54 protein-coding genes and 1 pseudogene (2 of these 55 cut by a window edge) are annotated in these 56,701 nt (G+C 64.3%); 28 read left to right on the forward strand and 27 right to left on the reverse strand.

Annotation, left to right across the window (positions count from 1 at the left end):
- Positions 1-905 carry the 5' portion of an ABC transporter substrate-binding protein gene (locus tag GTK09_RS13740; protein WP_163463739.1) on the reverse strand. It extends 148 nt beyond the left edge of the window, so the window shows 905 of its 1,053 coding nt (coding positions 1-905); it begins with the start codon at positions 903-905; its stop codon lies beyond the left edge, outside the window.
- A gap of 298 nt (positions 906-1,203) precedes the next feature.
- Here GTK09_RS13740 and GTK09_RS13745 point away from each other — a divergent pair, with 298 nt between their 5' ends.
- On the forward strand, positions 1,204-2,181 hold the full coding sequence (locus GTK09_RS13745) for an MGH1-like glycoside hydrolase domain-containing protein (protein WP_246217907.1): 978 nt from the start codon (positions 1,204-1,206) through the stop codon (positions 2,179-2,181).
- A 112-nt stretch (positions 2,182-2,293) separates the two neighbouring features.
- Positions 2,294-2,623, forward strand: coding sequence for a hypothetical protein (locus tag GTK09_RS13750; protein WP_163463740.1), 330 nt, complete (start codon positions 2,294-2,296; stop codon positions 2,621-2,623).
- A gap of 58 nt (positions 2,624-2,681) precedes the next feature.
- Here the strand turns inward: GTK09_RS13750 and GTK09_RS13755 are convergent, their stop codons facing one another.
- The 18 genes from GTK09_RS13755 to GTK09_RS13840 form a co-directional block, all read right to left on the reverse strand.
- Positions 2,682-3,920, reverse strand: coding sequence for a phenylacetate--CoA ligase family protein (locus GTK09_RS13755; RefSeq protein WP_163463741.1), 1,239 nt, complete (start codon positions 3,918-3,920; stop codon positions 2,682-2,684).
- Positions 3,921-3,947: 27 nt separating this feature from the next.
- A complete protein-coding gene (locus GTK09_RS13760; RefSeq protein WP_163463742.1) occupies positions 3,948-4,784 on the reverse strand; it encodes an ABC transporter ATP-binding protein in 837 nt (278 codons plus the stop codon).
- An 80-nt stretch (positions 4,785-4,864) separates the two neighbouring features.
- Positions 4,865-6,109 carry an ABC transporter substrate-binding protein gene (locus GTK09_RS13765; RefSeq protein WP_163463743.1) on the reverse strand — a complete coding sequence of 415 codons (1,245 nt, stop codon included), beginning with the start codon at positions 6,107-6,109 and terminating at the stop codon, positions 4,865-4,867.
- Between the two features lie 118 nt (positions 6,110-6,227).
- The gene (locus tag GTK09_RS13770; RefSeq protein ID WP_163463744.1) at positions 6,228-7,289 is read right to left on the reverse strand and encodes a branched-chain amino acid ABC transporter permease; all 1,062 of its coding nucleotides are present in this window, start codon (positions 7,287-7,289) and stop codon (positions 6,228-6,230) included.
- A gap of 4 nt (positions 7,290-7,293) precedes the next feature.
- Positions 7,294-8,187 (reverse strand): branched-chain amino acid ABC transporter permease, encoded by an 894-nt coding sequence (locus tag GTK09_RS13775; protein WP_163463745.1) that lies wholly within the window; start codon positions 8,185-8,187, stop codon positions 7,294-7,296.
- Positions 8,184-10,175: an AMP-binding protein gene (locus GTK09_RS13780; RefSeq protein WP_163463746.1), complete on the reverse strand. Its 1,992-nt coding sequence runs from the start codon at positions 10,173-10,175 to the stop codon at positions 8,184-8,186. The genes GTK09_RS13775 and GTK09_RS13780 overlap by 4 nt, the downstream gene beginning before the upstream one ends.
- Positions 10,172-10,975 (reverse strand): ABC transporter ATP-binding protein, encoded by an 804-nt coding sequence (locus tag GTK09_RS13785; RefSeq protein ID WP_203561036.1) that lies wholly within the window; start codon positions 10,973-10,975, stop codon positions 10,172-10,174. Before GTK09_RS13785 ends, GTK09_RS13780 begins: the two co-directional genes overlap by 4 nt.
- A 173-nt stretch (positions 10,976-11,148) precedes the next feature.
- On the reverse strand, positions 11,149-11,925 hold the full coding sequence (locus GTK09_RS13790) for a crotonase/enoyl-CoA hydratase family protein (RefSeq protein WP_163463747.1): 777 nt from the start codon (positions 11,923-11,925) through the stop codon (positions 11,149-11,151).
- Positions 11,922-12,833, reverse strand: a complete 912-nt coding sequence (locus tag GTK09_RS13795) for a hydroxymethylglutaryl-CoA lyase (protein WP_203561030.1) — start codon at positions 12,831-12,833, stop codon at positions 11,922-11,924. Before GTK09_RS13795 ends, GTK09_RS13790 begins: the two co-directional genes overlap by 4 nt.
- The gene (locus GTK09_RS13800; RefSeq protein ID WP_163463811.1) at positions 12,830-14,848 is read right to left on the reverse strand and encodes an acetyl/propionyl/methylcrotonyl-CoA carboxylase subunit alpha; all 2,019 of its coding nucleotides are present in this window, start codon (positions 14,846-14,848) and stop codon (positions 12,830-12,832) included. Before GTK09_RS13800 ends, GTK09_RS13795 begins: the two co-directional genes overlap by 4 nt.
- An 11-nt stretch (positions 14,849-14,859) precedes the next feature.
- Complete coding sequence (locus GTK09_RS13805) at positions 14,860-16,467, reverse strand: carboxyl transferase domain-containing protein (protein WP_163463748.1); 1,608 nt, start codon at positions 16,465-16,467, stop codon at positions 14,860-14,862.
- 16 nt (positions 16,468-16,483) lie between these two features.
- On the reverse strand, positions 16,484-16,864 hold the full coding sequence (locus tag GTK09_RS13810) for a type II toxin-antitoxin system VapC family toxin (protein ID WP_163463749.1): 381 nt from the start codon (positions 16,862-16,864) through the stop codon (positions 16,484-16,486).
- Entirely contained in the window at positions 16,861-17,364 is a 504-nt protein-coding gene (locus GTK09_RS13815) for a hypothetical protein (RefSeq protein ID WP_163463750.1), read from the reverse strand. The genes GTK09_RS13810 and GTK09_RS13815 overlap by 4 nt, the downstream gene beginning before the upstream one ends.
- A 54-nt stretch (positions 17,365-17,418) precedes the next feature.
- Complete coding sequence (locus GTK09_RS13820) at positions 17,419-18,582, reverse strand: isovaleryl-CoA dehydrogenase (protein ID WP_163463751.1); 1,164 nt, start codon at positions 18,580-18,582, stop codon at positions 17,419-17,421.
- Between the two features lie 49 nt (positions 18,583-18,631).
- Positions 18,632-19,252 carry a TetR/AcrR family transcriptional regulator gene (locus GTK09_RS13825; RefSeq protein ID WP_163463752.1) on the reverse strand — a complete coding sequence of 207 codons (621 nt, stop codon included), beginning with the start codon at positions 19,250-19,252 and terminating at the stop codon, positions 18,632-18,634.
- Between the two features lie 904 nt (positions 19,253-20,156).
- The gene (locus GTK09_RS13830) at positions 20,157-21,032 is read right to left on the reverse strand and encodes an aldose 1-epimerase family protein (RefSeq protein WP_163463753.1); all 876 of its coding nucleotides are present in this window, start codon (positions 21,030-21,032) and stop codon (positions 20,157-20,159) included.
- Positions 21,033-21,205: 173 nt separating this feature from the next.
- On the reverse strand, positions 21,206-22,210 hold the full coding sequence (locus GTK09_RS13835) for an N-acetylglucosamine-6-phosphate deacetylase (protein WP_163463754.1): 1,005 nt from the start codon (positions 22,208-22,210) through the stop codon (positions 21,206-21,208).
- 9 nt (positions 22,211-22,219) lie between these two features.
- Positions 22,220-22,966, reverse strand: coding sequence for a glucosamine-6-phosphate deaminase (locus GTK09_RS13840; protein ID WP_163463755.1), 747 nt, complete (start codon positions 22,964-22,966; stop codon positions 22,220-22,222).
- Positions 22,967-23,141: 175 nt separating this feature from the next.
- Between GTK09_RS13840 and GTK09_RS13845 the strand changes: the two genes are divergently transcribed.
- The 4 genes from GTK09_RS13845 to GTK09_RS13860 all read left to right on the forward strand — a co-directional run bounded on the left by GTK09_RS13845 (position 23,142) and on the right by GTK09_RS13860 (position 27,151).
- On the forward strand, positions 23,142-24,110 hold the full coding sequence (locus GTK09_RS13845; protein WP_163463756.1) for a TRAP transporter substrate-binding protein: 969 nt from the start codon (positions 23,142-23,144) through the stop codon (positions 24,108-24,110).
- An 82-nt stretch (positions 24,111-24,192) separates the two neighbouring features.
- Positions 24,193-24,663: a TRAP transporter small permease gene (locus GTK09_RS13850; protein ID WP_246217908.1), complete on the forward strand. Its 471-nt coding sequence runs from the start codon at positions 24,193-24,195 to the stop codon at positions 24,661-24,663.
- The gene (locus GTK09_RS13855) at positions 24,653-25,945 is read left to right on the forward strand and encodes a TRAP transporter large permease (protein WP_203561031.1); all 1,293 of its coding nucleotides are present in this window, start codon (positions 24,653-24,655) and stop codon (positions 25,943-25,945) included. The genes GTK09_RS13850 and GTK09_RS13855 overlap by 11 nt, the downstream gene beginning before the upstream one ends.
- A 3-nt stretch (positions 25,946-25,948) precedes the next feature.
- Entirely contained in the window at positions 25,949-27,151 is a 1,203-nt protein-coding gene (locus GTK09_RS13860; protein ID WP_163463758.1) for an ROK family protein, read from the forward strand.
- A gap of 175 nt (positions 27,152-27,326) precedes the next feature.
- On the opposite strand, the gene GTK09_RS13865 is transcribed toward GTK09_RS13860, so the two are convergent.
- From GTK09_RS13865 to GTK09_RS13880, 4 genes are all read right to left on the reverse strand, one after another.
- Entirely contained in the window at positions 27,327-28,382 is a 1,056-nt protein-coding gene (locus GTK09_RS13865; RefSeq protein WP_163463759.1) for an AbrB family protein, read from the reverse strand.
- Positions 28,379-29,902 carry a tripartite tricarboxylate transporter permease gene (locus GTK09_RS13870; RefSeq protein ID WP_163463760.1) on the reverse strand — a complete coding sequence of 508 codons (1,524 nt, stop codon included), beginning with the start codon at positions 29,900-29,902 and terminating at the stop codon, positions 28,379-28,381. Before GTK09_RS13870 ends, GTK09_RS13865 begins: the two co-directional genes overlap by 4 nt.
- Positions 29,903-29,910: 8 nt before the next feature.
- Positions 29,911-30,351, reverse strand: a complete 441-nt coding sequence (locus GTK09_RS13875; protein ID WP_163463761.1) for a tripartite tricarboxylate transporter TctB family protein — start codon at positions 30,349-30,351, stop codon at positions 29,911-29,913.
- 183 nt (positions 30,352-30,534) lie between these two features.
- Positions 30,535-31,503 (reverse strand): Bug family tripartite tricarboxylate transporter substrate binding protein, encoded by a 969-nt coding sequence (locus GTK09_RS13880; RefSeq protein ID WP_312869854.1) that lies wholly within the window; start codon positions 31,501-31,503, stop codon positions 30,535-30,537.
- Positions 31,504-31,788: 285 nt separating this feature from the next.
- Here GTK09_RS13880 and GTK09_RS13885 point away from each other — a divergent pair, with 285 nt between their 5' ends.
- The 3 genes from GTK09_RS13885 to GTK09_RS13895 all read left to right on the forward strand — a co-directional run bounded on the left by GTK09_RS13885 (position 31,789) and on the right by GTK09_RS13895 (position 35,056).
- Positions 31,789-32,460: a response regulator transcription factor gene (locus GTK09_RS13885; RefSeq protein ID WP_163463763.1), complete on the forward strand. Its 672-nt coding sequence runs from the start codon at positions 31,789-31,791 to the stop codon at positions 32,458-32,460.
- Between the two features lie 80 nt (positions 32,461-32,540).
- The gene (locus tag GTK09_RS13890) at positions 32,541-33,995 is read left to right on the forward strand and encodes a sensor histidine kinase (RefSeq protein WP_163463764.1); all 1,455 of its coding nucleotides are present in this window, start codon (positions 32,541-32,543) and stop codon (positions 33,993-33,995) included.
- On the forward strand, positions 33,992-35,056 hold the full coding sequence (locus GTK09_RS13895; protein ID WP_163463765.1) for an ABC transporter substrate-binding protein: 1,065 nt from the start codon (positions 33,992-33,994) through the stop codon (positions 35,054-35,056). Before GTK09_RS13890 ends, GTK09_RS13895 begins: the two co-directional genes overlap by 4 nt.
- A 190-nt stretch (positions 35,057-35,246) precedes the next feature.
- Here the strand turns inward: GTK09_RS13895 and GTK09_RS13900 are convergent, their stop codons facing one another.
- A complete protein-coding gene (locus tag GTK09_RS13900) occupies positions 35,247-35,978 on the reverse strand; it encodes an SDR family NAD(P)-dependent oxidoreductase (RefSeq protein ID WP_163463766.1) in 732 nt (243 codons plus the stop codon).
- An 82-nt stretch (positions 35,979-36,060) separates the two neighbouring features.
- Between GTK09_RS13900 and GTK09_RS13905 the strand changes: the two genes are divergently transcribed.
- Entirely contained in the window at positions 36,061-36,453 is a 393-nt protein-coding gene (locus tag GTK09_RS13905; protein ID WP_163463767.1) for a winged helix-turn-helix transcriptional regulator, read from the forward strand.
- 205 nt (positions 36,454-36,658) lie between these two features.
- Here GTK09_RS13905 and GTK09_RS13910 read toward each other — a convergent pair whose 3' ends face one another.
- Positions 36,659-36,853, reverse strand: coding sequence for a hypothetical protein (locus GTK09_RS13910; RefSeq protein WP_163463768.1), 195 nt, complete (start codon positions 36,851-36,853; stop codon positions 36,659-36,661).
- Positions 36,854-36,988: 135 nt separating this feature from the next.
- Positions 36,989-37,750 (reverse strand): SDR family NAD(P)-dependent oxidoreductase, encoded by a 762-nt coding sequence (locus GTK09_RS13915; RefSeq protein WP_163463769.1) that lies wholly within the window; start codon positions 37,748-37,750, stop codon positions 36,989-36,991.
- Between the two features lie 281 nt (positions 37,751-38,031).
- On the opposite strand from GTK09_RS13915, the gene GTK09_RS13920 reads away from it, so the two are divergent.
- The 9 genes from GTK09_RS13920 (at position 38,032) to GTK09_RS13960 (ending at position 47,634) form a co-directional block, all read left to right on the forward strand.
- Positions 38,032-39,189: a transporter substrate-binding domain-containing protein gene (locus GTK09_RS13920; RefSeq protein WP_163463770.1), complete on the forward strand. Its 1,158-nt coding sequence runs from the start codon at positions 38,032-38,034 to the stop codon at positions 39,187-39,189.
- A complete protein-coding gene (locus GTK09_RS13925) occupies positions 39,189-39,845 on the forward strand; it encodes an ANTAR domain-containing response regulator (protein ID WP_163463771.1) in 657 nt (218 codons plus the stop codon). Before GTK09_RS13920 ends, GTK09_RS13925 begins: the two co-directional genes overlap by 1 nt.
- Positions 39,846-39,866: 21 nt before the next feature.
- On the forward strand, positions 39,867-41,108 hold the full coding sequence (locus tag GTK09_RS13930; RefSeq protein ID WP_163463772.1) for an urea ABC transporter substrate-binding protein: 1,242 nt from the start codon (positions 39,867-39,869) through the stop codon (positions 41,106-41,108).
- 153 nt (positions 41,109-41,261) lie between these two features.
- On the forward strand, positions 41,262-42,134 hold the full coding sequence (locus GTK09_RS13935) for an ABC transporter permease subunit (protein ID WP_163463773.1): 873 nt from the start codon (positions 41,262-41,264) through the stop codon (positions 42,132-42,134).
- Position 42,135: 1 nt separating this feature from the next.
- Positions 42,136-43,212, forward strand: coding sequence for an ABC transporter permease subunit (locus GTK09_RS13940; RefSeq protein WP_312869856.1), 1,077 nt, complete (start codon positions 42,136-42,138; stop codon positions 43,210-43,212).
- Positions 43,212-43,928, forward strand: a complete 717-nt coding sequence (locus tag GTK09_RS13945) for an ABC transporter ATP-binding protein (RefSeq protein WP_163463774.1) — start codon at positions 43,212-43,214, stop codon at positions 43,926-43,928. Before GTK09_RS13940 ends, GTK09_RS13945 begins: the two co-directional genes overlap by 1 nt.
- Positions 43,921-44,643, forward strand: a complete 723-nt coding sequence (locus GTK09_RS13950; RefSeq protein WP_163463775.1) for an ABC transporter ATP-binding protein — start codon at positions 43,921-43,923, stop codon at positions 44,641-44,643. The genes GTK09_RS13945 and GTK09_RS13950 overlap by 8 nt, the downstream gene beginning before the upstream one ends.
- A gap of 55 nt (positions 44,644-44,698) precedes the next feature.
- Complete coding sequence (locus GTK09_RS13955) at positions 44,699-45,697, forward strand: acetamidase/formamidase family protein (RefSeq protein ID WP_163463776.1); 999 nt, start codon at positions 44,699-44,701, stop codon at positions 45,695-45,697.
- Positions 45,698-45,909: 212 nt separating this feature from the next.
- A complete protein-coding gene (locus GTK09_RS13960) occupies positions 45,910-47,634 on the forward strand; it encodes a nitrilase-related carbon-nitrogen hydrolase (RefSeq protein ID WP_163463777.1) in 1,725 nt (574 codons plus the stop codon).
- A 91-nt stretch (positions 47,635-47,725) separates the two neighbouring features.
- On the opposite strand, the gene GTK09_RS13965 is transcribed toward GTK09_RS13960, so the two are convergent.
- Positions 47,726-48,151 carry a MarR family winged helix-turn-helix transcriptional regulator gene (locus GTK09_RS13965; RefSeq protein WP_163463778.1) on the reverse strand — a complete coding sequence of 142 codons (426 nt, stop codon included), beginning with the start codon at positions 48,149-48,151 and terminating at the stop codon, positions 47,726-47,728.
- 310 nt (positions 48,152-48,461) lie between these two features.
- Here GTK09_RS13965 and GTK09_RS13970 point away from each other — a divergent pair, with 310 nt between their 5' ends.
- From GTK09_RS13970 to GTK09_RS28005, 9 genes and pseudogenes are all read left to right on the forward strand, one after another.
- A complete protein-coding gene (locus GTK09_RS13970) occupies positions 48,462-49,499 on the forward strand; it encodes a substrate-binding domain-containing protein (RefSeq protein WP_163463779.1) in 1,038 nt (345 codons plus the stop codon).
- A 268-nt stretch (positions 49,500-49,767) separates the two neighbouring features.
- A complete protein-coding gene (locus GTK09_RS13975) occupies positions 49,768-51,009 on the forward strand; it encodes an urea ABC transporter substrate-binding protein (RefSeq protein ID WP_163463780.1) in 1,242 nt (413 codons plus the stop codon).
- 74 nt (positions 51,010-51,083) lie between these two features.
- A complete protein-coding gene (locus tag GTK09_RS13980) occupies positions 51,084-51,950 on the forward strand; it encodes a branched-chain amino acid ABC transporter permease (RefSeq protein ID WP_163463781.1) in 867 nt (288 codons plus the stop codon).
- Between the two features lie 3 nt (positions 51,951-51,953).
- Positions 51,954-53,018 carry an ABC transporter permease subunit gene (locus tag GTK09_RS13985; protein WP_163463782.1) on the forward strand — a complete coding sequence of 355 codons (1,065 nt, stop codon included), beginning with the start codon at positions 51,954-51,956 and terminating at the stop codon, positions 53,016-53,018.
- A 3-nt stretch (positions 53,019-53,021) separates the two neighbouring features.
- Positions 53,022-53,750, forward strand: a complete 729-nt coding sequence (locus tag GTK09_RS13990; protein ID WP_163463783.1) for an ATP-binding cassette domain-containing protein — start codon at positions 53,022-53,024, stop codon at positions 53,748-53,750.
- Complete coding sequence (locus tag GTK09_RS13995; RefSeq protein ID WP_163463784.1) at positions 53,747-54,448, forward strand: ABC transporter ATP-binding protein; 702 nt, start codon at positions 53,747-53,749, stop codon at positions 54,446-54,448. The genes GTK09_RS13990 and GTK09_RS13995 overlap by 4 nt, the downstream gene beginning before the upstream one ends.
- 86 nt (positions 54,449-54,534) lie before the next feature.
- Positions 54,535-56,049, forward strand: coding sequence for an amidase (locus tag GTK09_RS14000; RefSeq protein ID WP_163463785.1), 1,515 nt, complete (start codon positions 54,535-54,537; stop codon positions 56,047-56,049).
- Complete coding sequence (locus GTK09_RS14005; RefSeq protein ID WP_163463786.1) at positions 56,049-56,351, forward strand: putative quinol monooxygenase; 303 nt, start codon at positions 56,049-56,051, stop codon at positions 56,349-56,351. Before GTK09_RS14000 ends, GTK09_RS14005 begins: the two co-directional genes overlap by 1 nt.
- 226 nt (positions 56,352-56,577) lie before the next feature.
- Positions 56,578-56,701: pseudogene (locus GTK09_RS28005) on the forward strand (amidase); its annotated part runs 530 nt beyond the window's last position; the annotation flags it as partial.

The raw sequence follows: 56,701 nt of genomic DNA on the forward strand, positions 1-56,701 counted from the left end.
GTGCCTTCGACGATCTTGTTGGGATCGGCGACGAAGGACTGGCGCGAGCGGTCGAGCGCCTGGCGCACGACCTCCAGCGGCAACCGCCCTCCACCGACATATTTCCCCACCGCCTCGGCCGCGCCCGGGGCCTTGTCGCGAAGCGCCTCGGTCGCGTCGCGCTGCGCAGCGACCATGGCTTCGACCACCTCGGGATGCTCCTTGATCAGCGACCCGCGGACCGCGAGAACGGCACCGGGCTGGCCGGGAAACATCTGAGATCCGGAGGCCAGGACATTCGCGTCCGCATCGCGGGACAGCGCCAGCGACACGGCCGGTTCCAGAATGGCCGCTCCGTCGACTGCGCCCGTCAGCAGCGCCTGCTGCACCTGCGCCGCGCCCTGATGGATGATCTCGATGTCGTCCACGGAAGCGCCGAGCTGCTTCGTCAGCCAGTATTTGAGTACGGTGTCGGGCACCGAGCCGGTCGGAAAGGTCGAGATCCTGGCTTTGCGGCCCTGTTTCGCGGCGAAGTCGGAAAAGGTCTGCTTCTCCACGCCACCGGTGGCGAAGCCGGCGAGGTCGCCGACGGCGACGAAGCTGATCTGCTCGACAATGTTCGATGCGACGACCTTGATGTCGGCGCCCCGCGCGGACGCGACCATGGCCGGACCGATGCCGAAATAGGCCGCATCAAGCTGCCCCGCGAGGAGCGCCTGCACCATTGCCGGTCCTTCCTGGAACTCGACCAGATCCGGCTTGATCCCGGCTTTCTCAAAGGCGCCGTTCTCCAGCGCAACGAACAGCTGCGCGTCCGGCAGAATCGGAAGATAGCCGATCTCGACCGTGACCTTGTCCTGAGCACAAACGGCGCTGGCGGCAAAGAGGCCGGCGATGAGCGCGGCGATCTGGAGGATACGGTTCATGAGGGCTTCCGTCTTTCGATCAGGGCATTCCGATTGACCGATATCTGAGGCGTCAGAGGGCGCGAAGCGAGCAACGAACATCCGCATTGCGGCCAATGATTGGGAAATTATGCTGTGGGCGCCTGCAACCGCCAGGCGGACGGCGGCCGATGGTTCTCCCAGAGGGCTCGCCTGCCGGCGCATGCGAAACGCCGCGTGAGCGGCTGCCAGCTGATGCACCAGAGTAACGGCACGCGGCCGGATTTGACTCCCAAAACGTTTTGAGCCAGTTTTCCAAAACGTTTCGGGAGGAACGGTTCTGGCCAATCTGAAGACACTCGCGCAGACGCTGGGCCTGTCGATCACGACAGTGTCCCGAGCGCTCGACGGCTATTCCGACGTATCGGAAAAGACCCGCGAGCGCGTTCGCGCGGCTGCCGATGCCGCCGGCTACCGCCCCAATGCCGCGGCCCGCAGGTTGCGCCGTCCCTGGGAGAGCGGCAGCGACAATTCGCCGGCCTGGGACGCGGCGCTGGCGCGCGTGCCGGTGACGACCACGACGCCGGTCCGCCGCAAGGACACCGGCCATGTCGACGCCGCGATGCGCCCGCGCGACGAGGACTATGCCCGGTTCATCCACCTCGTCGATCTCTATGCCGATTGCGGCTGGGATCCGGCAGAGCAGTGGCGGCGCACGCCGTTCAAGATCGCGGACGTCCAGACGACGGCGATCCTGGCGCGGGCCAGCGAGGATCTCGCAGAGATCGCCGACAACCTCGGCAGGACAGACGAAGCGAGCGAGATCCGCGCCATGGTGGAGCGCTCTCGCGCGGCCCTCGCCGGCACCTGGCGCGACGCGCTCAGCCGCTTCGTCTCGCGCGACCTCGTTTCACGCGAGGACGTGACGGCACCGACGCAGGCGTCGTTCCTGCCACTCCTCGCCCTCGATCTGGTGCCACCCCGGCGCGAGGCCGCCGAGCGGGAGATGCGCGACTGGTGTGAGGGGCTCGTCGTGGCATTTCCCTCGACGCCTCGGAGCAGCCCTCAGTTCGAGGCCAAGCGCTACTGGCGCGGCCCGGTCTGGGCGGTAATCAACTGGCTGCTGATCGACGGCCTCGAGCGCAACGACCTGACGGAATTCGCGGCCGACCTGCGCCAAGGCACGGTCGCGGCCATCGAGCGCGCCGGCTTCTGCGAGTATTTCGATCCGGTCACCGGCGAAGGCTGCGGCGGCGAGGGCTTCTCATGGACGGCCGCGGCCTATCTGCAGTTCACGGCCATGAGCGCAAGACAGTGACGACACACATCGCAGGCCGGACGAGTCGAGCGCGTTTTCACCGATTGATCACAATGGCGACCTTGTGGCCGAGCCAGATTCTTCAGTCCAATCCATGAAACGGACGTCACCGATGAACCTCCGCAGATCCGCCTCGACGCTCCTCCCGCTGGCGACGTTGCTCGCCCTTGGCTTCTCCTCGCCGGCGACTGCCTCCAGCGAAGAGAGCTGGCAGAAGATGTTCGCCGCCGCGAAGAAGGCCTGCATCGAGGCTTCGGGCCTTGCCAAGGCGAAGGCGTCGGAGCCGGTCGTTTTCAGCGACGACATCGGCTATGTCGCGCTTCTCGTCGCGGGCACCTATCCGCAGAAGCACATGAAGGGCCAGAAAGGGCAGATGCTCTGCCTCTTTGAGCGCTCGACCGGCAAGGCCAGCACCGAGGAGGCTGCCGGCTGGCGCTGGTGATCAATCCGGCGTCAGATGGCTGACGGGACATGGCCACTGCCCCGTTCGAGAACAGCCCCTATCCGTCCAGCTTTCTCTGATCGTCGACCACCTTGCCGTCATTGGGCAAGCTTCCCGGCGCAGCGAAGACCACGTCCCCCCGGACGCGGCACTCGGCACGCAGAGCCTCGGCAAGCTTATCAGCGAGCCCCTCCGGCGGGCCGTCGCATTCGACATGCAGCGCGAGCTTGTCGTGGCCGCCCTCTTCCGTGATGACGAGGCGCGCCCGGCCGAGTTCACCATGCGGTTTGACGATCCGGGCGACCTGCTCCGGACGAACGAACATGCCGCGCACCTTCGTCGTCTGATCGGCGCGGCCCATCCACCCCTTCAGCCGCAGGCCGGTTCGCCCGCAGGGCGACGGCTCCGTCATCACCGCCGACATGTCGCCGGTGGCGAAGCGGATCAGCGGATAAAGCGGGTTGAAAGTGGTGACGACCACCTCGCCGACCTCGCCGGGCTCCACCGGATCGCTGGTGCCCGGGCGCACGATCTCGACGAGGACGTTCTCCTCGATCACCATGCCGTCGGAAGCGCCCGCCGTCTCATAGGCGATGAGGCCGAGTTCGGCCGTCGCATAGCACTGGCGGATGGCGATGCCCCGGTCGGCATACCAGGCCCGCAGATTGGGAAACAGCGGCCCGCCGCTCACCAGCGCCGTCTTCAGGCTGACCGTGTCGGCGCCGCTGTCGTCGCCGCGCTCGAGAATGGTCTTGAGGAAATCGGGCGTTCCTACATAGGCGGTGAGGCGCAGCCGCTCGATGGCCGCCACCTGCTGCGCGGTATTGCCGACGCCGCCGGGAAACACCACCGCTCCCACCGCCGCAGCGGCATGATCGAACATCACGCCCGCCGGGGTCAGATGATAGGCGAAGGCGTTGAGCACCCGGTCGTTCCTGCCGATACCGGCGGCATGAAGCGCCCGGCCCATGCGCCAATGCTCCTCGTCGCCTTCCGGCTCGACGATCGGACCGGGAGAGAGATAAAGCCGGCGGAACCCGCCCGGCTCCTGGGTGGCGAGGCCGCCGAGCGGCGGATCCTGCTCCTGCAGGGCCGGCAGGTCGGATTTGCGCAGAATCGGCAGCGCCGCGAGGGCCCTGCGATCGGTGATCGCGCCCGGATCGACCCCGTCGAGCGTCCGGGCATAAGCCGGCGCATGCGCAGCCGCGTGGGCGAGCTGACGCCGCAGCGCATCGAAAAGATCGGCCTCCCGCGCCTCGCGCGAGCGGGTTTCGAGGTCGTCGAAGAATTCGGTCATAGGTCGCCTTCCTCCCCTTGCCGTCGCTCAAAGCCAGCGCTTGCGACGGCGGAAGCTCTTCACGTTGCGAAACGAACGGCGCTCGCCGCCGCCAAGATAGAACTCCTTGACGTCCTCGTTCTCGACCAGTTCGGCCCCGGTGCCGTCGAGGACGATCTTGCCGCTTTCGATGATGTAGCCGTAGTCGGCGACCTTCAGCGCCATGTTGGCGTTCTGCTCGACGAGAAGGATGGTGATCCCCAATTCCTCGTTCAGCCGGCGGATGATGCCGAACACCTCCTTCACCAGAAGCGGCGACAGGCCCATCGAGGGCTCGTCCATCATGATCAGCCGCGGCTTGGCCATCATCGCGCGGCCGATCGCCAGCATCTGCTGTTCGCCGCCGGACAGATACCCGGCAAGGCCCTGGCGCTCCTTCAATCGCGGAAAGAAGCGATAGACATCGGCGATCTCGGCCTCGATATCGGCGCCAGGACGGGAAAACGCGCCGAGCCGCAGATTATCGCGGATGGTCATGTCCTGGACGATGCCGCGGCCCTCCATGACGAGAAAGATCCCATCCCGAACCTTCTTGTCGGGAGGCGTTCTGGTGACGTCCGCCCCCTCATAGGACACCGTCCCGCGGGTGATCTCGCCGTCCTCGGTCTTGAGCAGGCCGGCGATGGCCTTCAGGGTGGTCGACTTGCCGGCGCCGTTGGCACCGAGAAGTGCGGTGATCTCGCCGCGCCTGGCCTGAAGCGACATGCCGCGCAGGACCAGGATCACGTCGTTGAAGACGACCTCGACATTGTTGAGCTCGAGCAGCGGCGGGCTATCGCTCCCGGCCTTCTCGGACGGCCTCGCGGTGTCGGCAGTAAGGATCATCGGACTTCGACTCGCGGCTCGATTTCGGACAGGGCCGACCGGCCATCGCGGCCGGCCGGCGGTTCATGCGGGCCTCGCACTTACTGTCCGAGCCACTCCTCGCGGCGCGGCACGTCGATCTCGGCGATTTCCTTGATGACCGCCTTGCCGTCGGTGAAGGAGCCGGAGTTGATCGTCACCCTGAGAAGACCGCGATGGTCCTCCGGCGTCCAGGTCGAGGGCGAGCAGACGCCCTCGAGCCCTTCCGGCACCCAGTCGGTCTTCTGATACATGCCGTCACGGATGTTCTTGCCGGTGATGCCGCCATTCGCCTTCGCCCACTGCATGGCTTCCTTCATGTAATAGGCCGAACAGATGCCGCGCAGATAATGGTGAGTCGGCCGGTCGCCGACCTGGCCGCCGCCATTCTCGAGAATCTTCTTGACCAGCCCCATGCCCGGCACGTCGGCCCCGTAGAAGGGCGTCGAGGAAGGGAAGATCAGGTTCTGCGCCTCGGCCGCTTCCACGGTCTGGTAGTCGCCGGCCCAGGGATTGCCCATATAGGTCGCCTCGACGCCGACCGTGTTGCAGCTCTTGATCAGCGACACGACCGAACCGCCGAGATTGCCCATATAGACATATTGGGCGCCGGAATCCTTGATCGTCAGGCACTGCGCCTTGAAGTCGCCCGGCGCGAGCGGCACGACGACCGGCTGGGCGACGGTGAAGCCCAGCTCCTCGGCATAGGACGCGCAGGCCTCTTTCGGCGCATTGGGATAAGGATGGTTGTCGCCGGTGTGGACGAAGGTCGGGTTCTCCGTCCCCTTCTCCTTGGCGTCCTCGGCGGCCCACTGGACCAGCGCCCGGCAAGCGTCGGAATAGGACGGGCCGTAGAAGAAATTGAAGGGCGCCGGTGCCTTCGTGTTCGCGTTCTTGCCCTGCGGGTCGGTCAGATGCGCCGAATAGGAGCCGGAGATCGTCGGGATCTCGGCGCGCGCGACGAAGGAGATCAGCGCCTCCGTGTCGGCCGTGCCCCAGCCCTGCAGGGCGACCATGTCGTTGCCGACCCATTTCTTGAACTGGGCGATCGCTTCCGGCACTTTGTAGGCGTAGTCGACAGTGTCGAGCTCGACCATCGTGCCATCGATGCCGCCATCGGCGTTAATCTCTTTGAAGGCGTCGGCGACGCCCGGGCCATACTGCTTGCCGACGAAGGACGTCGCGCCGGTATAATCGGCGAGATGGCCGACGAGGACGCTGTCATCCTGGGCGAGCGCCGGCGCGCCGGCGATGATGGTGGTGGCCGCGAGCGCAGCCGTCAGGGTCAGTCTGTGAAGCGTTGCCATTGTCGAATTCCTCCCATTCGCGGACTTTGCGGTGGCTCGATATGCTGACGGTGCCGCGAAGACCGCCGTCATCGGTTGAAGTGCGCCGGCCCACCCTCCCCGGCGGTCCGGCCATGGCTCAGTGCGAGAAGGGAAACAGCTTCCAGCTCGCCCGCGTCATGCGCCAGCGATGGACGAGTCCCTCCGGTTCGAGAACGAGAAACAGGATAATCGCCGCACCGACGCTCATCTGCTTGATGTAGGCCGTGCCCTGCGCGATGGCCGGGACGACGGTCGCCACGCCATTGGCGAAAACCTCCATCGCCTGCGGCAAAAGCAGGATGAAGGCCGCGCCCAGAAGCGATCCTGAAACCGAGCCGAGCCCGCCGATGATGATCATCGCCAGGAATTCGATCGACAGGATGATGGTGAAGCCCTCTGCCGAGACGAAGCCGAGATAATGGCCGTAGAGCGCCCCGCCGATGCCGGCGAAGAAGGACGAGATGCCGAAGGACAGGATGCGGTATCGCGTCAGATTGATGCCCATGATCTCGGCCGAGAGATAATGGTCACGCACCGCCACCAGCGCCCGCCCGTCCCGGGTGCGGGCGAGATTGGCGACGGCGACGAAGGCGACGACCACCCAGAACAGGACGAGATAGAGATAGCGCGCGTCGTTGTTGAGCTGGAAGCCGAAGACGCTCGCCGTCTCGGCCAGCGACCCGTAGGTGCCGCCGGTGAACCAGTCGGCGCGGGCGAAGAAGTCCTGCAGGATATACTGCGATGCGAGCGTCGCGATGGCGAGATAGAGCCCCTTCAGCCGCGCCGCCGGAATGCCGAAGATCATGCCGACGGCCATGGTCATGAGCCCGGCGAGCGGGATCGCAATCAGGACCGGAATGCCGTTGCCGGAAATCCAGGCCGAGGCGAAGGCCCCGAAGCCGAAGAAGGCCCCATGGCCGAGCGAGATCTGGCCGGTCATGCCGGTCAGGACGTTCAGCCCCAAAGCGGCGATGCCGTAGATGCCGATCAGGATGAGCTGGGACAGAACGTAGCCGCCGAAGACCAGCGGGCAGAGCGCCACCAGAACGACGCCGGCCAGAACCGCCATCGTCTCGTTGCGGGTGCGGAAGAGCGTCCGGTCGGCGGCGTAGGTCGCACGGAAATCGCCGGTGGGTCTTGGATTGGGAACATGGGCCACGGGGTTACACTCGCTCGATGTCGGGCGTGCCGAGCAGGCCGTAGGGTTTGATCATCAGGATGATGAGCAGGACGTAGAAGGGCGCCACCGAATACATGTTGCCGATATGGAGGTACTGGCCGTCGACGAACTCGGCGAGGTTTTCCAGAATGCCGATGGTCAGCCCGCCGATGATCGCGCCGACGATCGAATCCAGCCCGCCCACGATGACCGCCGGAAACACCTTGATGCCGATGATGGCGAGCGAGTTCGACACCGCGGAGACGAGGCCGATGACGACGCCGGCAATGCCGGAAACGACGGCCGAGATTGCCCAGGCCATGGCAAAGACCCGCCCCACCGAAATGCCGAGCGACTGCGCGATCTGCTGGTTATAGGCCGTCGCCCGCATAGCGAGGCCCCAGCGCGAATACTGGAAGAACCAGAAGAACAGGCCCATGACGACGAGCGACAGGACGAAGCTCATCAGATAGGCCGTCTCGACGTTGAGCCCGGCGATCTCCACCGTCCCCCGATCGAAGACCCGTGGGAACCGCACGGCGTTGTTGCCGAAGATCCAGTTCATCGTCGCCTGCATGAAGATCGACAGGCCGATGGTCGCCATGATCACCGAGATCACCGGCTCGCCGAGGAGCGGGCGCAGAAGCACGACCTGCACGAGGATGCCGAACACCATCATGAACACGAGCGAGAACAGGAAGGCGAGCCAGAAGGGCAGGCCCATGTTAACGACGAGCGCGAGGCAGACCCAAGCGCCGAGGACGACGAATTCGCCCTGTGCGAAGTTCACCACCTGGGTCGATTTGTAGATCAGGACGAAGCACATGGCGACGATGCCGTAGAGCATGCCGACGATGACGCCGTTGACGAGAAGCTGAATGAGAAGAGAGGTGTTCATGCCGCCTGGCTCTCCGTCTTTTGCGTGTCTGGCGCGTTGTGGAGGGTCTCGATCGCAAGGGTCGTGACCACCCGCTGCTTCGAGCCGTCCTGGAAGTGGATGACGGTGTCGATGTCGACATGATCGGCACCGGAATAGATCCGCGCGATGATGTCTTCGTACTTCTCTGCGATGACGCTGCGCCGCACCTTCTTGGTGCGGGTCAGTTCGCCGTCGTCGGCGTCGAGCTCCTTGTAGAGGAGGACGAATTTGGTGATGCGCTGCTGCGCCGGGAGGGTGGCGTTGACGCGCTCGACCTCCTCGCGGATGAGCGCATAGACTTCCGGCCGTGAGGCGAGGTCGGAATAGGTGGTGAAGGAGATCCGCCGCTCCTCGGCCCATTTGGCGACGATCGGATAGCGGATGCAGATCATCGCGCCGAGATAGGGCCGGTTCTTGCCCAGGATCACGGCCTCGGCGACGTAGGTCGAGAATTTCAGCTTGTTCTCGATGAATTGCGGGGAGAAGCGGACCCCGCGAGAGGTCTCCGCCAGATCCTTGACCCGGTCGATCACCACGAGATGGCCCTTCTCGGTCAGATAGCCGGCATCGCCGGTCTGGAACCAGCCATCGTCGGAGAAGCTCTCCTTCGAAGCTTCGGCGTTGCGGTAATAGCCGCTCATCATGTTCGGATGGCGCACCAGCACCTCGCCGAGCCCTTCGGGATCGGGATCGCGGATCGACAGCGTCACCCCCGGCATCGGAAAGCCGACCGTCTCATAGTCGACATGTCCGGCCTGGTGGATCGTGTGGGCGCCGAGCGCTTCGGTCTGGCCATAGAGCTGCTTCAAGGGCAGGCCCATGGCCTGGAAGAAGCGGAACGTATCCGGCCCCATGGCGGCGCCGCCGGTGGCGGCCGATTTCAGCCGCGAAAAGCCGAGCCTGTCCCGCAAATGGCGGAACAGGCCCCATTCTGCGGCGCCGTCGCGGCCACCCTTTTCCATCGCCGCCATGCCGCGGGCGACACCCCAATCGTAGATGCGGCGCTTCCAGGGCGTGGCATCCATGATGCGGGCTCTGATGTCGGCCGCAACGCCCTCCCAGGCGCGCGGTGACAGGAGCACGAAGGTCGGGCCGATCTCGCGCAGATCGGCCATCATCGTGCGCTCCTCCTCGGGAAAATTGACCTTCATCCGGGCGAGGAAGTTCCAGCCGACCGAATACATCTGCTCCATCACCCAGGAGAGCGGGAGGACCGCGACATATTCGTCCTCGGGTCCGCGTGGGTCGGCCCTGAGATACGCCGCGGCATGGCCGATGAAGGCGTCGCCCGTCCACTCGGCGAGCTTGGGGCTCGAGGTCGTGCCCGAGGTGGTGCAGAGGATCGCGACATCGGCGCCGTCGGTCCCCTCGACCATGCGCTTCCAGAGCCCCGCATCCTTTTGAAGCGCGAGGCGTCCGCGCTCCTCGAGGTCCGCCATCGCGATCAACCGCGGATCGTCGTATTTCCGCATGCCGCGCGGGTCGGTGTAGACGATCGCCACGACGCTCGGAATCGCATCGCCGAGATTGAGCAGCTTGTCGACCTGCTCCTCGTCCTCGGCGACGACCAGCTTGGGATGGGCGTGGCCGGCGAGATAGCGGATTTCCTCTTCCAGCGCGTCGCGGTACACGCCGAGGCTCATCGCCCTGCAGGCGTGGGCGGCGACCTCGCCCCAGACCCATTCCGGGCGGTTGTCGCCGATCAGCGCCACGACGTCCCCCGCGCCGACGCCGAGTTCTGCGAAGGCCGCGGCCATGCGCGAGATATGACCCTCGACCTCTTCCCAGGTGTAGCTGATCCAGATGCCGAATTCCTTCTCGCGCTGGGCGACGAGACGGGGATGGCGCTCGGCATTGTAGCGCAGCAATTTCGGCAGCGTCTTCAGCTGCGCCGCTTCCTTCAGTTCGGGCGCGGTATCCGGCCAGCCAATCGCGTCGCCGCTGATTTCGAGCCGACGCTCCGTCATGCCACGGCCTCCGCTTCCTCGGCGGCGAGCGCGTCGAGCAACTCGTCGTCTTCCCCGAGATAGGCTTTCTTCACATGCTCGTCGGCCAGCACCTCTTCGGGGCTTCCGGCGGCGATGATGCGGCCGAAATCGAGCACCGCGACCCGGTCCGACAGGTCCATCACCACGCCCATGTCATGCTCGATCATCATGATCGTCATGTCGAATTCCTCACGCAGCGCGATGATGAAGCGGGCCATGTCCTCCTTTTCTTCGAGGTTCATGCCGGCCATCGGCTCGTCGAGGAGGATCAGTTCGGGCTCGATCGCGATCGCCCGGGCAAGCTCAACCCGCTTGCGCAGGCCATAGGACAGAATGCCCGCCGGCTCGTTGCGCACATGCTGGATTTCGAGGAAGTCGATGATCGTCTCGACGAAGCGGCGTTCCTTCAGCTCCTCGCGCCGCGCGCCGCCGATCCAATAGGCCATGCCGGTGACGAAGTTGTTCTTCATCCGGTGGTGGCGGCCGACGAGAATATTGTCGAGCACGCTCATATGGCCGAACAAAGCGAGGTTCTGAAACGTCCGTCCAATGCCGAGACTTGCCCGGTCATTGATCGAATGTTTCAAAAGATCGCCGCCCTGCCAGGAAATGGCGCCGCTCGTCGGGCGATAGCGGCCCGAGATGCAGTTCAGCATCGACGTCTTGCCGGCGCCGTTCGGCCCGATCAGCGAAAAGAGCTCGCCCTTTCGCACGTCGAACGACACGTTGCTCAACGCCTTGACGCCGCCAAAGCGCACCGACACGTCGTCGACCTTCAGGATCACACTGCCTCGATCCGCCAAAAACGCTCCTCCCTTTGGCGTTGTCCGCCGGCTTAGGGCCTCCCTGCCCTTTGCCGGCGGTCATTCACTCCCCGTCCGTCACCGGATGCCTCGAACCCTTCTCACTGCGCCTTTTCGCCAGCCGATCGCCGGCCCGCTAACATTCGCCGTCACCGGCTCCGCCGTTCCAAGAAGGCCGCGATGCCGGCCCGCGCCTCCTCGGTTTCCCATGTGTCGGCGAGCGCTCGCGCGGTCCGCTCCACCACCGCCTCGTCGATGACTGGCCCGAGCGCGCGAAGCAGCGCTTTCGAACGGCCGACCGCAGGCCCCACGCATTCGAGATACGGGGCGATTTCCGCTTCCGCCGCAGCGTCGAGCGCATCGGTGTCGACCGCCTTATCGACGAGCCCGAGCGAGACGGCTTCCTCAGCCCAGAACAGGCGCGCCGACATGAACACCTGCCGCGCCCGCGCCTCACCCATTTTGGCGGCAACGAAGGGCGAGATCGTCGCCGGGATGAGGCCGAGCTTCGTTTCGGTGAAGGCAAAGCGCGCGCCCTGGCTCGCCACCGCGACGTCGCAGACCGAGATCAGCCCGAGCCCCCCGCCGAAGGCCTGACCGTTGATGCGACCGATCAGCGGCTTCGGCATTTCATTGAGGGCCTTGAGCATGCGCGATAGCGCCGTCGCCTCGGCGATGCGCTCCGCCCGGCTAGCGTCGAACTGCGCCTTCATCCAGTTGAGGTCGGCGCCGGCCGAAAAGCTCTTGCCCTCTCCGGTGAGGACGACAGCGCGAACCGAGACGTCTTCGCCGAGCGCCACGGCTGCCTTGGCTAGCTCGCCGATCATCGCCGCGTTCATGGCGTTGTGCCGCTCGGGCCGGGCGAGGGTCAGCGTCGCGACGCCGCGCTCGTCCCGTTCGATCCGGATCGTCGAAAAGCCGCTCATGACCCGCCTCCCGCGACTGCAGCCGGGCTCGCGGTCGCACGATCAGGCGACCGCAGCGCCCTTGCGAAGGATACGGCGTCCTGCAAGGCCGCCCGGTCGAGGCCGGTGCGATAGCCTTTGTCCGTCAGGGAGGCGTCGACGGCTTCGGTCGCGACATTGCCCTTCGCCCCCGGCGCATAGGGACAGCCGCCGAGCCCCCCCGCCGCCGCGTCGAACACCCGAAGACCGAAGCCGAGACTCGCCTCGATATTGAGCAGCGCCCGGCCGGCCGTGTCGTGGAAATGCCCGGCGAGCCGCTCGGGCGGCACCACCGCGCACACCGCCTCCAGCATGGCGGCGATGGTCTCGGGCGTTGCATGGCCCAGAGTGTCGCCGAGCGAAATTTCATGGCAGCCCATGGCATCGAGCGCCGCCGCGACCTTCGCCACCGAACCCGGCTCGACCGGGCCGTCATAGGGACAGTCGGTGACGCAGGAGACATAGCCGCGAACCGGAATGCCCGCGTCCTTCGCCGCCTTCAGCACAGGCGCGAAACGATCGAGGCTCTCGGCGATCGAGCAGTTGATGTTCGTGCGGCTGAAGCCTTCGGAGGCCGAAGCGAAGACGGCGACCGCGTCGGCCTTCGCCGCCAATGCGGCTTCGAAGCCCTTCATATTGGGGGTCAGCACTGAATAGACGCAGCCCGGACGGCGCGAGATGCCGGCCATCACCGCCGCCGCATCGGCCATCTGCGGCACCCATTTCGGCGACACGAAGCTCGTCGCCTCGATGCGGGTGAAGCCGCAGGCCGAAAGCTTGTCGATGAGGGCGATCTTGTCGGCGGTCGCGACCTCACCCGGCTCGTTCTGCAGCCCGTCGCGCGGCGCCATTTCAACGATGGTCACGCTTTCGTTCGAAGGCCGCATCATGACTCCTCCTCGAGCGTCACCAGAACGGCGCCATCCTCCACCTGGTCCCCCTCACGGACCAGGATTTCGGCGATCGTCCCGTCGCGGGGGGCTTTCAGCGTATGCTCCATCTTCATCGCTTCCAGAACGACCAACGGCGCGCCGGCCGCCACCCGCGCACCGGCCGCGATGGTCAGCCTGCCGATCGCGCCCGGCATCGGGGCCACGATGCGGTCCGAGGTGGCAGTCTCTTCGGCGGCATCTGACGGACGATGGAGCGGCAGGACATGGGTCGCGCCGTCCGAAAAGACGCTCACCGCATCGCGCGACACCAGAAGATGATGCGTCGCCTGCCAACCCTCGACGCTCGCCCGCAGGGTCATCGCACCGGTCTCAGCGCATCGATCGAAGCTCGCCACGGCGATGTCGACGCCCGCTTCTGCCCTCTCTGCCGGCGCAACGTGATATGCGCTGCAGCCGAGATCGGCGACCACCATATCAATGCGCTCGCCCGCTTCCATGAAGCGGACCGCCTGCCGCGCCCGCCCCCAGGCGCGGAAGCCGGAAAGTCTGGCGAAGGGGCCGTCATCGCCGTTGTCTTGCGCCGCATCGCCGAGATGATGAGCCAAAGCGGCAAGCGCGCGGGTCAAGTCGTCCGGCCCGGCCTGAGCGGTCAGCGTTTCGGCGTCCCGGTCGATGAGCCCCGTATCGATGGCTCCGGCGGCAAAGCCCTCATGCTCGGCGAGGCGCTTGAGGAAGCCCGCATTGGTCGTCAGCCCGGCAAGACGCAGGTCGCCGAGAGCCCTTGCCAGCCGCTTCAGAGCGGCGGGACGATCGGGGCCATGGACGATCAGCTTGGCGAGCATCGGATCGTAATGGGGCGTCACCCGGTCGCCTTGCCGTATGCCGGTATCGATCCGCAATCCCGCCCCGGCCTGCGGCCATTCGAGATAATCGATTCGGCCCGTCGCCGGCAGGAAGCCCCTGGCCGGGTCTTCCGCGTAAAGGCGGGCCTCGAAGGCGTGGCCGTCGATCTGAAGATCGCCTTGCGTGAAGGGCAGCGCCTCGCCGCCGGCGACGCGGAGCTGAAGCTCGACGAGGTCGAGCCCCGTGATCGCCTCGGTCACCGGATGCTCGACCTGCAGCCGCGTATTCATCTCCATGAAGTAGAAGCGGTCGGGCCTCAGGCCGTCCGAGGCGTCGACGATGAATTCCACCGTGCCGGCACCCGCATAGCCGATCGCCGCCGCCGCCTTCACCGCCGCCTCGCCCATGGCGGCGCGCATCTCGTCCCTCATGCCGGGGGCCGGCGCTTCCTCGATCACCTTCTGGTGCCGGCGCTGGAGCGAGCAGTCCCGCTCGAAGAGATGGACGACGTTGCCGTGCTGGTCGCCGAAGACCTGGATCTCGATGTGACGAGGCGTCGCGACGAATTTTTCGATCAGGCAGTGCGGATCGCCGAAGGCGGCTTTCGCCTCGCGTCGGGCGCCTTCGAGGGCAGTTTCGAATTCCGCCGGATCGTCGACCCGGCGCATGCCCTTGCCGCCGCCGCCGGCGCGCGCCTTGATCAGCACTGGATAGCCGATGCGCCCGGCCTCGGCCTTGAGAAACTCCGGGTCCTGTTCACCCCCATGATAGCCGGGAACGACGGGAACGCCCGCCCCCTGCATCAACCGCTTGGCGGCGTCCTTCAGCCCCATGGCGCGGATCGCGCTCGCCGATGGCCCGACGAAGATCAGCCCGGCCGCGGCGACCGCCTCGACGAAATCCGGATTCTCCGACAAGAAGCCGTAGCCGGGATGGATCGCGTCGACCCCGCAGCGTTTCGCCGCGGCGATGATCGCTTCGCCCTTCAGATAGCTGTCCGCCACCGCCGCCGGGCCGATCCGCACCGCCTCGTCCGCCATCGCCACATGCATCGCCCCGGCGTCGGCCTCGGAGTAGATCGCGACCGATCTCACCCCGAGCCGCCGGGCGGTGCGGATGATCCGGCAGGCGATCTCGCCGCGATTGGCAATGAGGAGGGTATCGATCATCATCGCTCTCCTCACATCCGAAACAGACCGAAGCGCGTGTCTTCGATCGGTGCGTTGAGACTGGCGGCGAGCGACAGGCCAAGGATCTGCCGGCTGTGGCGCGGATCGACGATGCCGTCGTCCCAAAGCCGCGCCGAGGCGTAGAGCGGATGGCTCTGGCGGGTGAACATGTCCTCCGTCGGCTTGCGGAACGTCTCTTCCTCTTCCGCGCTCCAGTCCTGGCCGCGCTTTTCCATCGCCTGGCGCTTGACGATGGCGAGCGTCTTCGCCGCCTGCTCGCCGCCCATCACCGCGATGCGGCTGTTCGGCCAAGACCACAGGAAGCGGGGCGAATAGGACCGGCCGCACATGCCGTAATTGCCGGCGCCGTATGAGCCGCCGATCAGCATGGTGATCTTCGGCACGGCCGTGGTCGAGACCGCCGTCACCAGCTTGGCACCGTTCTTGGCTATGCCGCCGGCCTCGTATTTGCGCCCGACCATGAAGCCGGTGACATTCTGCAGGAAGACGAGCGGGATCTTGCGCTGGGAGCAGAGTTCGACGAAATGCGCCGCCTTCACAGCGCTTTCGGAAAAAATGACGCCGTTGTTGGCGACGATGCCGACCGGGATTCCGTAAAGATGGGCAAAGCCGCAGACGATGGTCGTGCCGTAGCGCGCCTTGAACTCGTCGAAGCGCGAGCCGTCGACGAGCCGGGCGATCACCTCGCGCACGTCATAGGGCGTCTTCGGGTCGGCCGGCACGATGCCGAGGATTTCTTCGGGGTCATAGGCCGGCTCTTCCGGCGCCCGCCGCGCGATCTTCGCCGGTTCCGCGCGGCCGAGATTTCCAACGACGTTGCGCGCCAGCTCCAACGCATGGAGATCGTCATGGGCAAGATGATCCGCGACGCCGGAGAGCCGGGTATGGACGTCGCCACCGCCGAGATCTTCGGCCTCCACATCCTCGCCCGTCGCGGCCTTGACGAGCGGCGGGCCGGCCAGAAAGATCGTGCCCTGATCCTTGACGATGATGGTCTCGTCACTCATCGCCGGCACATAGGCGCCGCCGGCGGTGCAGGACCCCATGACGACGGCGATCTGGGCGATGCCCTTGGCGCTCATCTGGGCCTGGTTGAAGAAGATGCGGCCGAAATGATCGCGGTCGGGAAACACCTCGTCCTGGTTCGGCAGGTTGGCGCCGCCGGAATCGACGAGATAGACGCAAGGCAGCCGGTTCGCCTCAGCGATCTCCTGGGCCCGCAGATGCTTCTTGACGGTCAGCGGGAAATAGGTCCCGCCCTTCACCGTCGCGTCATTGGCGAGCACCATGACCTCGCGGCCCTTCACCCGGCCGATGCCGGCGATGGCGCCGGCCGCCGGCACCTCGTCGCCATAAAGGCCGTGGGCGGTGAAAAGACCGATCTCAAGGAAGGGCGAGCCGCGATCGAGAAGCCCCTCCACCCGGTCGCGCGGCAGTAGCTTGCCCCGCGACAGATGCCGCTCGCGCGCCCGCTCGCCGCCGCCCGCCAGCGCCCGCTCGGCCGCCACACGCGCCACGTCGAGCTGCGCCAGCATCGCCTTGCGGTTTTCGGCGAAGGCTTCGGAACGGGGGGAGAGAGCGGAGGTCAGGACGGACATCCGCGCCTCCCGGTCGTCAACGAATGAGTTCGACGGACACGCCGAGATCGACATTCAGCCATGCCCGATCGGCACTCAGCGCCGGACATTCCTGCCGCCGCGCCAAAGCGAGGCATGCCCGGTCGGCGAAAGAGAACTGGTGCCGACGAGTGATCGGCCGGAATGACGCCGCGAGAAGCGCCAATTCCAGATCGAAGGAAAAGACGAGAAGAGGCAATCCTGTTATCGCCTCCTTCGCCGCATCGCGTGCGAAACCACGATCTGTGAGCTTCGCGATCGCTTCCGAGACGTTCACTGTCAGGATCGCCGCATCCTTCAACGCCGCTTCGACAATCTCGCCGCCCGGTTCTCCAAAAATCAGTGCCAGAACGGCCGAGCTGTCGAGGACGACTGTCATGGCTCGCCCGATTCTTCGCGCCGAGCCTCAGCGCGTCGCTCGGCAATGAGCTCGTCGACGGGTGAGCCGTTTCCCTTGTCGTGCTTTGCCACAAGGGCCCGAACCCGCATGAGGGCAGCCGCCGGTGAGAGAATGCGGAGTTCTCCGTCGACCACTTCAGCGGTAACGGCGGTCTCCCCGCGAAGAAGCATGGCATCGCGCATCTCCGAGGGGATGGTGATGCGACCATCGCTTCCGACCGAGAGCCGCATTCGGTCGACCGAGCCGAACTGCCTGGATTGGTGGCCATGACGGGCATCATAGGCCTTCTTCCAATAGGCGTATTGGGTGGCGGCCGTGTTGGGATTGCCGCCCTCGGCCGTATAGGTCTCGATCACCCTCTTGCGGTCGGCTCGCCGGCCCAGACGCTCGCTCAGCGTATTCGCGATTTCCCAGACGCGGCCTGTCTTGGAGTCCGGACGACCGGGCTGAGATGGAAAAGTCCTGACGGCGCTGGGCATCGGCATTCCCCATGTATGGATCCTGCCAAAATCTATACATGGTCGAAACACTCATCAAGCCGTCTCCGCGAACAGCTCGCGGCCGATCAGCATGCGCCGGATCTCACTCGTGCCGGCACCGATCTCGTAGAGCTTGGCGTCGCGCAGGAGGCGGCCGGTGGGATATTCGTTGATGTAGCCGTTGCCGCCGAGCGCCTGAATCGCCTGCAGCGCCATCTGTGTCGCGGCCTCTGCGGCATAGAGGATGCAGCCGGCGGCGTCCTTGCGGCTGACCTCACCCCGGTCACAGGCGGCAGCGACGGCGTAGACATAGGACCGGCAGGCGTTGGTGGTGACATACATGTCGGCGAGCTTCGCCTGCATCAGCTGAAACTCGCCGATCGCCTGGCCGAACTGCCGCCGCTCGTGAACGTAAGGCACCACCACATCGAGACAGGCGGCCATGATGCCGACCGGCCCTGCTGCCAGAACCACGCGTTCGTAATCGAGCCCGCTCATCAGCACTTTGACGCCGCCGCCCACCTCGCCGAGGACGTTCTCGTAGGGCACCTCGCAATCCTCGAAGACGAGTTCGCAGGTGTTGGAGCCGCGCATGCCGAGCTTGTCGAGTTTCTGGGCAGTGGAAAAACCCGCCATGCCCTTTTCGATCAGAAAGGCGGTTATGCCGCGCGGGCCGGCTTGCGGATCGGTCTTGGCGTAGACGACGAGCGTCGAGGCATCCGGACCGTTGGTGATCCACATCTTGGTGCCGTTCAGAACGAACCGGTCGTTCTTCGGCTCCGCCCTCAGCTTCATCGAGACGACGTCGGATCCGGCGCCGCTCTCCGACATCGCCAGCGAGCCCACATGCTCGCCGGAAATCAGCTTCGGCAGATACTTCTGCTTCTGCACGTCGCTGCCGTTGCGGCGGATCTGGTTGACGCAAAGATTGGAATGGGCGCCGTAGGAAAGGCCGACCGAGGCGGAGGCCCGGGAAATCTCCTCGACGGCGACGCAATGGGCGACATAGCCAAGGCCCGATCCGCCGAACTCTTCCTCGACCGTGACGCCGAGAAGACCGAGTTCTCCCATCTCGCGCCAGAGTTCGTTCGGAAATTCGTTGGTGGCATCGATTCCGCCGGCCCGCGGAGCAATCTTCTCCTGGGCGAAGCGATGCACCATCTCGCGCAGGGCCTCGATGTCCTCTCCGAGCGCAAAATTCATCGTCTTGTCGAACATCTCTTGCCTCCCACAAGAAACCGCCGGCCACTCCCACAACCGGCGGCGTTCACATTGTCGGCGTCTCCTCCACGCCAAGACTTCGCGTGACCATCTTCACGTAGATCTCTGCCACCGCTTCGCGCGACAATCGGCCGCCGTCACGATACCAGGTGGTCACCCCAGTCAGCATCGCGATCAGCCCCATCGCCTGGACCGGTACATCCGTAATCGCGAAAACGCCGAGCCTTTGCCCTGCCTCGAGGATTCGACGCAGACGCTCCTCATAGGCGCGCCGGAGTTCCTTCACGCGGGCAAGCCCCTCCGGCTCCAGGCTTCTCAGTTCCATATATGCGATGAAGACATCGTCTGGCTGCGACAGGTGGTAGAGCACGTGAAATCGCACGAACTGGCCAAGCCGCTGGCGAGGATTCCCCCCCTTCGGCACCGCGGCATCGAGCGCGACGAGAAGCGCACGCATGTGCCCTTCCATCAGATGCACCAAGAGCGCCTGCTTGCTCCCGAAGTGATTGTAGATGCCGCCTTGGCGGATCCCCACCCGCTCGGCGATCTCGCGCATGGATACGGCCGGATAGCCCCGCTCGGCGAACAGGCTGAGCGCGACGCGCGCGATCGCCTGTTTCGTGCTGGCCTTTGGCGGGCCGGAAATGATCGCCTCACTCTTCAGCATGGACACTTCCAGTGCATGAACGATCATTCACTAGCGTAGATTTTCTCTCCATGCAATCTGAAAGCAAGAGCGCACCCAGATCGCCGCCAATCACATTTGGTTCGACATGACGCTCGCCAGCGGGCCCTTCCACGGTTCAACCGCCCGGGCGCGGAGATCGACAACACGGTCGTCCACAACTGATCGCGACAGGGCATAATGGGAGGTGCGAAGCCGCACGATGACGGCATCAGCGCCCTCTCCGAAACCGACTTCGCCGAGGACCTCAAGAAAATCGATGTGGCGACCGTGATTATTTACGGCAGCGGATCAGATCTTACCGATCGGCGATGCCGCGAAGCTGTCGGAAGAGTTCGTCAAGGATGCCGAACTCAGGATCTACGAGGGCTGATGACGATCCGTGCCGTCATCGTGAACCCGGACAATGTTGGCCTTCTTCCAGAAGACATCCTGATCCGCCGGAGATTCGATAGGCCGTCGATCCCCAAACCGTTGCCGGCAAGAACTTGCGATAAGAGCCTTTTTGCAGGACTCCCTCTTATCGCCGGCCGTCAGATCAGACCGACGGCCACCTTCACCGGCACGAGCGGCATGTTGCGCAGCCGGACGCCAATGGCGTCGGCAAGAGCGTTGGCCAGGGCCACGCCCGCAGGTCCCTGCGCGGCTGTCCGTCGTCAGGGAATTTAGCGTAGAAGTGGGCGACGATTTGAGGAGGGACGGCCACGTCTGAGATTGACGTTTAGGCGGCGATCCGCACCTGTCTGCGCTCACCACGACCATCATCACCATGTACATCTTTGACTGGCATAGGTTGCCCCATCGAACCGGTATTGATTCGATGATCTCGCTCCCGCGGCCATCCGCCGCTGGGATCAACTCATCCTGAGTCCGCATCCGATCCAACTCAGAATCTCACGCTCCATTGGAAATCACGCGTTTCTCCCGCGGGCAGAACCAGAATGCCCGGCTTTTCCAGGAACTCGCCGTCCCAGTCGACGTCGCTCGCCATGCCGTACCAAGGCTCGATACAGATGAACGGCGCCCCGCCAGGCTTCGACCAGATGCCGAGATCCTTGAAACCGTTCCAGGCGACGGTCAGCGAGGCTGCGGAGTCGCCAGCGGTGTCGAGAGCGGAAAAGGTCACCTGCCGGCTCGCGACCCCCGGCATCACCAGAGCATCCTTGGCGAATAGGCTTTCCGACAGCTTCAGCTGGCGTCCGTCGAAAGGCAGGGGTTTATCTTTCCCAAGAAGACCGCCGACGACCGACCTTGCGCTTCCGGTCTCCTGCGTCTCGAAGGCGACGACATGATCGTCCTTCGAAATGCCGGTCATGAGCGGCCAACGGAAGGCCGGATGCGCGCCGACGCCACAGGGAAGCGGGCCGTCGCCGGGATTGGTCACTCTCGTGGTCACGGTGAGGACGTCATCCGCAACGGCGTAGATGAGTTCGAGGCGAAACGGGAAGGGAAATGACTGGCGCGTCTCGGGGGAATCAGCAAGGCGCAGGACTACCCGGTCGGGGCTGCGCTCCGACCACTCAAACTGGCTGTCGCGGGCGAAACCGTGCTGCCCGAGCGCATAGGATTTCCCGTCGTGTCGCAGCGTGTCGTCGCGAAGCCTCCCGACGGTCGGAAACAGGACCGGCGCATGGCGCGGCCATTCGGGACCGGCCTGCCACAGCATCTCGTTTCCCGCCGCATCGCGCAGGCTGACGAGTTCCGCTCCCCTGGCGCTCACTTCGGCGCTGATGCCGGCGGTGGTAATCCGATGGCTGTCCATGCGGTTGGTTTCCTTTCCGGCTTCTCCATCACAGGAAGGCATGCCCCGGAGGGGCGACCGGATCAAGGAAATCTCGCAGCCAGGACGACAGTCGCCGCCCAGGCTGGCGATGACAGATGACGTCCCCGACGGTCGGCGAAACATTCCCTCGAACTTCCGGCGGCCCTATCCTCTCAGGCTGCGTCCCAGCCATCGAAGGTCGGCTCCAGCGCCGAATTCCAACGAAGACGGCCGGCATCGAGATGCAGCCCGTAATGTCCAACGGGACGGGCCAGCGCATGTCTGGGGTTGGCGGAGGCCATCATGATCGCATCATCGAGGGAGGCGACGTTCCAGGCGCTGACATTGCGAACCGCCTGGTCGAGGCAGAGCGCCGAGCCGGCGAGATTTGGCCGACCAGGTTGGCGGACGGCGCCCTCCGCCGTGCGCTCCACCTCCATTCCCGCAAAGCGATAGGTCCCGGCGGGCGCGGCCGCCGCGACGACGGCGTCGGTGACAAGGATGGACTGGCTCGTCCCCTTCAGCGCGACGATCGCGGCAAGCGCCTGGGGCGACATGTGGTGGCCGTCGGCGATCAGGCAGGCATCGAGCCGCCGTTCGGCGAGCTGTGCCAAGAGCGTGTTCTCGAGCTTGGCGAGTTGGTGCGGAAGCCCGTTGCCGAGATGGGTCGAGAGGCTGGTGCCGGCGTCGGCCGCACGGCGCACCGTCTCGAAATCGGCGGCCGAATGGCCGATCGCCGTGACCTTTCCGCGTTTCGTCATCTCCCCGACGAAGGCGATCGCGCCCTGCCTTTCCGGGGCGTGCGTCACGAGAAGGATCGGCCGGTGAAGACCAACTTCGAGGTCCGTCACGAGCGCGATATCCGGATCGCCCATGGCGGCGGCCGGATGGCATCCGGCATAGCCGGGGGAATCGTTCAGGAACGGCCCCTCGAGATGATATCCGGCCACCATGCGCCGGCCGAGGCGGCTACCTTCGACGGCCGCGTCGAGTGCGCGGAAACGCTCGCGCAGTTCGTCCGGCCGGGCGGTGATGATCGTCGGAAGGCAGCCCGTCACCCCGTGCGACAGCATAGCCTCGAGCGCGACATCGACATCGCCCGGGCGGATGCCGGGATCGTTGAAATCGACCCCGGCATAGCCATTCACCTGAAGGTCGAAGAGGCCGTCCGAAAGCACCGACGTCTCCTATCTCTTGTGATCAGCCAGCAGGCTGGCTGAAGCCCGGTCGAGATGAAGGCTCGCGGCCGGATGGCGCTGCAGGATCGAAGCGGGCGCCTCGGGCGAGACACTCCCCTCCACGGCGCGCACCACCGCGGCCGCCTTGCGCTCGTCCGGAACCGACAGGACGATCTGCTTCGCCTTCATGATCTGCCTGATGCTCATCGACACCGCTTTGCGCGGCACGTCGTCGAAGGTGGGAAACCATCCCTCCCCGAGTTGCTGGCGGCGGCACGCCTCGTCGAGATCGACGAGAATATAGGGACGCTCGACGTCGAAATCGGCCGGCGGGTCGTTGAACGCCAGGTGGCAGTTCTCGCCGATCCCGGCGAAGCATACGTCTACGGTCTCGGCGCCGAGGCGACTGTTCAGCCGGCCGATTTCGGCGTCGATGTCGTCCGCGTCCCCGTCGACCGCCACGAACTCCTTCAGGCCCGGGACCTTGTCGACGAACCGCTCCTGCAGATAGCGCCTGAAGCTCGCGGGGTGCTCGATCCCAAGCCCGACATATTCGTCGAGATGAAAGACCGTCACCTTCGACCAGTCGATCTCCGCCCGGATCAGCTCCGCCAGCATGGCCAACTGGCTAGCCCCGGTCGCCAGCACCACCACGGCGCGGCCGTTCTCGGCAATGGCGGCGGATACGGCCGCGGCGCCTTCGCGCGCTGCCGCCTCCCCAAGCGCTTTGCCGTCGGCATGCACTGTCAACTGCATGGACGTCTCCTTTTCAAACCTCTTCGTTCAGAACTTCTAGGAAATTGGAGTTGCCCAGGTCAATGGCTCTTCCATGATGGTTTCATATTTTCGAACACAATTCGTTTTTAAACGCTTGACGACGGCGCCGCCTCTCGGAATACTCCCCTTGTCCAACCGAAGGGAAGCCCCGATCATGAAGCTCCACACCGCGTTGCTCACCGCAGGCGTCTGCCTCTCGTTCTTCTCGCAGTCGGCCTACGCGCAAACGGTCTTGCGCCTTGCGGAAAACCAGCCGGAGACGAACCCGGTCACCGTGGCCATGCACCGCTTCGCTGACCTCGTGAAGGACTACACGGACGGCGCCGTCGTGGTCGAAGTCTTCTCCGGAGCTCAGCTTGGTCAGGAACCAGAGACGATCGAACAGGCTCAGGCCGGCGTCGTCGACCTTGCCCGCGTGAATTCGGTGGTGATGGCGAATGTCAGTGCGTCGATGGGCGTCTTCACGCTTCCCTACATCTTCAGCGGCTGGGATCAGAAATACGCGGTGCTCGACGGCGAAGTCGGCAAACAAGTGCTCGACGATCTCGGCGACGTCGGTCTCGTCGGCTTCGACTACATGGATGCCGGCACGCGGTCCTTCTATACAGTGAAGGGCAAGCCGGTCACCAAGCTGGAGGATCTGAAAGGATTGAAGATCCGGGTCCAGCCGGCGCCGATCTCGATCCGCATGGTCGAGCTTCTTGGCGCGGTCCCCACGCCGATGAACTACGGCGAGGTCTATTCCAGCCTGCAGACGGGGGTAATCGACGGCGCCGAGAACGACTATGTCAGCTACCAGACGTCCGGCCATTACGAAGTCGCGCCGAACTATGTGGAAGACGGACATCTCAGCCCGCCGGCGCTCCTGGTGATGAACAAGGCTCGCTTCGACGCCTTGCCTGAGGACCAACAGGAGGCGATCCGCAAGGCCGGCCGCGAAGCCGCCCTTTACGAGCGCAAGATCATGCGCGAAGCCAACGATGAGGCGCGGGCCGCGGTCGAAAAGGCCGGCGCAAAGGTCACCGAAGTGGACAATGCACCCTTCCAGGCCGCGGTGCAGCCGATCTACGCGGAATTCCCCGATCTTCAGCCACTGATCGAGAAGATCAAGGCGGTCAAGTAAGGCTTTCATGTCTCATCGTGGGGGGGAAAGAGCCGAGTTGAACTGGCAGCGGGGCATCAGGCGAGGAGCAGACGCGGTGAACATGGCCGCCAGTTGGCTCTGCCACTTCCTCCTCGTGATCATCACGACGGTGATCTGTCTGCAGGTGTTCCTGCGCTTCGTTCTCAACGATCCGACAAGCTGGTCCGAGGAGGTCGCGCTCCTCTGCCTCATCTGGTTCGGGCTCATCGCCATCGCCATCGGCATCCGCCGGCACGAGCATGTCGCGATATCCTTCTTCCGCGACATCCTGCCGGCGCCGCTGGCGACTGCTCTCGACTATCTCGCACAGGTCCTGATGGCGATCTTCATGCTAGCCGTACTGGTCTATGGACGCGATCTCGTCGCCCTCGCGGGACAGCAGATCCTTCCGGCCTCGGGTCTGCCAAAGTATTGGCTCTACGTGCCGACGCTGGCGGGCGGCCTTCTCGGCTTCATGAACGCCCTGGTCAACATCGCCCTTCGGGACGTCGTCGATCCCAACTTCGCGGTCGAGGGTCCCCATGCCGATTGACTTCATCGGCATCGCCCTTCTCCTCGGCGGTTTCCTGGCGCTGATGTTCCTTCGGGTTCCGATCGCCTTCGCACTCGGACTGTCCTCGCTGGCAACGGTCTTCTATCTTGGCCTGCCCCCGCTGATGATCGCGCAGCGCATGGTCAACGGGCTCAACAGCTTCACCTTCCTGGCAGTGCCATTCTTCATCCTCGTCGGCAACATCATGACCGAGGGGGGCATCTCCGACCGACTGGTCAAGCTCGCGGACGTTCTGGTCGGCCGGCTGCGCGGCGGCCTCGCCCAGGGCAACGTCGTGGCGAGCACCATGTTCGGCGGCATCTCCGGATCCTCCGTCGCGGACGTCGCCTCGATCGGCTCCTTCCTGATCCCGGCGATGACGCGCAACGGCTATCCGGCCGGCTATTCGGTCGCCGTGACCGTCACTTCGTCTGTCCAGGGCGTGCTGATCCCGCCCAGCCAGAACATGATCTTCTACGCGCTGGCCGCCGGCGGTCTGCCGATCAGCACGCTGTTCATCGCCGGCTACGTCCCCGGATTCCTGCTCGGCCTGTCGCTGATGGTGATCTGCTGGATCATGGCGGTTCGGCATGGTCACCCGACCGGCGAGCGCTACGAGACGAGGGAGGCTCTCCGCGTCGCGGCCAATGCCCTGGTGGGCCTGTTCACGATCGTCATCATCATCGGCGGAATTCTGACCGGCGTCTTCACTGCAACGGAGTCCGCGGCCGTCGCGGTCGTCTACGCGCTTCTGGCGACGGGGCTCTTCTACAGGACCCTTAACCGCGCGGCGGTCGGGCGGATCTTCGCGACGACGCTGACGACGCTCGCCATCGTCACCGCCATCATCATGACCTCGTCGGCCTTCGGCTTCCTGCTTTCTTATCTGCGGGTTCCGGCGCTGCTTGCCGACGGCATCTTCGCCATCTCGGATAACAAGATCTTCGTCCTATTGGCGATCAACGTCCTGCTCCTGATCCTCGGCATGCTGATGGACATGGGCGTGTTGATCCTGATCCTCACGCCGATCCTTCTCCCGATCGCGACCAAGGTCGGGGTCGACCCGATCCAGTTCGGCATCATCCTGATCCTCAACCTCGGCATCGGACTCTGCACTCCGCCCGTCGGCACCTCGCTCCTCGTCGGCTGCGGCATCGCACGCCTGCCCCTGGAAAGGGCGACGAAGAGCCTCCTGCCCTTCTATGCGGCGATGGTCGTCGTCCTCCTCCTCGTGACCTACATTCCGGCGCTCTCTCTGACCCTTCCGACATGGTTCAAGTAGACGATGCTTTCCGGTTCCGAGACGCAGCGCACGCGTGACCTGCGGGCCGTGCTCGAGCTCGTGCGCACGGGCAAGGCCACGACCCGCGGCGAGATTATTGAGCACCTCAATCTTCGCTCCACCACCGTCTCGGAACTCGTCGGCGAAATGGTCGAGGCCGATCTCCTGCGAGAGAGTATCGTCAAGCAACGTGGTCGCGGCCGGCCCGCTGCCTTCCTGACCTACAACACCCAGCGCTTCGGCGTGGTCTTCATGCAGGTCGCAAGCCGCAGCATCGTCGCCAAATCCGTCGACATGGCCGGCCGCGTCGTGGCCGAAGTCCAGGCCGCGCCGCCCGCCGAGACGGGCAACGAGGAGATGGCAGCTGCACTCCGGCGCCTTGCAGCGGAAGCGTTGGGACGCTTTCCCGCCGGAGTCGAAGTCGTCGCCGTCGTCTGCTCCTTTTCTGGGCTGCTCGACGCGCCGCGGAAGCTCTGGTGCTTCTCCTCACGCTGGCCGAACGTCAGCAATCTCGATGTCGGTGAAGTGCTGGGCAGCCTCGGCAAGGACGTGGTGCTCGTTCGCAACCTCGACGCCGAGCTCGCCGGCCGGCTGGCAAACACCGAAAAGCGACGCGAGGAGAGCGTCCTTCTGCTGCACTGGGGTTATGGCATCGGTGCCGCCTATTACACCGAGGGCGCGATCGTGAACCGTCTGCGCGGCCGGTTCTGCGAGATCGGGCATTGGAGTCTCGGCAATATGCGCGGCGCCAAATGCACCTGCGGAAACACCGACTGCCTTGAGACGGTGGCGGCGCTCTGGTCGCTCGGCCCGAAGATCAGATCCGTCTACCCGGACATTCCGCTCGACGAGGACGCGTTCGGCCCCATGGCCGAGCGGATGAAGCTCGTGGACGTACCGTCCATTGCCGAGGCGACACGTGAGGTGGTCCGTCTGACCGGAAACCTGTCGCGGCTGCTTTTTCCCGACAGGATCATCCTCACCGGGCCATTCGTGCGGAACCCGGACATCTTCCACCGCTTCGTGGTTGCCCTCGAGGCTGCCCCCGTGCTGCGGGGCCTCGACCGAACGATCGTCACCTCGGGCGAGCAGGGCTCGGGCCATGAGCTTTCGGGCGCCGTCGAGCCGGTGTTCGAAGCGGCATGTGACAAGCTCTTGAGAGGCGGGGATGAAAGCGAAGCGGTTCTGCGGCTCGATGCGAGATAACGGTTGACGAGAGTGGCTGTCTTGCTGGCGCGTTTCGTGAGTCTTTGAGCAAGGGTCCTCACGCGTCAACGGTGACGGTTGCCATGCCGGCTCAGGTCCTGACGAACCTGGAGAGTCTGCAATGCCCCATCCCGGCCGCTGATCCGCGATGGCGAGAACTCCCGAAGCGGCCCTTTCACCCCCGCTCCTGGAGATCGCGCCGTGGCAGCTTCAGGAAGGCCGGCAGGATGGCGATCAGCAGCAACAGCCGGAAGATGTGATGGGTCGCGACATAGGCGGGGTCGTAGCCGAGTGAGAGCGCCATCGCGCTCATACCCTCGACGCCGCCAGGCGCGAAGGATACCCAGACCTGGCCGAAGGGCAGACCCAGAAACGTCGCCACGCCAAAGCTGACGAGACCCGAAAGCGCCACCGCGATGGTCGTCACCACGAGGCCGGCAAGGAAAAGGTCGCGCAACTGCGCGCGCGTGACCGAGGCAAAGCGTGCACCGATCACCGCGCCTGCGAGAGAGAAACCAATGAAGGTCAGGATCGTCGAAGGACGCCCCTCGAGCCAGCCAACGCCATGGCCGAGACCGCTGATGAAGACGCCGGCAAGAAGGAAGGCGGCGGGAACGCGCAGCCGGTCAAACACGATGCCGCCCACGGCGGCGATGCCGATCAGAAGGATACTGATCGGCAGATCGAGCGTGTGCCGGGTCACGGCAGCGCCAGCACCACCGCTGCCCCCTTCGACGAGTGCCACGAGCGGCGGGAGGGCGATGGTGATGATCAACAGGCGCAGGCTCTGGAGCACCATCACGAAGGGGATGTCGATTTTCGCTGCCGGTCGGTCGGCGGCAAGCGAGAGGCTGTAGGAGAGCGCGCCGGGAGAAGTCGCGAGCACCGCCGTCCCACCCGCCACGCCGAAGACGCGCTTCAGCACGGTCGAGGAGATCGTCATCACCGCGATCATGGTTGCAGTGAGCGCGATGAGGCTCAAGGGAAAGCGCAGGACATCGGTGAGGAAGTGGGTCGTCACCCCCGCCCCGAGCGTCACGCCGATGGCCGTGAAGCCCAGATTGCGCAGCGTCGCCGGGACTTTCGGAGAAAAGCCCGCCGCCGCGAGGCCGGTGACCGCGATGGTTGAGCCGACCAGCGGCCCGGCCGGCACACCGAGAGCCTGAAACAGAGCGGCGCCGCAAAGTGCGGCGCCGATAGCCAGAAGAACCGGCCGGTAGGCTGTGATCATGCAGGCGCCTTCGGTGACTCGTCCTCGCCGCGGCTACGCCGCATCCGGCCGACGACGATCGGCACGACGATGACGAGCAGCGCCAGGATGTAGAGGATCACACTGTTCCAGGAGGTCAACAGGATCGACCAGTCGCCGCCGGAAATCGACAGAGCGCGGCGCAGATTGTCCTCGAACAGGCCACCGAGCACGAAGCCGAGAATGACCGGCGCGAGCGAGAACTGCAGCTTGCGCAGGAACCAGCCGAAGACGCCGAGCAGGGTGATCATGTAGAGGTCATGCGGGTTGGACACCACCGAATAGACGCCGATGAAGGCCAAAACCGCGATCAGCGGGGTCAGGAACTGCTGCGGGATGGTCAGCATCCGGGCGAACAGCCCGACCAGCGGCAGGTTGATGATCAAGAGCGCGACATTGCCAATATACATCGAGGCGATGAGGCCCCAGGCGATTTCCGGGCGCTGCTGGAACATCAGCGGGCCGGGTGTGACGTTGAACAGGAGCAACGCCCCGAGGAGGATGGCTGTCGTTCCGGACCCGGGAATGCCGAGGGTCAGCATCGGCACCATGGCGCCGCCGGCAGACGCGTTGTTGGCCGCTTCCGGCGCCGCGAGGCCGCGCATGTCGCCCTCGCCGAACTTCGAGGAGTCGCGCGCCGCACGTTTCTCCGCGCCATAGGCGACGGCGGAGGCGACCGAGGCGCCGGTGCCCGGCAGGATGCCGATGAAGAAGCCGATCATCGAACCGCGCAGGATCGTCCACTTGACGAAGGCGAGGTCCTTCATCGTCACGAAGCTCTTGTCGATCTTCAGCGTCTTGAGCGTTCCGGCGGCCTGCTGTTCGACGAGGTGGATCAGCTCGGCCATGCCGAAGAGGCCGATGACCACGACCAGGAAGTCGATGCCGGCGAGAATGTCGGGAATGCCGAAGGTGAAGCGCGCGACGCCGGTATTGGCGTCGATGCCGATGGAGGCGAGCATCAGCCCGATGACGGCGGCGAGCAGCGTCTTCACCGGGTTCGACCCGACCAGCGAGGCCAGCGAGGCGAAGGCGAATACCATCAGAGCCACGTAGTCCGACGGCGAGAAGTGGATCGCGTAGGAGGCGAGCGCCGGACCGAAGAAGCTCATCAGGACGACCGCGAAGGTGCCGCCGACGAAGGAGGCGATGGCCGAGAGCGACAGGGCCTTGCCGGCCTCGCCGTTGCGGGCCATCGGATTGCCGTCGAGCGTCGTCATCACGGCGCCGGCGTCGCCGGGAACGTTGAGCAGAATCGACGAGATGCGGCCGCCATACTCGGCGCCGTAATAGATGCCGGCGAGAAGAATGATGGCCGATTCCGGCTTGAAGCCGAGACCGTAGGCGATCGGCAGGAGGATCGCCACGCCGTTGATCGGGCCGATGCCCGGCAAGGCGCCGATCAGCGTGCCGGCGAAGCAACCGGCGAGAACGAGGAAGAGGTTGAAGGGGTCGAGGGCAACCTCGAAGCCCGATGCAAGACCGGAAAAGACAGCGTCCATGGTTCAGCTCACCTAAAAATCGTCAGGACGCCAGCAGGCAGGTTGAGTTCGAGCAGCTTCGTGCAGAGGAAGTAGCCGACGACGCCGATGCCCGCGCTGAAGGCCAGCGCCGGCACGAGCTTGGCGCCGAGCATCAGCGACAGCGCCATGCAGAAGGCGAAGGTCGCGATGATGAAGCCGAGCGGCTGGAAGAGATAGGAGTATCCGAACAGCATCACGACGAGCGCCGCAAGCCGGCCCCAGGTCTTGGCCGGCAGGCCGAGGCTGGCGACGTCGGGTCTTGCGAGGATAAAGAGGATGCACGGGATCGCGACGAGGCCGAGGATGCGGGGCCAGCTTTCCGGCCCGAGCGGGTCGTATTGGAACGGGGCGTGGATGACTGTGAAGGCGATGATCGTATAGCCGATCGCCACCACCAGAAGCACGCCGGCGAAAATCCGGTCGGCCATGGAATGCTCCGAGAAAAGCGAGAAAGCCGGGCGAAGCTGCCGCACGAACGGCACGGCCCTTTGCCTGTGCCGCCGCGCGGATCTGGCGGCCCTTCGCGTGTGAAAACGAAATCAAGCATGCCGTGCGGGCCGCGCCGACCCTCGAAAAGGTTCGGACGCGGCCCGCACGTCAGTCCGGGAGGACTATTCGATCAGGCCGGCTTCCTTGGCGATGCCGGTCATGCGCTCGACGCGCTTCTTCATGTCGGCGTCCATCTCCTTGCCCGACAGATCGAGCGGCAGGAGGCCCTTGTCCTTGACGAGAGCGGCCCATTCATCGGTCTTGTAGGCCGCCTGGAAGGCCTCGACCCACTTGTTGTAAGCCGCGTCAGGAACGGCCTTGCCCATGTAGAAGCCGCGCACGATCGGCCAGACGGCCTCGTAGCCGAGTTCCTTGGCGGTCGGGATGTCGGCGAAGGGGGCCGGCAGTCGCTCGTCGCTCATGGCGGCCAGGATGCGCATTTCGCCCGTGCCGAGGTGCGAGACCATTTCGCCGACGTCGCCGGTATAGACCTGGATCGAACCGCCGAGCAGGCCGGCAATCGCGTCGCCGCCGCCATCGAAGGCGACGTAACGCATCTGGCGCGGGTTGAGTCCCTCCGACTTCATCAGGATGGCGGCCTTCATCCAGTCCTGCGACCCGACCGAGCCGCCGGCGCCCATGACGATGCCGCCCGGATTCTCCTTGAGGGCCTTCATCAGGTCTTCGAGAGTCTTGTACGGGCTGTCGTCGCGCACGATGACGGCGCCGTAGTCGGTGCCGGCGGTCGCCAGGAACCGAACGTCATTGGCGCCCCACTGGCCGTATTTGCCGGTCGCCATGTTGAGGAGCGAGCCCGAGGAGAAGGCCACGATGGCGTTCGGATCGTCGGTGCGGGTCGTGTTGAACAGGTTGATCGCCACGGCGCCGATACCGCCGGGCATGAAGGTCACCTGCATCGGGCCGTCGAACTGCTTTTCCAGGCCCTGCTGCGCGATGCGGCAGGTCAGATCAAAGCCGCCGCCGGGCTTGGCCGGGGCCACGCATTCGGGCCGGTCGATTTCCTGGGCGAATGCCGGCGTGATGACGACGCTGGCGAAAAGCAAGGCGGCTGTGGTTCTGAAGAATGTCACTGTTGGGTCCTCCCATCGATTTTTAACCGGTGAGAGAGGTTTGCCGGCTAGAATAGCCCCGGAAATCCGTGTCGTGATGGCCGTCGGCGAGCGCAGCCCTCCTGCCAGGCCGCGGCACCGCCCTCTCTCCCATTCGCTCCGTACAAGGTCACGCTGACCCTGACTTGACGTCAAGCTGACACGAAGCTGACAAGCCAATCCACGGTTGGGTATGGGACGCATGCTGCATTGCGGCACATCAGCTCGCTTCTCAAACCGCCCAAGCCCGGCTAACCATCAAGCGTCATGCGAATTCTTCTTGTCGAGGACAGCCGCGAGCTGTCCGAAGCCCTCATCGACCGCTTTCGCGGCGAAGGCCATGCGATCGATCTCGAATCCGACGGAGCCGAGGCGGATTCGATTTTGCGCCATGCCAGCTTCGACGTCGTCATTCTCGACATCAACCTGCCCTCGATGAGCGGCTACGAAGTTCTGCGGGCAATGCGGGCGCGCGGCGACCGCACGCCGGTCATGGTGCTGACGGCGCGGTCGGAGATCGACGACAGGATCGTCGGGCTCGACATCGGGGCCGACGACTACATGGTGAAGCCCTTTGATTTCAGGGAGATTTCCGCCCGTTGTCGGGCGCTGGTCAGGCGGCGCTCGGGCGAAGCCAGCAATGTCTTCGTCCAAGGGAACTTCACCTTCGATCGCCGCGCCCGGAGCGCCTCGCTCGCCGGTGTCGATCTGGAGCTTCGCCACCGCGAAGTGCAGGTGCTGGAGCTTTTTCTCGGCCAGCTCGGCCGGGTTCTTACCAAGGACGAGGTCGCCGACCGGGTCTACAGCTTCGACGAAGCGCCGAGCCTCAACGCCGTGGAGCAGACGATGACGAGGCTGCGCAAAAAGCTCGAGGGTTCACCCGTCACGATCCGGACCATCCGCGGTCTCGGCTACATCGCCAGCATTCGCGAGGATTGATCCGTGCGCCCAGGAAATCCGGTTCAGCCGTCGTGGAAGCCCGGCCGCAAGGCTGAGCACCCATCCGCCTGCGAGGGGAGATGAGCGAGGCGCTGACGTCGCTCGCCGCATCCGCCCCAACAGGCCGACGGCGCGCTTATTCGCTCCGCAGGCGGCTGATGGTCGTCTCCATAGCTGCTTTCACCGTGCTGATTGCCCTGCTGTCGGTCGCACTGTGGATCTATGCGCGCAGCTCGGCAAACCAGACCTACGATCTTCTTCTGCGCGGCGCCGCGATCGCGATGCTGGAGCGCATCACCGTCACGCCGGAAGGGATCGACATCGACCTGCCGCCGTCGGCGCTGGAGATCCTCGCCCTCGACGAGGACGACCGCGTCTTCTACCGCATCTTCGACGCCGACGGCAAAACGCTGACCGGAACCCCGGACCTTCCGTCGCGAAGCTTCATCGACGATGAGCCGCCCCTGCAGGAGCCAGTGTTTTTCGACAGCGACTATAGCGGCGAGACGGTACGCTTCGTCGTCAACGGGCGCACGCTCCTCAGTGCCGACAAGCCGCAGTGGATCGGCGTCCAGATCGGTCAGACGCGGATTGCCCGCAAAGCCATGGAGCGGGATCTCATCCTCAAGAGCCTCGTGCCGCTGGCGGCCCTGTCGATCGCCGGGCTGATCATGGCGCGTGCCGGGATCGGCTTCGCCATGCGGCCGCTCGCCGGGATCGAGCGGGACATCCGCGAACGCCAGTCGGGCGATTTGAAGCCGCTGGACGCCATGCCACCGCGCGAAGTCGAGAGCCTGATCACGGCGATCAACGGCTTCATGCGCCGCCTCGAGCTGTCGCGCGAACAGGCGGAATCCTTCATCGCGGACGTCGCCCATCAGATGCGCACGTCGCTGGCGGCTCTCTACAGCCACCTCGAAGCGGCTGCTCAAACCGGCGAGGCGGGGGCCGCCGCGGTCCTGCGCGCCCGCGACCAGGCGCGCAGAACCACGCGGTTGACCAACCAGCTCCTCAGCCACGCCATGGTGATTCATCGCGCCGACAAGGAGATGTTCGAGCCGGTCGATCTCAGAGCTCTCGTGCGACGTCTGACGGAGGAGATCGTGCAGGACGACGCCTCGAAGGACATCGACCTCTCCGTCGAGCTACCGCCGCCGCCGGCCGTCGCAACGGTCACCGGGGACGCGATCGCGATCCGCGAGGCGCTGCGCAATCTCATCGACAATGCCGTGCGGCACGGACCGCCAGACAACCGGATCACCCTGCGTGTGGAGGCGACGACGCTCGACGGGCGTCCGGCCTTCGCCATCGGCGTCGACGATTCCGGGCCCGGCATCGCCGATGCCGAGAAGCGAAAGGTGCTCGAGCGGTTTTATTCGAACGGGCCAAACGGTGGCTCCGGCATTGGCCTCGCCATCGTCGCCGCGGTGGCGGAAGTTCACAAGGGTCGTTTCGACCTTGCGGACCGCCATCCTGGATTGAGCGCGACGATCACCCTGCCCGAGACGCCGCCGCCGGACATGGAGGTCGCATGACGGGCAGGAGCCGTGCGGCGACAGGAGCCGCCTGCGTTCTTCTCGCGATCATGGCTTTGTCGTTCCTGCTCTTCGAGCAGCGATCGAGCGCGCCGGAACGCGTCGTCCTCGACGTCTGGAGCGCGACCGACAAGACGGCCATGTCGGCGATCGTAGACGGGTTTACGGCCGCTCATCCGAGCATTGCCATCAACTATACGGAGTACAATACTTCGGAGCTCCAAGAGGCGGTTCTCGCGGCCCGCGAGAAGCCCGATCTCGTCATTTCTTCCGCCATGGATCTCCAGGTACAGCTGGTCAATCTCGGCCTCGCAAGCCCAGTAGAGGACGTCCCCCCGACGCCGACCTGGTCTCGCTGGCGCGAAGAACTCTTCGGCTTCACGCAGGAACCGGTGGCGCTCCTCTACAATCGCAAGGCCTTTGCGGATCACCCGCTGCCCGACACACGCTCCGAACTCGCCAGCATGATCCGCGACGAGCCGGCCTTCTTCAATGGGCGCGTAGGGACATATGACGTCGCCCTGTCCGGCGTCGGCTACATGTTCGCCACCCAGGACGCCCAGCGCGGCTTCCAGGCCTCGCGGCTGGTGGAATCCCTTGGCCGTGCGAAAGCGAAGATCTACTGCTGCACCAACGACATGGTGCAGGAGGTCGCCTCCGGCGATCTCGTCCTCGCCTACAACGTCATCGGCTCCTATGCGCTCGAACAGGTGCGCCAGGACCCCCGGCTCGGGATCCTCCTTCTCAGCGACTATGCGCTGGTCTTCACGCGCTCGGTGCTCGTGACCAAGGCCTCCGACGCCAAGGAAGCGGCCGGCGACTTCGTCAGGTTTCTGCTGTCGGACGACGGCCAGGCTCTGGTCGACAAGGGCTCGTCGCTGTTCCCGCTGATTGAGAGCTTCGGCAAGGGGCAGGCCTTCGTCGAGAGCCGGTTCGAAGGAAGCACGTCGTTCCTGCCGATCCGCTTGCGGCCGAGCCTCCTGACCTGGCTCGACGAGAGAAAGAAGGCTAAATTCCTGCGGGATTGGCGGGGGTCGATCAATGGACGCTCGATCAACTGATCCGGAAGAGCCGGATCGGCTGAAGATGCAGGGCGCAGGACGCGACCGTCTCGCTCACGGGGATGTCTGCGCCGATCCTTAGGCCCGGCGTCGCTGCGAAAGAGCTGTTGGAACTGCCTTCGAAAGTGAACGCGGCGATCGAGCCGCTCTCGTCGCCGAAGCGGACACGATCGCCGATCCGCGGCCTCCTTCAGACCTGCTTCATCCCGCCGTCGACGCAGAGTTCCGCACCGGTTATGAAGCTCGCCTCGTCACTGAGTAGGAAGAGCGTTGCGGACGCCACCTCCTCGGGGCGCGCCATGCGGCCCAGTGGAATCGGCGCGACCAGCTTCGCACGTCCTTCTTCCGGCACGGCCGCCATCATCTCCGTATCTGTCGGGCCAGGTGCCACGACGTTGACGCGGATGCCCCGAGGTGCGAGTTCCGCGGCCCAGGAACGGGCATAGGATCGGACCGCCGCCTTCGTGGCTGCATAGGTGCTGTAGGGCGGGATGCCCATGACGTCCGCGATCGATCCCATCAGGACCACCGAAGCTCCCTCGCTCATCGCGGGCAAGGCCGCCTTCAAGCCGAACATCATGCCGCGCACATTCACCGCGAAGTGGCGATCGAAGTGCTCGAGGGTTTGATCGGCAATCGTGGCCGGCTCCGAGAGACCGGCGTTCAAAACGAGCAGATCCAGGCGCCCTCGCGCTTCCATCACGGACGCGACGACGCGCGACAGATCCTCCAACGCGCTGGCATCGGCGACGAGACCGCGAGCACCTCCGCCGAGTTTGCGAGCGGCGTCCTCGACCTGGTCGGCCCGTCGCCCGGTCAGGAAAACGGTTGCCCCTTCGCTCGACAGACGTTCGGCGATCGCCAGTCCGATGCCCTTTGCGCCCCCGACCACGAGGGCGGTCTTGTTCTCAACTCTTGCCATCGCAAATGCTCCTTGTTCAGCGACGGCATCCAGATATACGATTGGTATCTAGTCACAAGAACGCACTTTGAAGAGCCTAGATATGCCGAACGATACCGAGCTTGAGCGTTTGTCGGAGCAAGCATGCGTGGACATGGTCCGCATCCGGCCGGTTCTGGATCGGATCGCGGACAAGTGGACGATCATGATCCTGACCGTGCTGTGCCCCAAGCCGGCGCGGTTCAACGAGATCAAGCGACGGTTGAACGGCATCACGCACAAGGCGCTCGCGGACGCTTTGAAGCGCTTGGAACGCAACGGCCTCGTCACGCGGACCGTTCTGCCGACCACGCCGATCGGCGTGGAGTACGCGATCACCCCGCTCGGCCACTCGCTGCGCCAGCCGTTCGAGGCCTTGTGCGCATGGGCGCTAGCCTACGGACCCGACATCGAGCGAGCAGGAGCCTGCTTCGATCAGGCAAAGGCCGACCGATAGCGGCTACCGGCGGGAGCAGAGGCCAATCCGGTGTGAATCGGCGCCGGGGTCCGACGCTGATCGGCGCGGGGTCACGCTCGTAAGCGTATGATATAGCAGCGAAGCGTATTACGAACCGGGTCAAAGCGTCGCGCCGAACCACACTTCAAAGCCGCCATCCACCTCGCCGCCGCCGTCATCCATTCGCGATGATCTTCAACAGACCCTAGAGTGCGTCGACGATGGCCGGTCGCTTCTCGCCGGGGACCTTGCCGTTGATTATACCGGGCTCACGCTTCAGGCCGAAGCGTGTCGCCATCGCGCGGGCGAAAGCCGATTGCATAGCAAGGTCTTCGAGGAACAGGAGGGCTTTCTCGCCCTGCCCGGCAGTTGCGTCGAGCGCCTTCACCGTCTTCGACATTCGCGCCGATCGGCAGATCTTGGTCTCGACGGTCCGAGCCTCCAAGGGATTGAGATCAGCGACGCCATCAGGATGGAGAGACAGGCCCCGAAGGGCGTGGACAGCCTTTAGCATAACCCCTTAGCTGCGCTTGATCTAGAACTGAACGCCACGGGTGAGCGCGCCGTCGATGACGAGGTTGGTTCCGGTGATGAAGCTCGCCGCCGGGCTCGCGAGGAAGACCACACCATTGGCGATCTCGTCCGGCGTCGCCATCCGGCCCGTCGGGTTGAGGGCGAGCGAATCCGCGTAGAGCTCGGGATTTCCCGCCTCGATCTGGTTCCAGACACCGCCCTCGAAATAGGTGTTTCCGGGCGAGACGGAATTGGCGCGGATGTTCTGGCCGGCCAGCTGGAACGCCAACCCTTGCGTGTAGTGAATGAGCGCCGCCTTGAAGGCCCCGTAAGGCCCCGCCGCAAAATCGATCTCGCGGCCCGAAACACTGGAGATCGTGACGATCGAGGCTGCATCGCTCTTCTGGAGATGAGGCATTGCGGCGTCGACAAGGCGCACGGTGCCCATCATGTCTGTCTCGAACCCAGCCTTCCAGCTTTCCTCGTCGCCGCCCACCGCGAGAGCGCTGACATTGGCGACGATAATATCAATTCCACCAATAGCCTCTGCCGCATTGCTGACAAACCTCTCGAGAGCCGATTTGTCGCTGACGTCGACAGCTTCTCCGTACGCCTTGGCCCCCTCTGCTTCGAGCGCCGAGACTTCCGCATCGACACCCTCCTGGCTGCGGGCACAAAATGCCACCGCCGCGCCTTCGGCGGTGAACATGCGCACGATGGAGCGGCCGATTCCCTTCGTCCCACCGGTCACAACGACTTTCCTGCCCTGCAACTTGAGATCCATATCCCGGTCCTTCCCGATTCATGTCGTGACGAGCGGCGAGCGCAGCGGGCCCGCACGCGTATAGGCGGGCAGTTTTTCGAACGGCTGGCAAGACGCTCCGCGAAAATTTGAGAAATCAAATTTCACCCGCTTGACACCACGCCGCAAACGAGCCAGCCTAAAACCTATGCGCAGAGCAGCGTTGCTCAAAAATGCGCCGTACGAACCATTCCACATATCTCGGCAGTGTCGCCCGGCCAGCACAATCGTGCTGACGGGCTTTTTGCGATGAGGATCCGCATTTGATGAAAGCGAGCTACCCGATCGGCATTCTGTTCTCGACGACCGGCTCCTACGGGACGGTCGGACGAACGATGCTCAACGGGGCGCTCATGGCCTGCCGCGAGGTCAATGAAGACGAGAACTCGGGCGTTTCTCTGTGTCCGGTGATCGCCAATCCGCAGAGCGAACTCGTTGCCTATGCGCCTGAGGCCGAAAAAATGCTCCAGAGCGGCATTCGTCACGTCGTCGGCTGCTACACCTCATCGAGCCGCAAGGACGTCATCCCGCTCTTCGAAAAGCGCGACGCGATCCTGTGGTATCCGACCCATTACGAGGGTTTCGAGAGTTCGGCCAATGTCGTCTACACCGGTACGGCCCCCAATCATCACATGGCGCCCATGGTCGATCATCTGGTGTCGAATTTCGGCAAGCGCGCCTTCTGCATCGGGTCGAACTACATCTGGGGATGGGAGAGCAACCGCGTCCTGCGCGAAGATCTAGCGCAGCGCGGCGGCCAGGTTCTCTCGGAGCGCTATCTCGCAGTCGGCGACACGGATGTCGCGGCCATCATCGATGCCATCTTCGAGACCGGCCCGGATTTCATCTTTAACGCTTTGATCGGCCGGTCGTCTTACGCCTTCTTTCGGCAATTCCGCGCAGCCTGCGAGGCTCGCGGCATCGATCAGGTCAACCGCTTCCCGATCGCCAGCTGCAATCTGTCCGAGCCGGAGCTCCATGAGATCGGCGAAGAAGCCGTCGACGGTCACATCAGTTCGTCGGTCTATTTTTCGTCCATCGACACCCCGGCCAACAGGGCTTTCGTCGAGACCTACAGCGCGATGTTCCCGGACGGGCCGGCGGTCTCGGCGGAAGCGGAATCCGCCTATCTCGCCATTCGCTTCCTTGCGAAGGCTCTGGAAAAGGCGGGCAGCGACCAGGCGCGGGCCGTCCTTAATGCGACACGCGGCCAGTCGATCGAAGCGCCCCAGGGCCGGGTGACCATCGATCCGGAAACGATGCACAGCTTCCTGACGCCCCGCATCGGGCGCTCGCGAAAGGATTGTCAATTCGACATCCTCGTCAAGGCCGCCTGCCCGGTCCGTCCGGATCCCTATCTCGTCAGGGCCGCTCCTTCACTTGAGACCGTCTCCATGCGTCCGCAGCTGAGGGTGATCTGATGGCAGTGCCAAGATATATCCAGAACTTCAGCCGTCGTCAGGCGATCCTCGTCAGCGACGACCAGCGGGTCGGCACGACGCTCTCACCGATCCTGTCACGCCTCGGCCTGACCATGCTCCAAAGGGCCACGGCCGAGACGCAGATCGAATGGGCCCCCGACGACCTCGACCCCGAGCGCGACATCATTCTCGTTGACGGCGATCTGCCGCGCATGCCGATCGTGCCGCGCGCGGGTTCCAGCGACACGACGCCTCTCGTGCCCGTGGTCGGGCTGGTCGGTGTGGAAGCACCGAGCCGCCTGAAGACCTTGTTGCAGGTCGGCGCGACCGCCTTTTTGTCGAAGCCGATCCATGGCGGCGCCGTCTATTCGGCCCTCTACCTGTCCGTCAACGAACACGCCCGCAAGACGGGCATGATCAGCGCCATCCAGATGCACGAGCAGCGCCGCAACCAGCGCCGCTTCGTCGTCAAGGCGGTACTTCTCGTCATGCGCGAGCGCGACTGCGACGACGAGGCCGCCTTCGCCCATCTGCGCAATCGCAGCATGCATGCGCGCGTGAGCGTCGAACAATACTGCCAGTATGTCGTCCAACGAAGTGCGACACAAAAAGACAGCGACCCCGAGCCGGCAATGAGGCTCAGGTCCGCGGAATAATTTTCCGAGACGGAGACCACCATGACCAAGCAAGCAACAGGCGTCCTCGCGACGCTAGGGACCCTTTTTGCCTTGTCGGCGGCGGCGTTCGCCCAGGACGGCGAGCCGATCAAGATGGGCGTCCTCGAAGATCAGTCCGGCGATTTCGCCGTCGCCACCATCGGCAAGGTGCACGGCATCGAGCTGGCGGCTGAGGAGATCAACGCCAATGGCGGCATCGACGGCCGGCCGCTCGAGCTCGTCACCTACGACACCCAGTCGGACAATCGTCGCTACCAGGAATTCATGCGGCGCGTCCTGCAACGCGACAAGGTCGACGTCGTGTTCGCCGGCTTCTCCTCCGCCTCGCGTGAAGCCTATCGGCCGATCGTCGACCAATTCGACGGCCTCGCCTTCTACAACAACCAATATGAAGGCGGCGTCTGCGACGCCAACATGATCGTCACCGGCGCCGTGCCCGAGCAGCAGTTCTCGACGCTCATCCCCTACATGGTGGAGAAGTACGGCAAGAACGTCTACACGATCGCCGCCGACTACAACTTCGGTCAGATCTCGGCGGAATGGGTCCGCGACATCGTCAAGGAGAACGGGGGCACCATGGTCGGCGAGGAGTTCATCCCGCTCGGCGTGTCGCAGTTCTCGCAGACCATCCAGAACATCCAGAAGGCCAAGCCGGACTTCCTCGTCACGCTGCTCGTCGGCACGGCCCAGGCCTCCTATTACGAGCAGGCCTCCTCCGCCAATGTCGATCTGCCGATGGCCTCCTCGGTCAATGTCGGCCAGGGCTACGAGCATAAGCGCTTCCAGCCGCCTTCACTCGCCAACATGTACGTCACGACCAACTGGATCGAGGAAGTCGACAATCCGGCGAGCAAGTCGTTCGTCGAGAAGTGGCACAAGAAGTTCCCGGACGAGCCCTACATCAATCAGGAAGCCGAGAACTCCTACGTCGCCGTCTATCTCTACAAGCAGATGGTCGAACGCGCCGGTTCCACCGATCACGACGCCATCCGCAAGGTGATCGCCGAAGGCGACGTCTGCATGGACGCGCCGGAGGGCCGGGTCTGCATCGATCCGAAAAGCCAGCACATGTCGCATACGATCTATCTGGCGAAGGTCAGCGAGGATCACTCGATCAGCTTCCCGAAGGTCTGGGACGACATCAAGCCTTACTGGCTCGGCCATGTCGGCTGCGACCTCACCAAGGAAAACCCGGAAGCCCAGTACACTCCGTCGGACAATCCCAAGAAGAACGACGGCTGATCTGAACCGCCTGGAAGGGCGCGATCCGCGCCCTTCCCTCGCCCCGGTGGCTTTCCGCCTGCACTTGTCCCGCCGCCCTGCCGGACCGCCGGCGGGATGACGCCCGACGCCTGACCGGCACGCCCTCCCGATCTTCGCACCGAAGGACCGTCCATGGACTTCCTGTCCGGCCTCTTCTCGTTTCTCTACCAGACCGGTGACGCCTTCGCCTTCCTGGTCCTGTCGGCCTGCGGGCTGGCGGTGATCTTCGGCATGATGGGGATCATCAACCTCGCCCATGGCGAGTTCATCCTCTGCGGCGCCTATGTCACCACCAGCGCGGTGCGGATGGGACTGCCGCTGCCGATCGCCATCCTTGTCGGCACCCTCGTCGCCGGCCTCGTCGGCATGCTGCTCGAGCGGGTGATCATCCGCCACCTCTATGCGCGGCCGCTCGATTCCATCGTGGTGACCTGGGGCATCTCGATGATCGTGACCCAGGGCACTCTGATTATCCTCGGCTCCACCATGCCGGGAACCGGAACGCCGTTCGGCAGCTTCACCGTCGCCGGCTACGGATATTCCGTCTACCGGTTCGTCCTGATGCTGGCTGCGGTCGCGACGCTGGCCGTCCTGTGGCTGATCTTCACCCGCACGCGCTTCGGCATTCTTGCCAGAGCGACGATCCAGGTGCCGCACATTGCCGAAGCCCTCGGCGTCAACACCTCGCTCATCTACAGCCTGACCTTTGGTCTGGGAGCCGCCTTGGCCGGCCTTTGCGGCGGGCTCTACGCGCCGACGATGACGCTCGTTCCCACCATGGGCTCGGCCTTTGTCGTCGAAGCCTTCGTCACCGTCGTCGTCGGCGGCGCCGACATCTTCCTCGGCACGGCGCCGGCCGCAGCCATTCTCGCCGTCGTCAAGGCCGGCCTCACCTCCTGGCAGGGCCAGCTTGCCGGCCAGATCGGCCTTCTCGTCGCTGTCATCGTCGTCATTCGCATTCTGCCGCGGGGCCTCACCGGCTTCATCCTGCGGGAAAGGACCTGACGTGCCTCGAGGCAACAAAACGACCTCTGTCCTGAAGCTTCTCGAAGGACCGCAGACCCTCGGCAAGGGTCCCGGCTTCTGGTCCGGCTGCGCCGTCGTGCTGGCTTTGGCCTGCGCCTATCCGCTATTTGCGGACGGCTACGACGTCGGCAACAACGTCTACTTCTTCAACTGGGTCTTCATGGCTCTCGGCCTCAGCCTGATCTGGGGCTATGGCGGCGCGCTGTCCTTCGGCCAGACGGCGTTCTTCGGCGTCGCCGGCTACGCCTATGGCGTCTTCACGATCAATCTCGGCGATGCCTACGGGCTGACGCTCGTCTCGCTGGTTGCCGCAGTCGGCCTATCGGCCCTGTTTGCCGGGGTACTTGGATACTTCCTGTTCTTCGGCCGGATCAGCGGCGTCTTTCTCGGCATCGTCACCCTGTCGGTGACGCTGGTGCTGGAACGCTTCATGTCGCAGACCGCTGGCCCTGAATGGGCGATCGGCTCGGCCCGCCTCAACGGCTTCAACGGCATGGGGGGCATGCCCTCGCTCACCATTCCCTGGTTCGGCGCGGACATCGCTCTCTACCCCGATGTCGGGCTTTACTATCTGACGCTGGCGCTGCTGGTGGTGGTCTATCTGGCGCTGCGCATGCTCGTAAATTCGCGCTTCGGCAACGTCCTCGTCGCCATCCGCGAGAACCCGCAGCGGGCGGAAATGCTCGGCTACGACATCCGCCGCTATCAGCTCGTCGCCTTCGTCATCGGCTCGGCTCTCGCCGGCCTGTCGGGCGTCCTCTACACGGCCTGGGGCAACTACATCACCCCGTCCTCCATGGGCATGTCCGCAGCGGCCCTTCCGGTCGTATGGGTGGCTGTCGGCGGCCGCAGCGATCTGACGACGACACTGTTCGGCACGCTGCTCGTCCTCGCCGGCTTTCAGTACCTCACGATCTACGGCAGCCAGTATGCGCTCGTGGTCATGGGCTTTCTGCTCGTCGTCACGATCCTCCTCGCCCCGAGCGGCATCTTCATCAGCCTCGGCTCATTCTTCTCGAGAGGGCTCAGGCGGCGCCAGGCGAGGGAGAGCATCTGATGGCCATCCTCGAAACCCGAAAACTCGACAAGTGGTTCGGCGGCCTGCACGTCACCGACGAGGTCGACTTCACCCTTGAGCAGGGCGAAATCCATTGCCTGATCGGTCCGAACGGCGCCGGCAAGAGCACCTTCTTCAAGCTCGTTCTCGGCGAACACAGCCCGTCGGGCGGGGCCATCCTCTACGACGGCAAGGACATCACCAAGGCGAAGTCCTTCGAGCGCATCCGGCACGGCATCTCGGTGAAGTTTCAGGTGCCCGGCATCTTTCAGGCCCTGAAGGTGCGCCAGAATCTGCAGATCGCCCTGCAGCATCATCTTCAGGGCGCGTCCCTTAACGAAGAGACCGATCGTCTTCTCGAATTTCTGAAGCTGAAGGATGCTGAAAACCAGCTCGCCGGCTCGCTCAGCCACGGCCAGAAGCAATGGCTGGAGATCGGCATGGCGGTCGCGCTGAAGCCCAAGCTCCTCCTCCTCGACGAACCGACCGCCGGCATGACGCCGGACGAGACCCATGCCACCGGCGAAATGGTCCAGGCACTCAACGCCGAAGGCGTCAGCGTCCTTGCCGTCGAGCACGACATGGCCTTCGTCCGGCAGATCGCCCAGAAGGTCACGGTTCTCCATTTCGGCAAGGTCTTCGCGCAGGGCACGATCAACGAGATCGTCGCCGATGAGCGGGTGGCCTCGATCTATCTGGGCGAAGTCCATGCGTAAGGAAGTCCTTCTGGAAACCATGGGGCTTTGGGCCGGCTACGGCGGCAAGCCTGTGCTGCAGGGCGTCGACCTCAGCGTCCGTGCCGGCGAGATCGTCGCCGTCATCGGGCGAAACGGCGTCGGCAAGTCGACGCTGATGCGAAGCCTGATCGGTCTGTTGCCACCGCAACAGGGGTCCGTGCTGTTCGAAGGCGCGGAGATCAACAACCTGTCGGCCCACAAGCGAGCGCGGCTCGGGATCGGCTATGTCCCCCAGGGCCGCGACGTCTTCCCGCGCATGAGCATTTACGAGAACCTACTCGTCGGCCAGTCGATCGACGGATCCGGCAAGGCTGACGTCAAGGAGCGCGTCGACAGGATCTACGGCTACTTCCCGATCCTGAAAGAGCGCCGCGACCAGCGGGCCGGGACGCTGTCCGGAGGACAGCAGCAGCAGCTCGCCATCGGCCGCGTTTTGATGGGCGATCCGGCGCTGATCCTGCTCGATGAACCGTCCGAGGGGATCCAGCCGAACATCGTTCAGGACATCGCCCGCATCATGGTCGAGCTGAACCGGGATACCGGCATCACCGTCGTCTTCGTCGAGCAGAATCTCGACATGATCCGGCAGATGGCCCAGCGCTGTTACGTCATGGACAAGGGATCGGTCACCGCCGAAATCGGCAAGGACGCCCTGGAAGATCGCGACACGGTGCGGCGCTATCTCGCGGTCTGATTGTCTCGCCGCAAGGTAACGAGCAAGAGAATAACCGTCGAAAGAGGAAAGACCCATGAGCTGGTTTGACGATTCAATCATGGCCCGCAAGGCCGTCGCAAAGGGCAAGGCGCTCACCACCCACTCGATCACCGAAGAGAGCCAAGGCAAGTATCACTATGTCTATGGCCATGCCGTCGAACCGGTCCTGACGGTCGATCCAGGCGCCGTCGTCTCGTCCGAGACCCACGACGCCTTCGAAGGCGCGATCAAGCATGAGACCGACAAGCCGAGCGAGATCCTCAACTTTCCCTATCTCAACCCGCAGAACGGTCCGATCTACGTCAATGGCGCGGAAAAGGGCGACTGCCTCGCGGTCTATATCGAAAGCGTCGTTCCAAGGGGGCCGCAGCCGCGCGGCACGACGGTGATCATGCCGGAATTCGGCGGCCTGGTGCCGACAGGTGATACCGCGATGCTGACCGCCCCGCTGCCCGAGCGGGTCAAGAAGCTGGAAGTCACCGAAGAAAAGGGCACGGTCTGGAACGAGCGGATCACCCTGCCCTATGAGCCCTTCATCGGCACGATCGGCACCTCCCCCGAGATCGAGGTCATCTCTTCGCTCGTTCCGGACTATTACGGCGGCAACATGGACCTGCCTGACGTCGCGCCGGGCGCGGTGATCTACCTGCCGGTCAATACGGAAGGCGCCTATCTCTATGTCGGCGACTGCCATGCGGCGCAGGGCGACGGCGAACTGTGCGGCGTTGCCATCGAGCATCCGACCGTCACCACGCTGAGGGTCGATCTGATCAAGGGCTGGACGATCAAGACACCGCGGCTGGAGAACGAGAAGTTCTACATGACCATCGGCTCTGCCCGGCCAATGGAGGACGCCGCCCGCGGCGCCTATCGCGAGCTGATCCGCTGGATGGCGGCCGATTTCGGCTTCGACGAAATCGACGCCTACATGCTGCTCACCCAGTGCGGGCGCATCCGGCTCGGCAACATGGTCGATCCCAAATATACCGTCGGCGCCTCGATCCTGAAATCGATCTCCGGCATCGCGGGCTGAGCGCCCGCCAGCCTACAGCATCGGCCCGAAAATCGGAATCGATTTTCGGAAAGCACGATGCGTAGATTCAATGACTTAGTGCGTCCTTTGTGTGTCCGATAGGACGCGCGGCGCGCTAGCGCCCTTTGACTGAACCGCCTGCTGCGCGCCCCGGTCCTTCGAGGCCGGGGAAACGGCAGAGCTTTGTCCAAATCCGTTCGAGAGGTTACGCCGTGACCACACCGTTTCAGGCCGCCGCGATCCAGTTCGAGCCCGTGATGGGCGACAAGGCGCGCAACGTCGAGGCGCTCGCAAAACTCGTCGAGGACGCGGCGGACCAGGGCGCGGAGCTGATCGTGACGCCCGAGATGGGAACGACGGGCTATTGCTGGCACGACCGCAAAGAGGTCGCCCCCTTCGTCGAGCCGGTGCCGGGCCCGACCACCGCGCGCTTCGCCGAAATCGCCAGGCGGCGAGACGTCTATATCGTCATCGGGATGCCGGAGATCGATCCGTCGACAGAGCTCTATTACAATTCCGCCGTCCTGATCGGGCCGCAGGGCGTGGTCGGTATCCATCGTAAGACCCATCCCTATATCTCCGAGCCGAAATGGGCGGCGAGCGGCGATCTCGGCCACCGCGTCTACGACACGCCCCTCGGCCGCATCGCGCTCCTGATCTGTATGGACATCCACTTCATCGAGACCGCGCGCCTCGTCGCGCTCGGCAAGGCGGATGTGATCTGCCACATCTCCAACTGGCTCGCCGAGCGAACGCCGGCGCCCTACTGGGTCAACCGCGCCTTCGAGAACGGCTGCTACCTCATCGAGAGCAATCGCTGGGGCCTCGAACGCGGCGTCCAGTTCTCGGGCGGAAGCTGTGTCATCGGGCCCGACGCGGAGATCCTTTCGGTGATCGACGGCGGCGACGGCATCGTGACGGCGACCATTGATCCGGCGCGCGCGAGACAGGGAGCCATGCGCGGGGAACCCGTGATGAGCCAGCGCCGGCCGGAGCTCTACAAGGAGCTGATGACCAACACCTTTGCCTGGAATCCGACGGATTTCTTCTCGCTCTACGGACACGAGCCCCTGCCGAAAGGCCGTAAGGCGAAGATCGCGGTCGGAGAATTCGCGCCATCGAAGGACGTTTCGGCCAATCTTCTCACCATCGAAGGTTTGGCGAAGGATGCCGCGAGCGAAGCTGCGGAATTGCTGGTCCTGCCGGAACGTGCCGTTACGGGCCTCGCCGATCCGGCCGAAACTGCCATTGGTCTCGATGATGCCGCTTTAAGACGGCTGGCGGAGATCGCCGAGGCGAATGGTCTCTTCCTTGTCGCCGGGTTTGCCGAGAGGGATGGGGAACAGCTCTACAACTCCGCCCTCCTCGCTGGTCCGGACGGCATCATCGGCCGCTATCGACAGACCCATCTTTCGCAATCCGATCGGGGTTGGGCGAGAGCCGGCGACGACTGGGCCATTTTCGACCTACCCTTTGCTCGCCTCGGTCTGCTCATCGGCCATGACGCCGACTTCCCGGAAGCCGGCCGCGTTCTGGCGCTTCGAGGCTGCGACGTGATCGCCTGTCCGTCGGCGCTCAAGGGTGGCTTCTACAGCGGTCACGACGGAACGGCGGTCGCGCAGCCGGCGCCGATCCCGACCGGCGCCGACCCTCTTCACTGGCATCAGTTCCGGGTGCGTGCCGGCGAGAACAATTGCCACTTCGCCTTCGCCAATGTCCGCTCCCCCCAGGATGGCTATGAAGGCCTTTCCGGTGTCTTCGGCCCGGACACGTTTCTCTTTCCGCGCGACGAAAGCATCGTCACCGGCAACCACAATCTCGCGGTCGCAGAGATCGACACCGGCAGCCATGGCGGCGCCTATCCCACCACGGCGCTGCGTCGGAAGGATCTCGTCCTGATGCGCCAACCGCAGCATTATGTCCCGCTGGTCGTGTGAACCGGCTTTGCTGTCGACACAGTGGATCAAAAACTTCGCCGCCGCCCAGACGAAGGCGGGTGCTTCGCCCATTTGCGAAACGCAGCGCGCTTTATGCGAGGATTTCGCGCAGCAGATGGCCGAGCTGGCTCGCCTTCCCCGGGCTGAGCGAGTCGATCACCTGGCTGCGCTCGGTCTCGACCAGCGGAACCAGTTCCAGAAAATGGCTGCGGCCCTTGTCGGAAAAGAACACCAGCACCCTTCGCCGATCGCCCGGGTCGGGGGCGCGATAGACGAGCCCGTTCGCCACCATGCGGTCGACGATCTTCGTCAGCGTCGGCAGATCGACGAAAACCGAGGGCGCGAGTTCCCCCATGGACTGACCGTCGCGCCGATCGAGCGCGGCCATGACGCGATATTGCTCGATGCGAACTCCGGCAGGTCTGAGACGCGCCTCGGCTGCCGTGTCGAGACGTCGATTCACCCCGGCGATGAGATCCGAAAGGTCGGCCGGAGCGGCGCGGGACACGCCATTCATGCGATTCTCCGAACTATTGGAATTTTCATATATTCCGAGGCCGCGGCCGATGCAATTTCGACCCGTCCAAAATTGCAACGCAATGAGGCGTTGCCCGATCAAGCGTGCTCAGCGTTGCGTTTCAAACGCGCAGCATGCTCCGGCAATAGGCTACCCTTGGTCAATTCCGATCGGATTACCGACGAAGATGCAGGGCTTCCTGCGCCCACCCGCCCCGCGGGTTTGGCACGAAATATGCTATATGATTAGAGGGTTCGCCGCGCTCACGTCGTCACGAGCCCTGTGCCACCGTTCGTTTCGGGAGTAGCGAATGATACGGATTGGGCTTCTGACCGCGCAAAGCGGTCCGTCGGGGATCTGGGCGCCTTCGTCCGAAGCCTGCGCAAGGCTCGCTGTCGACGAGATCAACACGCAATACGGACTCCTCGGTAACGAGGTTCAGCTTGCGGTTATCGACGCGGGCGAAACCGCTGCGAGCGCGGCACAGGCGGTCGATCTGTCGATCGAATTCGACGAAATCGACGCGGTCGTGGGCATGATACCGAGCTATCAGCGCGCGTCCGTCTCGAACATGATCAAGGGCCGCGTCCCGTTCATCTACACGCCGCAATTCGAAGGCTGGGAAGCAAACCGGACGATCGTCACCGTCGGCGAAACATCCGACGAGTTGCTGACGCCCGGCATCGACTGGCTGTTCGATCGCAAGAATGCCACACGCTTTTATCTGTGCGGCAACGACTATGTCTGGCCTCGCCAGACATTGGCCACTGCAAGGCGCATCATCGGCGAGCGCGGCGGTGAGGTCGTCGGCGAGAGGATCGTCCCGTTCGGTTTCGCAGACTACGATCGTCTCTTCGAGGAGATTCGAAAGAGCCGGGCCGACGCGGTCATCCCCTATTTTCTCGGCGCCGAAGCGGTGTCCTTCAACCGCGACTTCGCCGATGCCGGGCTGGCCGGAAAGGTCCTGCGGTTCTCGTCCGCCATCGACGAAACTGTGCTTTACGGGATCGGACCGGACGCCACGGAAAATCTCTATCTGTCCTCCGGCTATTTCGCCTGCCTCGACTCGCGAAACAATCGCAGTTTCCTCGAGCGCTATCATTCGCGCTTCGGCGAAACGCCCCCGCCCGCCAATGCCTTCGGCCAGTCCTGCTACGAGGGCATCTATTGCCTGCTCGCGCTTGCGGAGGCCGCGGGTGATCTCACCGTGCCGTCAGTCGTCGGCGGTCTCGGACGAACACGGCAGAAGAATACCGCGCGCGGCTGTGATGCGCCGAAAGTCGCGGGCGAACGCCAACAGATCCACCTCGCCGCCGTCGACGGAATCGAGCTGACCATGATCCGGTAGAACGGCGGCAAGTTTGGCATACCGTAGCGCACGAGAACGTTCGGTACGGGTCGGACGGAGCGACAGTTGTCGGCGACAGGGCCTTTCTGCATCGGCTTCGCAGGCGAAGAGAGCAAATTTGAGCCGGCTTCGGTGAGACTCGATAGCCCACACTCTTGGCACCGATGCTCAATAATATTGCAGCGCAAAAATCATTTGCAATTTCAAAATTTGTGTTTTCAAATAATCCGCATCCGTCGCCGTTCTGAGCCACGAGGGGGTTTCCACCATGCCGATTTCACGCCGCAAGTTCATCAAGACCTCACTGTCCGCGACTGCAGCTCTGGCAAGCCCTGCCATATCCACGCGCTACGCCTTCGGCAGCGACGATCCGATCAAGGTCGGCAGCCTGCTCGACCAGTCTGGTGCGATCGCCTCCTCGGGCGTCACCATGGTCACGGCGATGGAACAGGGTGTGGCTGAGATCAACGAGGCCGGCGGTCTGCTCGGCCGGCCGCTTCAGCTCATCCAGTACGACACCCAGTCGAACATCCAGCTCTATTCGCAATATGCGCAGCAGCTGGCGCTGAAGGATCGCGTCGACGTTGTTCACGGCGGCATCACCTCGGCCTCGCGCGAGGCCATCCGGCCGACATTCGACCGGTTCCAGGTACTCTACTTCTACAATGTCCTCTACGAGGGCGGCGTCTGCGACCGCAACACCTTCTGCACCGGCACGACCCCGGCCCAAACCGTGGAAAAGCTCGTTCCCTATGCGATGAAGAACAGCGGCAAGAAGGCCTACATCCTCGCCGCCGACTACAATTACGGTCAGATCACCGCCAAGTGGATGACCAAATACATGCAGGACAATGGCGGGGAGGTCCTCTCCGTCGACTTCTTCCCGCTGGACGTCACCAATTTCGGCCCGACCATCTCCAAGATCCAGGCGGCAAAGCCGGATCTCATCCTCTCGGCTCTCGTCGGCGGCAATCACGTGTCCTTCTATCGCCAGTGGGAATCGGCCGGCATGAAGGGTCAGATTCCGATCGCCTCGACGACCTTCGGCCTTGTCAACGAGCCCTCCACCGTCGATGCCTCGGTCAGCGCCGACATCTATGGCTGCTACGGCTATTACGAGGAACTCGACACCCCCGAGAGCCAGGCCTTCGTTCAGAAACTGAAGAAGCGCTGGCCCGACATCCCCTATATCAGCGAGTTGACCGCCGCGAATTACGAAGGCCTTTTCCTTTGGGCCGAAGGCGTCAAGAAAGCCGGTTCGCTCGATCGGATGGCGGTCATCGAGGCGTTGGAAAGCGGCATCACCTACAAGGGTCCGAGCGGCGACGTCACGCTCGACGGCGTGACCCATCACACCACCCGCAACGCCTATCTTGCACAGGTCAAGGACCGCAAGTGGAACGTGCTCGAGACGTTCAAGGCGGTGCAGCCCTCCGATACGGCGATGGTCTGCAACCTGAAGGATAACCCGCGCGACAACCAGCAATATGTGATCGACATCGACAGCTGATCCAGCCCTGAGGGCGGCGGCCGACATCGTCCCGCCGCCCGTTCGCGAACCTCTTTGATCGGGATCGGATCGACATGGATCTTGCAGCCATCGTGGCGCTCAACGTCGTCAACGGCGCGGCCTCACTGTTTCTCCTCTGCCTTGGCCTTGCGATCATCTTCGGCATGATGCGGATCATCAACCTCGCCCATGGCGAGTTCGTGATGCTCGGCGCCTACGCCGCGGTGATCGCGGCGAATGCCGGCATCAACATCTGGATCTCGATGCTGGTGGTCGCGCCGCTTGTCGTCGGTCTGTTCGGCCTGGTGGTCGAGCGCTGTCTGGTGCGCTTTCTCTATGGTCGCCTCGTCGATTCCATGCTCGCAACATGGGGGCTCAGCCTCCTGATCATCGGTCTGACGACGACGATCTTCGGCAACACCATGCAGGGCGTGCCGACGCCGCTCGGCGGCTTTGCCATCGGCAACTACCGGACCTCCTGGTACACGCTCTTCCTCCTGGCGGTGGCGTTGGGGATGATGGCCATCGTCTATGCGGTCCTGCGATACACGCGTTTCGGCCTGATCGCCCGGGCGGTGATGCAGAACCCCGACATGGCGGCGGTCCTCGGCGTCAATCCCGCCCATATCTACATGGCGACCTTCTCCCTCGGCGCGGCCGTGACCGGCCTTGCCGGCGGCGTTCTTGCCCCGGTCTCCGGCATCACGCCGGTCATGGGCTCGGCCTATGTCGCCAAAGCCTTCATCACCGTTGTCGGCGGTGGCGCGGCGATCATCTCCGGGACGCTTTCCGCCTCCGGCCTGTTCGGCTTCATCAATCAGCTCGGCGCTTACTTCACGACGCCCGTCTATGGCGAGGTGATCCTCTTTCTCTCAGCCATCGTCCTCATCCGGATCTTGCCCCAGGGCATTTCCGGCCGCTTCTTCAAGGGGACCGTCTGAGCCATGTCCGATACCGTCAAACTCTCCGCTCAGATCGCAGCTGTTCTTGTCGCCTGCATCGTTGTCGCAGTGATGCCGCTCTATGCCGACCTGTTCCAGCTGATGCAGTTCACGCTCTTTGCCTCCATGGCGGTGCTTGCGCTCAGCCTCGGCTTCATCTGGGGCTTCGGCGGCATCCTTTGCTTCGGCCAGACGGCGTTCTTCGGCCTTGGCGCCTATGCCTACGCCGTCGCCGCCATCAACTACGGCGACTCGACGCCCGCCATCCTGTGCGCCGTGATAGTTCCAGCCCTCTTCGCCCTGGCCCTCGGCTACTTCGTCTTCTACGGCCGGATCAGCGACGTCTATCTGGGCGTCATCACCCTCACCGTCACGCTGATCCTCTTCAACGTCTTCAATTCGACGGCCGGCGACGAATACACCATCGGGACGGCGCGGCTGGGCGGCTTCAACGGCATGCCGGCCGTGCCGACCTTCAACATGCCGTTCGATCCGACCGCGATCCTCTACCCGGAAGACTCCTGGTACGTCACCGGCGGCGCCTTGATCGCGATCTATGTGGGCCTGCGCCTTCTCCTGCGCAGCCGTTTTGGCCGGGTGGCCATCGCCGTGCGAGAGAACGAGACGCGGGCGGCGCTGCTCGGATACGACCCGCGCGTCGTGAAGCTCTGGGTCTTTGTGCTCGGCGGCGCCATCGCCGGAATGGGCGGCGCGCTTTACGTCAACTGGGGCGCCTTTGTCGGCCCGACGATCTTCGCCCTGTCGCTGTCGGCCGAAATCATCATCTGGATCTGCATCGGCGGCCTCGGCACGTTGATCGGCCCGATCGTCGGCTGCTTCCTCATCCAATATCTCGTCTCACAGATCGGCTCGCAGCAGAGCTTCAATTCCAATCTCGTCCTCGGCGCGATCCTAATCGTCTTCGTGCTCCTGCTGCCGCAGGGCCTCGTCCCGACGCTGCGCAATCTCGTCGCCGCCGGCTGGTATCGCGTCAGCGAGCGCCGCCGCGAGACCGGGCACGGGCAAAGCCGCCAGATGACCGCCGGCCAACCGGTCGGAGCGGAGTGAACCATGACGAAGATCCCTCCGCTCCTGGAAACCCGAAATCTCACCATGCGCTTTGGCGGCGTCCTCGCCAATGACGGCGTGAACTTCTCCCTTGGCGAGATGGAGCTGCGCTGTCTGATCGGCCCGAACGGCGCCGGCAAAAGCACCTTCTTCAAGATGCTGACGGGCCAGCTCACGCCGAGCGAAGGCACGATCCGCTTTCGCGATCACCCGATCGACGGCCACCCGTCCCACGAGATCGCCCGGCTCGGCATCGGTATCAAGACGCAGATCCCCAACGTCTTCAACGGCCTGTCGGTGCGCGAGAACATCTGGCTGGCCGCCCAGCGCAAGACGACCCGCAACGCCGCCCGTCAGATCGTCGACGAGGTTCTGGAGCGCATCATGCTGAAGGACCTCGCCGGCGCGATCGTCGGGCAGCTGTCCCACGGTCAGCGTCAGTGGGTGGAGATCGGCACCGTCCTCGCCGCCGAGCCGGAGCTCATTCTCCTCGACGAACCGGCCGCCGGCATGACCGACGAAGAGACCGAGCGGACCGCCGAGATCATCCACGAGATCAACAAGACCCGTGCGCTGATCGTCGTCGAGCACGACATGGAGTTCATCAAGATGATCGCCAAGACCGTCACCGTCTTCCACCAGGGGCGGATCATGCTGGAAGACAATGTCGAGGCCGTCCTCGCCGACAGCCGGGTGCGCGACGTCTATCTCGGCAAGAAGGTAGCGGCATGAGTGCGCTTCTCGAAGTCGACGACCTGCGCGCCGGCTACGGCCGCGTGCCGATCCTCGCCGGCGTCAATTTCGACATGGCGGGGGGCGAATTCCTCGGCATTCTCGGCCACAACGGCATGGGCAAGACGACGCTCATGCGCACGATCATGGGCGCCCTGCCGACGACCGCCGGAAGCGTGCGCTTCGCCGGAACCGACGTGACGAAGATGGCGACGCATCAGCGTTCGCGCCTGGGCCTCGGCCTCGTGCCACAGGGCCGCGAGATCTTCCCGACGCTGACCGTGATGGAAAACCTGCGCATGGGTCTTGCCGCGGCCAAGAGCGAGGACAGGGCCGTCATGGACGGCGTACTCGAGGATTTTCCGCGGCTGAAGCGCCTTCTCGACCGGCGCGGCGGCGCCCTGTCCGGCGGAGAACAGCAGCTTCTCGCCCTCGCCCGCTGTCTCTGCGCGAGACCGAAGCTCATCCTCCTCGACGAGCCGACCGAAGGCATTCAGCTCTCTATCATCGAGGAGATGATCGAGACGCTGCAGACCCTGCGCCAACGCTGGTCACTGTCGATGATCATCGTCGAGCAGAATCTCGACTTCATCACCCAGCTCTCCGACCGCGTCCTTTCCATCCAGAAGGGCCGGATCACCGGCGAGGTCGACCGTGCGCAACTTCTGTCCGGAGACGTCGCCATGACAGCCGCCTGATCCACACGACGACCCGGCATCTGCCAGGCCAACAAACCCCAAGACAACGAACCCGAAACGAACTCGTCCGCGAGAAAAGAAACGCCATGCCTATCACCCGCCCGAACGCTGCCCGCATCAAGGAAATGGCCGAGGACTTCGGCATGACCTTCAGCGACGAGGAGGCCGCCGAATATCTGCCGCTGATGCAGGCAAATTTCGACGCCTATGATCTCGTCGACTCCCTGCCGGACTACACCGCGCCGGTGAAATATCCCCGTGTACCCGGCTATCGCCCGGAAGGCGACGAGAACCGCTACAACGCCTGGGCCTACAAGAGCGAGGTGAAGGGCGCGGCAGACGGCAAGCTGGCCGGCAAGACGGTGGCGCTCAAGGACAACGTCGCACTGGCCGGCGTGCCGATGATGAACGGCGCGGCGACTCTCGAAGGCTTCGTGCCGGTGATCGACGCGACGATCGTGACCCGCATGCTGGATGCGGGAGCCACCATCAAGGGCAAGGCCGTCTGCGAGCATTTCTGCCTGTCGGGCGGCAGCCATACCTCCGATCCCGGCCCTGTGCACAACCCCCACCAGCCCGGCTATTCGGCCGGCGGATCGTCTTCCGGCAGCGGCGCCTTGGTCGCGGCCGGCGAAGTGGACATGGCGATCGGCGGTGACCAGGGCGGCTCGATCCGCATTCCCGCCGCCTATTGCGGCATCTACGGCATGAAGGCGACCCATGGTCTCGTGCCCTATACGGGCGTGATGCCGATCGAAGCCACCATCGACCATACCGGGCCGATGACGGCGAATGTCGCCAACAACGCGCTTCTCCTCGAAGTTCTCGCCGGCGCCGACGGCCTCGACCCGCGCCAGTACGCGCCGAAGGTCTCGGCCTATACCGAGGCGCTCGACAAAGGGGCGAGCGGCCTCAAGATCGGCATCCTGAAAGAGGGCTTCGAGATCGCGGGAATGCAGGAGGGCGTGATCGATAAGGTCAAGGCCGGCGCCGAGCGCTTCTCCGCCATGGGCGCGAGCGTGTCGGACGTCTCGATCCCCGAGCATCCGGTGGCGGCCGCCGTGTGGCAGCCGATCGCGCTGGAGGGTCTCGTCGTTCAGATGATGATCGGCAACGGCATGGGGTTCAACTGGAAGGGCCAGTACGACGTCGCCCTGCTCGATGCCCATTCGGCCTGGAACTCGCGCGCGGACGAACTGTCGAAGTCGCTCAAGCTGTCGATGCTGGTCGGCCAGTGGGGCCTCTCACACTATCGCGGACGCTATTACGCCAAGGCCCAGAACCTTGCCCGGCGCATGAAGGCCGCCTATGACGCCGCCTTCACCGAATACGATCTTCTGCTGATGCCGACGCTGCCCATGGTGGCGACGAAGATTCCGGAGAAGGACGCGCCGCTCGAAGAGGTGATCACCCGCGCCTTCGAGATGGTCGGCGCCACCTGCCAGTTCGACGTGACCGGCCATCCGGCCATGTCGATCCCCTGCGGCCTGTCGGACGGCCTGCCCGTCGGCATGATGCTCGTCGGAAAGGATTACGCCGAAGCGACGATCTATCAGGCGGCCGCCGCCTTCGAGGCCGAAGGCGACTGGAAGAGCTTCTGATGATCACCATTACGGCCGTCATCACGGCGAAGAGCGGCACGGAGGACGTCATGCGCGACGCCCTCCTCGCGGTCGCGGAGCATGTGGAAGCGAACGAGCCGGAGACCATCGGCTTCTTCATTTCGCAGGACAGCGGCGATCTGCGTCGGTTCACCACCTATGAGCGCTTTGCCGATGAAGCGGCCATGGAGCGGCACAACAGCTCCGACGCGGTGGCGAAATTCTTCGCGGCCGCCAAGCCGATCCTCGACGGCGAGGTCGTGCTCGTCAACGCGACGGAGCTTTCTGCCAAGAGCGGCTGAACGACCGGTTGAGACCTTGGCACAGCCGCGGCGCTTCGATCGAGCGGCCCCGCGAGCCGGCACGGTCTCCTCTGCCGCGCCTCGCCGGCAACGGCCACACCAACCACGAGACCTCGCGTCGCGGATCCTCTGCACAAGGAGCAAAGCCTTGGAATATATGAGCCTTCTCGACCTTTCGGACACCATCCGCCGCCGTGAAGTCTCGCCTGTCGAGGTGACGCGCTTGATGCTCGAGCGCATCGAAAGCCTTGATGGCCGCCATCGCAGCTATGCTCATGTCCTCGCAGACCGGGCGATGGACCAGGCGAAGGCTGCCGAAAGCGAAATGGGCAGGAGCATGTGGCGCGGGC

The organism is Jiella pacifica (assembly GCF_010500815.1).
GTDB lineage: Bacteria > Pseudomonadota > Alphaproteobacteria > Rhizobiales > Rhizobiaceae > Jiella > Jiella pacifica.

Excerpts from the sequence above, each read along its gene's own strand:
- GTK09_RS13965 (WP_163463778.1), bottom strand. The coding sequence starts at position 48,151 with ATGAATGGCGTGTCCCGCGCCGCTCCGGCCGACCTTTCGGATCTCATC.
- GTK09_RS13890 (WP_163463764.1), top strand. The coding sequence starts at position 32,541 with ATGAGCGAGGCGCTGACGTCGCTCGCCGCATCCGCCCCAACAGGCCGA.
- GTK09_RS13945 (WP_163463774.1), top strand. The coding sequence starts at position 43,212 with ATGGCCATCCTCGAAACCCGAAAACTCGACAAGTGGTTCGGCGGCCTG.
- GTK09_RS13990 (WP_163463783.1), top strand. The coding sequence starts at position 53,022 with ATGACGAAGATCCCTCCGCTCCTGGAAACCCGAAATCTCACCATGCGC.
- GTK09_RS13810 (WP_163463749.1), bottom strand. The coding sequence starts at position 16,864 with ATGACAGTCGTCCTCGACAGCTCGGCCGTTCTGGCACTGATTTTTGGA.
- GTK09_RS13865 (WP_163463759.1), bottom strand. The coding sequence starts at position 28,382 with ATGATCACAGCCTACCGGCCGGTTCTTCTGGCTATCGGCGCCGCACTT.
- GTK09_RS13895 (WP_163463765.1), top strand. The coding sequence starts at position 33,992 with ATGACGGGCAGGAGCCGTGCGGCGACAGGAGCCGCCTGCGTTCTTCTC.
- GTK09_RS13840 (WP_163463755.1), bottom strand. The coding sequence starts at position 22,966 with ATGCAGTTGACAGTGCATGCCGACGGCAAAGCGCTTGGGGAGGCGGCA.
- GTK09_RS13755 (WP_163463741.1), bottom strand. The coding sequence starts at position 3,920 with ATGACCGAATTCTTCGACGACCTCGAAACCCGCTCGCGCGAGGCGCGG.
- GTK09_RS13950 (WP_163463775.1), top strand. The coding sequence starts at position 43,921 with ATGCGTAAGGAAGTCCTTCTGGAAACCATGGGGCTTTGGGCCGGCTAC.
- GTK09_RS13955 (WP_163463776.1), top strand. The coding sequence starts at position 44,699 with ATGAGCTGGTTTGACGATTCAATCATGGCCCGCAAGGCCGTCGCAAAG.
- GTK09_RS13845 (WP_163463756.1), top strand. The coding sequence starts at position 23,142 with ATGAAGCTCCACACCGCGTTGCTCACCGCAGGCGTCTGCCTCTCGTTC.
- GTK09_RS13915 (WP_163463769.1), bottom strand. The coding sequence starts at position 37,750 with ATGGATCTCAAGTTGCAGGGCAGGAAAGTCGTTGTGACCGGTGGGACG.
- GTK09_RS13860 (WP_163463758.1), top strand. The coding sequence starts at position 25,949 with ATGCTTTCCGGTTCCGAGACGCAGCGCACGCGTGACCTGCGGGCCGTG.
- GTK09_RS13905 (WP_163463767.1), top strand. The coding sequence starts at position 36,061 with ATGCCGAACGATACCGAGCTTGAGCGTTTGTCGGAGCAAGCATGCGTG.
- GTK09_RS14000 (WP_163463785.1), top strand. The coding sequence starts at position 54,535 with ATGCCTATCACCCGCCCGAACGCTGCCCGCATCAAGGAAATGGCCGAG.
- GTK09_RS13985 (WP_163463782.1), top strand. The coding sequence starts at position 51,954 with ATGTCCGATACCGTCAAACTCTCCGCTCAGATCGCAGCTGTTCTTGTC.
- GTK09_RS13850 (WP_246217908.1), top strand. The coding sequence starts at position 24,193 with ATGGCCGCCAGTTGGCTCTGCCACTTCCTCCTCGTGATCATCACGACG.
- GTK09_RS13800 (WP_163463811.1), bottom strand. The coding sequence starts at position 14,848 with ATGATCGATACCCTCCTCATTGCCAATCGCGGCGAGATCGCCTGCCGG.
- GTK09_RS13900 (WP_163463766.1), bottom strand. The coding sequence starts at position 35,978 with ATGGCAAGAGTTGAGAACAAGACCGCCCTCGTGGTCGGGGGCGCAAAG.
- GTK09_RS13995 (WP_163463784.1), top strand. The coding sequence starts at position 53,747 with ATGAGTGCGCTTCTCGAAGTCGACGACCTGCGCGCCGGCTACGGCCGC.
- GTK09_RS13885 (WP_163463763.1), top strand. The coding sequence starts at position 31,789 with ATGCGAATTCTTCTTGTCGAGGACAGCCGCGAGCTGTCCGAAGCCCTC.
- GTK09_RS13910 (WP_163463768.1), bottom strand. The coding sequence starts at position 36,853 with ATGTCGAAGACGGTGAAGGCGCTCGACGCAACTGCCGGGCAGGGCGAG.
- GTK09_RS13980 (WP_163463781.1), top strand. The coding sequence starts at position 51,084 with ATGGATCTTGCAGCCATCGTGGCGCTCAACGTCGTCAACGGCGCGGCC.
- GTK09_RS13815 (WP_163463750.1), bottom strand. The coding sequence starts at position 17,364 with ATGCCCAGCGCCGTCAGGACTTTTCCATCTCAGCCCGGTCGTCCGGAC.
- GTK09_RS13925 (WP_163463771.1), top strand. The coding sequence starts at position 39,189 with ATGGCAGTGCCAAGATATATCCAGAACTTCAGCCGTCGTCAGGCGATC.
- GTK09_RS13780 (WP_163463746.1), bottom strand. The coding sequence starts at position 10,175 with ATGACGGAGCGTCGGCTCGAAATCAGCGGCGACGCGATTGGCTGGCCG.
- GTK09_RS13825 (WP_163463752.1), bottom strand. The coding sequence starts at position 19,252 with ATGCTGAAGAGTGAGGCGATCATTTCCGGCCCGCCAAAGGCCAGCACG.
- GTK09_RS14005 (WP_163463786.1), top strand. The coding sequence starts at position 56,049 with ATGATCACCATTACGGCCGTCATCACGGCGAAGAGCGGCACGGAGGAC.
- GTK09_RS13820 (WP_163463751.1), bottom strand. The coding sequence starts at position 18,582 with ATGTTCGACAAGACGATGAATTTTGCGCTCGGAGAGGACATCGAGGCC.
- GTK09_RS13970 (WP_163463779.1), top strand. The coding sequence starts at position 48,462 with ATGATACGGATTGGGCTTCTGACCGCGCAAAGCGGTCCGTCGGGGATC.
- GTK09_RS13775 (WP_163463745.1), bottom strand. The coding sequence starts at position 8,187 with ATGAACACCTCTCTTCTCATTCAGCTTCTCGTCAACGGCGTCATCGTC.
- GTK09_RS13750 (WP_163463740.1), top strand. The coding sequence starts at position 2,294 with ATGAACCTCCGCAGATCCGCCTCGACGCTCCTCCCGCTGGCGACGTTG.
- GTK09_RS13855 (WP_203561031.1), top strand. The coding sequence starts at position 24,653 with ATGCCGATTGACTTCATCGGCATCGCCCTTCTCCTCGGCGGTTTCCTG.
- GTK09_RS13830 (WP_163463753.1), bottom strand. The coding sequence starts at position 21,032 with ATGGACAGCCATCGGATTACCACCGCCGGCATCAGCGCCGAAGTGAGC.
- GTK09_RS13790 (WP_163463747.1), bottom strand. The coding sequence starts at position 11,925 with ATGAGCGGCTTTTCGACGATCCGGATCGAACGGGACGAGCGCGGCGTC.
- GTK09_RS13765 (WP_163463743.1), bottom strand. The coding sequence starts at position 6,109 with ATGGCAACGCTTCACAGACTGACCCTGACGGCTGCGCTCGCGGCCACC.
- GTK09_RS13760 (WP_163463742.1), bottom strand. The coding sequence starts at position 4,784 with ATGATCCTTACTGCCGACACCGCGAGGCCGTCCGAGAAGGCCGGGAGC.
- GTK09_RS13875 (WP_163463761.1), bottom strand. The coding sequence starts at position 30,351 with ATGGCCGACCGGATTTTCGCCGGCGTGCTTCTGGTGGTGGCGATCGGC.
- GTK09_RS13870 (WP_163463760.1), bottom strand. The coding sequence starts at position 29,902 with ATGGACGCTGTCTTTTCCGGTCTTGCATCGGGCTTCGAGGTTGCCCTC.
- GTK09_RS13795 (WP_203561030.1), bottom strand. The coding sequence starts at position 12,833 with ATGATGCGGCCTTCGAACGAAAGCGTGACCATCGTTGAAATGGCGCCG.
- GTK09_RS13805 (WP_163463748.1), bottom strand. The coding sequence starts at position 16,467 with ATGTCCGTCCTGACCTCCGCTCTCTCCCCCCGTTCCGAAGCCTTCGCC.
- GTK09_RS13930 (WP_163463772.1), top strand. The coding sequence starts at position 39,867 with ATGACCAAGCAAGCAACAGGCGTCCTCGCGACGCTAGGGACCCTTTTT.
- GTK09_RS13975 (WP_163463780.1), top strand. The coding sequence starts at position 49,768 with ATGCCGATTTCACGCCGCAAGTTCATCAAGACCTCACTGTCCGCGACT.
- GTK09_RS13935 (WP_163463773.1), top strand. The coding sequence starts at position 41,262 with ATGGACTTCCTGTCCGGCCTCTTCTCGTTTCTCTACCAGACCGGTGAC.